Raw genomic sequence first — 55,927 nt, 5'->3', positions numbered from 1 at the left:
GTGGGCCTGGCCACGGTGAAGAGCGCCTACGGCGTGCAGTACGCCCAGACGATGGCCTCGGCGATCCTCGGCGCGCTGCCGCTGCTGATCATCTTCATGATCTTCCAGCGCCGCATCGTGCAGGGCGTGGCCACCACGGGCATGGGCGGCCAGTGAGCCGGCCGCCGGTGCGCTGACGCCCCGGGCCCGGCCGCCGAGGCGGCCGGGCCCGGCGGGCTCAGCCCGCGGCGACCAGGTAGTCCTCGGCGTCGTCGTCCCACTCGAGGGCGACGGCGCCGGAGGCGGCGGCGGCCTTGCAGAACTGCAGGAACCCGCGGTAGCCGAGTGCCTTCTCCGAGAAGTCCGGGCGGCGCTTGCGCAGGCGGTTCTTCAGCCCGGAGAGCGCGACGGGGCCGCCGGCCTCCTCGACCACGGACCGCACCAGCCGGAACGCCTGGTCGGTGTCGCCCTGCTCGGGCAGCGACACCTCGGGGTCGCCGTTGGCCGGGCCGGGCGCGAGCTCGACGAACCCGCGATCGGCGAGGAACCGCACGAACTCGCCGAACGTGCGGAACCCGTAGTCGGCCTCGCTGAAGGTGGGGTCGCGGCGCAGCAGGGTGCGCTTGAGCATCGACGCGGTGACGGCGCCGCTGGTGGAGGCCTGCAGGTCCGCGAGCGTGCGGGCGACCTGCACCTCCATCGGCACCTCCTCGCCGTCCTCGGCGGGCTCCTCGGCGCCGTCCTCGACCCCCGTCCCAGCGCCGCCCCCGGCGCCGTCCGGCACGGCGGCGAGCTCGTCGAGCGTCCCGACGGCCGGCTCCACCGCGGGCTCCGGCTCCGGCGTCGGCGCGGGAGCCTCCGCCGGAGCGGGCTCGGCAGCGACCTCGCCGGCGAGCGCCGCGTCCACGGCCGCCGTGGCGCGGCCGCGCCGCGTCGCCGTCGTCTCCTCCGGCGCGGGCTCCGCCTTGGCGCGGCCCCGGCCGCGGCGGCGGCCCGACGGCGCCTCCTCGGCCGGCTGCTCGGCCTGCGCCCCGGCGGACGCGGCGGCGGGCTGCTCGGCGGCCGGAGCCTCGGCCTTCGCGGGCCGGCGGCGGCGCCCGCCCGCGCTCGCGCGCGACGGGCGCGGCGCCTCGTCGGCGTCGGGCACGTCGACGCCCTCGAGGCGGTCGTAGAAGAGGAACTCGTCGCACGCCGGCGGGAGCAGGCGCGACGTCGACTTCTCGACGCCGACGCCGATGACGCGCTTGTTGAGCTCGCGCAGCTTGTGGACGAGCGGCGAGAAGTCGGAGTCGCCCGTGCACATGACGAACGTGGAGATGTAGTCGCGCTCGAAGGCCATCTCGATGGTGTCGACCACCATCTTGATGTCCGCGGCGTTCTTGCGGGAGGCGCCCATGCGCTGCGGCATCTCGATGAGCTCCACCTGCTGGCGGGTCAGGGCCCGGCGGTCCTCGTCGAAGTACGACCAGTCGGCGTACGCGCGGCGCACCACCACGCGGCCGCGCACGGCCAGCGCGTCGGCGATGGGCTTGAAGTCGAACTGCATGCCGCCCAGGTGCTCGCGGGCGCCGAGCGCCAGGTTCTCGTAGTCGATGAAGACGGCAAGGCGCTCTTCGGTGTCCATGCCCGCCACCGTACGTGGTGCGCCGGGCGGGCGCGGCGCACCGGCGGGCCGGGCGCCGCGCCGACGACGACGATGACGCCGACGACGACGATGACGATGACGCCGACGACGATGAAGCCGACGCCACGGCGCGACGCGCCGGGCCGTCGCGCCCGCCGCGGACAGGCCCTAGGATCGGGCGCACCATCAGGGCGGCCCGGAGCCTGGCGCCACGCACCAGCGCGCCGGACGCCCGACGACGCCGCAGCGACCCGCCGGGCGGAGGCCGCAGGTCTCCCGACGGCGACGACTGCGTCCAGGTGCGACGGAGTGTCCGATGGTCGACGACGCAGTCCCTGCCCCGCCGGTGCCCTCGCGGCCGGCGCCCGCCCCCCACCGCCCGGCGCGGCCCACGCTGTCCTTCGAGCTCATGCCCCCCCGCCGGCCCGAGGTGGCCCCGCGGTTCTGGGACGCGGCGCGCCGGCTGGTGGCCGTGCACCCCGACTTCGTGTCCGTGACGTACGGCGCGGGCGGCGGCGACCGCACCACCGCCCGCGACGTGCTGCGGACCCTGCTGGCGGGCACGCCGGTGCTCCCCGTCGCCCACCTCACCTGCGTGGGGGCCTCCCGCGAGGACGTGCGGCAGGTGGTGTCCGACTACCTCGACGCGGGCGTGCGGGCCTTCCTGGCGCTGCGCGGCGACCCGCCGCACGACCAGCCCGACTGGCGCCCCGCGCCGGGCGGCGTCACGAGCAGCATCGAGCTGGTGCGGCTGCTGCGCGACGTGGAGGCGGACCGCGCCGCCGCCGACCCGGGCGCCGCCCTGCGCGGCGCCGCGCACCCGCTGTCGATCGCCGTCGCCACCTTCCCCGACGGCAACCGGGCCGCCGGCACGACGCGCGCCCAGGAGGTGCGCCGGCTGCTCGACAAGGAGCGCGCCGGCGCCTCGTTCGCCATCACCCAGCTGTTCTACGAGGCGGCGTCGTACGTCGACTTCGTCGCCGAGGCGCGTGCCGCCGGCGTGACCATCCCGGTGCTGGCCGGGATGCTGCCCGCCACCGAGCCGCGCCGGCTGCACCGAGTCGAAGAGCTCACCGGTGTCGCGCCGCCCCCAGAGCTGCTCGAGAAGCTCGAGGCGCTCGAGGACCCCGAGGCGCAGCACCTCTACGGCGTGGCGCGGTCGGCGGAGGTGGCGCAGGCGGTGCTCGACGCCGGGGCGCCGGGCCTGCACGTCTACACATTCAACAAGCACCGCCCGGCGCTCGACCTGCTGGCCGGCGTGGGCCTCGTCGACCCGGTGCTGGCGGGGCGCGCGTCGGCGGGCGAGGCCGCGCCCGTGGAGCCGCTGGCGGCCACCGTCACCGCGACCGCCACCGAGAGCTGAGGCTCGTCGTCGACACCTCTTGGCACTCTCGGGTCGAGAGTGCTAATACAGAGACGTAGCCAACCGGCCCTCGCGGGCGGGCTCGGCACGGGGCCGAGACGCTGCGCGGGGCCGCGTGCCCGGGGCCGCAGGTCGCGGCCCCCGACGAGGAGGTGATGCGCGATGGCTACGTACTGGGACCCGTTCGCCGAGATGGACCGCCTCTTCTCGCAGGTGGCCATGGGCAACCGCAGCGCTCCTGCCATGCCGATGGACCTCTTCCGCGAGGGCGACCACTTCGTGCTGGCCGTCGACCTGCCGGGAGTCGACCCGGGGACCATCGACGTCTCGTGCGAGGACCGCACGCTGACGATCCGCGCCGAGCGCACGGCCCGCAGCGGCGAGGGCCAGTGGCTGGTGCGGGAGCGCCCGACGGGCACGTTCGCGCGCCAGCTGACGCTGGGCCGCGGGCTGGCGCTCGACCGCATCCAGGCCTCGTACGCCGACGGCGTGCTGTCGCTGACCATCCCTGTGGCGGACGAGGCGCGGCCGCGGCGGATCGAGGTGGCCCACACCTCGCGCTCGTCGTCGATCGAGGCGGGCCAGGGGGAGCCGGCGGCCGACCGGGACCGCCAGGTCACGACCGGCTGAGCCGCCGGGCGGACAGCGCCCGCCCGGACGAGCACGGCGAGGGCCCGCGGCACGCTGCCGCGGGCCCTCGCCGTGTCCTCGCCCGAGCGTCGACGCCCGGGCGTCAGCGCTGGGGCGTCAGCGCTCGGTCGCCCTGCGCATGGGTAGCCCGAACGCCAGGGAGATCACGAGGATGCCGGCGACGAACAGCATCGGGGAGTAGTCGCGCTCGCCGGACGCGCCGGCGCCGATCAGCACGAGGCCGCCGACGAACATCACGAAGACGGCCACCACCCGGGCGACGAGGGCCGCGGTCGGCTCCTGCTTCTCCCGACGGGCCACGTGGAAATCGCTCATGGGGGCAAACCTACGGCCGCCGCGGCTCGCGCACCAAGGCAGGCGACCGGCCGGGCGCCGCGGGAGCCACGGCGGAGCGCCGAAGAGCCGCCGGCACGGCACCGGCACGGCACCGGCACGGCACCGGCACGGCGGGCACGCCGCGGCCACGGAGCAGCCACGCAGCAGCCGCGCCGCGGCCACCGGTCGGTCACCGGACGGGCACATCGCCAGGTCCGGCGTGTGCGACGTCACCGCGAACGGCCTTGGACCAGGCTGCCCAGGGCACCTAAGATCGGAGGGTCAAATCGTTTCGATGATCCGGCGCCGACAGGTGCTCATCGAAGCAGGGCGCCCCACCCCGTCGCAGCGGCCTCCGGCCGTCGCGGCACGCCGCGCCGCCGAGCTCCACGAGCCGCCCCCGGAACCCCCGGCCCCCGGATCCGCCTCCCGGATCGCGGAGGCCTCGCCGTGCCCGCGCACGGCCTCCGGCGCGCTCCACGGCCTGTCGCAGCGGCACCTCGCGCGCCCCGAAGTCGTCCGCCCCATCTCGACCTCGCGAGTCTGCGCCTCTTCATGCCTGTCGTCACGCCCCGTTCCCACCGTCCTCGTCTGCGGCGCCCCGCCGGCCGCGCCTGGCTGCGCCTGCACCGCGGCGTCCGCCCCGTCCACCGCCCCGCGCCGACCGCGCACGCCCCGGAGGTGGTGCGCGCCCGCTGGTCGCTCATGGGGATGTTCGCCGTCTTCGGCGTCATCTCCTCGAGCTGGCTGGGCCGCCTGCCGTCCGTCCGCGAGGGCCTCGGCGTCGACGCCGGCCACCTCGGCATGCTGCTGGTCGTCGGCGCCGGGGGCTCCCTCCTCGGCATCTCCCTCACCGGCACCGCGATCCTGCGCCTCGGCAGCCGCGCCACGCTGCGTGTCGGCATGCTCGGCGCGCTCGTCGGCTTCCTGCTGATCGGGCTCGGCGTGGCGGTCGGCTCGGTGCCGGTCTTCGCGCTCGGCGTGCTGCTCAACGGCCTCACCGCCCCGGCCACCAACGTGTCGGTGAACTTCGAGGCCACCCGCGTGGAGCGCCGGATGGGCAAGGCCGTGCTGCCGCACATGCACGCCGCCCTGTCGGTGGGCGCCGCGGTCGGCACCGGGCTGGCCGCCGTCACGTCGGTGCTCGCGCTCCCCGTGGCGGTGCACATCGTGGGCGTCGCCGTGCTGGTCACGGCCGCGCGGCTGGTGCTCATCACGCCCGGCACGGCGCTGCAGGACGCCCCGACCCGCTCCGGCGGCGCGGCCGCCGGCTCTCGCCGCCGCGGCATGGGCGCGGCCCTCGCGCCGTGGACCGAGCGCCGCACCGTGCTCATCGGCCTGGTGCTGCTGGCCGCGACGCTCTCCGAGGGCGCGGCGGCGAACTGGCTCAACCTCGCCGTCGTGGACGGGTTCGCAGTCCCCGAGGCGCTCGGCGCCGCCGCCTACGGCACCTTCGTGCTGGCCATGGTGACCGTCCGCCTGGCGGGGGCCACCCTCATCGCGCGGCTGGGCCGCGTGACCGTGCTGCGGGTCTCGGGCGCGTCCGCCCTGGTGGGCCTGCTCGCCTTCGGCCTGAGCCCCAGCATCGTCACCGCCTGGATCGGCATCGCGCTGTGGGGCATGGGCGCCGCGCTCGCCTACCCCGTCGGCACGGCCGCCGCCGCGGACGACCCCACGAAGGCCGCCGCCCGCGTCTCCGTCGTCGGCTCGTTCGGCTCCATCGCATCGCTCTCCGCCCCGCCGGTGCTCGGCCTGCTCGCGAACGCCTGGGGCACGCGCCACGCGCTGCTGGTGATCACGGCCGCGATGGTGCTCAGCCTCGCGGTGGCCGGCGCCGCGCGCCCCGAGCGCCGGGAGACGCAGGCGCCCGCCACGGCCGCCGACGGCGCGGCCCCCGGTGCGACGCCGGACGGCACCGCGGACCTCGCCGCGGCGGCCGAGGCCGCCGTCGAGGTGGGCGGCACCGAGGTGCTGTCCGAGGTGCCCGTCGAGCTCGCGCAGGCCGAGAGCGGGCGTGAGCTCGCCGGCGCCCGGCGCTGACACCGGCACCACCACCGGCATCCGCAGCGGGCCCCCGCCCGCGACGAGATCGCGAGCGCCCCGGCCGCACCGTGCGGACGGGGCGCTCGCCGTCCGTGGGACCGGCGCCCGTCAGGTCGTCAGGCCGTCGCCTCCGCCGGGGCCGCGGCGGCCGCGCGCGGGATCTGGTCGACCGAGGTGTAGACGGGCAGCCCGCGCCGGCGGGCGATCGCGACGTCGTTGTCGGCGCCGCGGGACTCCCCCGGCAGGCGCAGGACGGCGTCGCAGTGCTCCAGGAGCCGCTCGGCGGTTGGGTAGAGCACCTCCGGGGCGCGCGGGTCGGTGGGCCCGGACGCGCCCATGCTCGCCAGCACGGGCAGCGCCACCCACTCGCCGATCATGGGCACGTGACCGCGCTCGAAGATCGGCCACGCGGCCTCCTCGAGGCGGCGGAGGTTGGCCGCCATCGCGGCGGGGTCGCCGTTCGTGCCGGACTGGTAGGGGCCTGCGATCAGGATCATCAGGGGGTTCATGCTTCGCACGGTAGTACGCAGAAACGTGCAACACTAGGCAATAACGCGGATGAAGTGGGGGACGGGATCGATGCTGCCGGCACAACGACGGGACGAGCTGCTGCGGGTGCTGCGCACCGAGGGGCGCGTGGTGGCCAAGGACTTCGCGGCCCGGCACGGGCTGTCCGAGGACTCCGTGCGGCGCGACCTGCGTGAGATGGCCGCGGCGGGCCTGTGCCAGCGGGTCTACGGCGGGGCGCTGCCCGTCTCGCCCGCCGTCGTCGACTACGCCGGCCGCCAGGGCGTCGCCGTCGAGAACAAGGACCGGGTGGCGCGCCGCGCCGCCGCGCTGGTGCGCCCGGGCAGCACGGCCATCCTCGACGGCGGGACGACGGCGCTGGCGGTGGCCCGCGCGCTGCCGGCCGACCTCGAGGCCACGGTCGTCACGCACAGCCCCACCGTGGCGGCGGCGCTGGCCGAGCACCCCGCGGTGGAGGTGCTCGTGCTCGGCGGCCGCCTCTTCAAGCACTCGGTGGTGACGTCCGGTTCCCTGCTCGCCGAGGCGGCGGCGGGGATCTGGGCCGACGTCTTCCTGCTCGGCGTCACCGGGGTGCACCCGGAGGCCGGCCTGACCACGGGCGACGCCGAGGAGGCCGCCACCAAGCGCACGCTCGCGAGCCGCGCCGGCGACACCTACGTGCTCGCGAGCGCCGAGAAGATCGGCGCCGCCTCGGCGTTCCGGGTGCTGCCGCTGGGCGAGGTGACCGGCATCGTCACCGACGTGCCGCTCGACGACCCGGCCGCCCGCGCGCTGCTCGACGCCGGCGCACCGCTGCTCGCCGCCCCCTGACCCCCGGCCGGCGGCGCCCGCCGTCGCGGCCGTCGGCGCGCTCGCCGTCGCGGCCGACCAGCGCGCAGGCCCCGAGGGCGAGGGCCAGCCCGGCCACGGTGACCGCGGTGACGGGCTCGGCGAACATCGCGGCGCCCCACGCCGTCGTCACGGCGGGCACCAGGAACATCAGCGCGTTGACCACCGTGACGCCCACCCGCCGCAGGAGCACCCAGTACAGGCCGTACCCGCCGAACGTGGACAGCACCACGAGCCAGGCCACGGCGACCCAGAACGACGCCGCGCCGGGCGGCACGGCGGTGCCCGTCGCGAGCGCCAGGCCGGTGAAGACCACCGCCGAGGTGGCGCAGTGGACGGCGAGCGCGCGCAGCGGCGGCATGGTGCTCGGGGCCCGGCGCTCGAGGAACGTCGCGGCCACGAGCGAGAGCATCCCGGTGAACGGCACGGCGTACGCCCACCAGGGCGCACCGCCCGCCGGCGCCGTCGCGTCGGCCCACGTCACCGCCGCGACGCCGACGACGCCGACGCCGAGGCCCGCCCACTGCCGGCCGGTGACGGCCACGCCGAGCAGCGGCCCGGCCAGCGCGGCGACGACGAGCGGCTGGATGCCGTCGACCAGCGCCGTCGTGCCGGTGCTGACGCCGAGCCCGATGGCGCCGTAGACGCTCAGCAGGTACCCGGTCTGCGACAGCACGCCGACCCACGCCTCCCGCGCCACCGTGCGCGCGCCCGCCCCGGCCGCTATCCCCGCCCCGACCCGGCGCCGCCCGCGCACCGGCGCAGGCAGGAGCAGCGCCGGCAGGAGCAGCACGGCCAGCGGAAGGAACCGCCACATGAGCACGGTGGTCACGGGAGCGTCGCCGGCGCCGAGCTTGGCGCCCACGAACCCGGAGGACCAGCAGACGACGAAGAGCGCCGCGAGCCCGGCGCTCGCCCACCCGCCACGGGTGGCGGGTATACCGATCGGTATATGCATGGCCCCACGGTATACCGGTCGGTGTAGCGTTGCCGCATGAGCGTGGACCAGCACGGGGCCGTCGGAGCTGTCGGAGCTGCCGGGGCCGTCGAGGCCGTCGGAGCTGTCGGGGCCGCCGAGGCGGTCGGGTGGACCCCCAAGGCGCGCGCCGTCCTGGCGGCGGCGTCCGAGCTCTTCTACGCCCAAGGCATCCACGCGGTGGGCGTCGAGGCGATCGCCGAGCGCGCCGGGGTCACCAAGAAGACGCTCTACGACCGGTTCGGGTCCAAGGAGCGCCTGGTCGTGGAGTACCTGCGCGAGCGCGACCGGCAGTGGCGGGACGTGCTCGACCCGCGGCTGGCGGCGGCCGGCCCGGACCCGCGGGCGCGCCTGTCCGCGGTCTTCGACGCCTCGGCGGCCTGGGCCCGGGACCGGGGGCGCAAGGGCTGCGGCATGATCAACGCCCACGCCGAGATCAGCGACCCGGCCCACCCCGCCCACGCCGTGATCGTGGGGCAGAAGCGGTGGATGCTCGACCTGTTCACCGGCCTGGCGCGCGACGCCGCGGGGCCGGGCGCCGCGGGCGCGCGCGACCCCGAGGCGCTGGCGCGCGACCTGCTGCTGCTGCACGAGGGCGCGCTCGTCATGGCGGGCATGGGCGTCGTCCCGGACGCGTTCGACCGCGCCCGGGACGCCGCCCTCGTGATGCTGCCGTCCGGCTGAGCGGTGCCGCCGTCACGCCGGGCACGGCGGCGACGCGTCGTCAGTTGCGGTAGTTCTCCACCGTGTCGGCCGGGCGCACCTGCTCGTCGTCGGGGTTGCGGCCGAACTCGCGCGCCGCGTCGCGGCGGCGGAGCAGGTCCCAGCACTGGTCCAGCTCGACCTGGATGGCCTTGAGCAGGTCGCGTCCCTCCCCGGTGGGCTTGCCGCTCAGCTGCTCGCGCAGCTGCTTCTCCTGCTCGACCAGCTGGTTGATGAGTTCGCGGATGTTGCCGTCTGTGGTCGCCATGCACCCACGCTAGGCCGGTGCGCACGGGGCCGCCCGACGACGTCGGACGGCCCCGCACGGCACCGCGTCGAGGGGTCAGCGCACGGTCACGCGGACCTCTCGGCTGCGCGTCTCGCCCGCGGCGTTCGTCAGCACCGCCACGTACCGGTAGGTGCCCGGCTCCCGGCCCTGGACCAGCGTCGAGGCGGACTGCGCGGCGCCGCCGCTGCCGGGCTCGAGCTCCTGCCGGTCGATCTCGACGCCGTCCTCGTACAGGACGTAGGCGGTCGCCTGGGTGCCCCACCACTTGTGCGCCGTGACGGTGTAGTCACCGTCGCGGTCGTGGTTGTCGTGGCTCAGCACCACGTCGCCGGGCAGCGCGTCCTTCACCGTGACCGTGTGCGGTCGCGCGCAGGGCGTGGTGCCGGCCGCGTTCACCAGCTCGCAGGTGTAGGTGTACCGCCCGTCGACCTTGCCGGTGACCGGCACCGCGACACGCTGCGCCTGCGTGCCGGCGTGCTCCAGCGGCTCCGTCGCGACCAGCTCGCCGTCCTCGTACAACCGCAGGCTGGTGGCGTTCTCGCCCCACCACAGGTCGACCATGACGTGGTAGTCGCCGTCGAGCAGGCCGGTGTCCCAGCCGTTGTCGTCGCTGAGGCGCGCCTCGCCGGGCGCGCCGGCCGGGACGAGCACCTCGAGCGAGCCGGTGACGCCGTTGACGGTGACGGTGACCGCGGCCCGGCCCGGGGCCAGGGCGGTGACCCGGCGCGTGGCGGGATCGAGGGCCAGGACGCTGCCGGACGGCGCCTCGTCGGCCGCGCCGACGAACACCCGCTCGCCGCCCCACGCCGCGGACACCGGCCACGCCACCGGCACCTGCCGGTCGCCGTCCTGCGTCACCAGGGCGCTGACCTCGCCGTCGCTGCCCACGGCCAGCTCGGCGGGGCCGGAGACGTCGACGCGCTCGGCGCGGGTGCGCACCTCCCAGCCCAGCCAGGCGTCCGCGTTCCCGGCGGCCTCGCCGGCGGCCTCGCCGGTGGAGTCGCCGGTGGAGTCGCCGGTGGCGTCGCCGCGCACGCCCGCGGCCGGGTCGATGCCGAGCATGGACCAGCCGGTGAAGCCGCCGTCCTGCGGGGTGCTCGCCGGGCTCTTCCCGGAGTTGCCGTTGACCAGGTACGGCACGCCGTCCTGCGTGGCGGCGTGGAAGACGCCGACGTGCGAGCCGACCACGGCGACCGACTTGCCGGTCGTGCCGCGGAAGTCCTCGAACCAGCCTCGCAGGGTGTCCGCCTCGAGCCGGTCGGTGAGCCGGCTCGCCTTCGTGGGCAGCGGGTCGTCCAGCGGGTGGTGGAACATCACGACGACGCCGGTGACGCTCTCGTCGCCGGCCGCGCCGTCGAGCGCCTCCCGCAGCAGCCGCACCTGGGCGAAGTCGCTGCCGAGCCGGCCGGTCGAGGAGTCGAGCAGCACGAACCGGGTCACGCCGCCGGCCTCGTCCGCCGGGTCCGGCACGTCCAGCACGTGCGTCCGCTCCCCGAACTCGGCCTCGAAGCTCTCGATGCTGCCACCCATCACCTCGTGGTTGCCGGGCACGTAGTACCAGGGGAAGCCCGCGTCGGCGAGGCCCGTCTCGAGCACCTCCCGGGCCAGGTCGAAGTCGGCCGGCGACGCCTCGTCGACGAGGTCCCCGTTGATCACGAGCAGGTCGGGGTCGGCGGCGACGATCTCCGCCAGCGCCTGCCGCGCGCCCTGGACCGCGCCGGACTCCGGGTCGCGCGCCACGAACTGCGCGTCGGACAGCACGGCGACGCGCAAGGGGGCGTCGTCGGTGCCGCCGGCGGCCGTGACGACCGGGTCCTCGACGCGCGGGACGGCGGGCACCTCGACGTCCGGCGGCACGAGCGCGCGCACGTCGGAGATCGTCACCTCGCCGGCGTACTGCCGGGCCGCCGAGGTCTCCAGCAGCCGCACGCGCTGCAGCACGAGCGGGTACTGCACGCCCTCGGGCACCGGGATCTCGACCTGCTGCCAGCCGTCCCACGAGACGTTCGGCCCGTCGAGGTTGGTGGTGACGCCGTCGCCCTGGCGCACCTGCAGGCGCATCCAGGCGCCGTTGCCGTCGCCCTCGACCCACAGCCGCACCGTCCGGGGCTGGCCGGGCAGCTCCCGGCCGCCGTCGGGCACCACGGCGTACTGGCCGCGGGTCGCGGTGGATCCGGTGAAGTCGTACGCGAGCCGCAGGCCCGCGGCCCCGTCGTGGCCGTCCGCCGGGGCGACGCTGCCGCCGGGCGCACGGTCGTGCGCCGACGTCCAGCGGCCGGCGTCGGCGAGGTCGGCCACCGTCACCTCGTCGAGCGAGACGGCGACGGCGACCTGGGCCGTGAGGTCGCCCACCGCCAGGGTGAAGGTCCCGGCGCCCGAGCCTGCCGTGGCGCGCACCGTGAACGACCCGTCGGCCGCCGGCTCCAGCGTGGCGACGCCGTCGCCGCCGGTCACCGTGACGTCGCGGGCCTCGACCGGGGCGGCGAACCCCTGCGCGTCGTACCCGGTCAGCACGACGCGGCCGGAGGCCTCGGCGTCGGCGAGCGTCACCACGGGCTCCGTGACGGCCACGCGCTCCAGCGGGCCGAGCACCTGCACGCCCGTCACGCCGGTCGCCGCGCCGTCGTCCGTGAGCGTCACCGCGCTCACGTCCGTCGTGCCGGGGGCGACGCCGGTGACGACGGCGGTCCCCGACGCGTCGGCCGCGACCGTGGCGACGGCCTCGTCGGCGGACGACCAGTCCTCGGGCGCCCCTCGCACCGGCGTCATCGTCTCGTCGTAGCCCTTGGCCACGAGGGTGCGGTGCAGGCCAGGAAACACCCGGCGGGAGTCGGCGGCCGTGGTGTCGGCGGGGTCGTCCGCGGCGTCCAGGCCGGCCGGCGCGGCGGCGGTGCGCACGTCGTAGGCGTGCACCTGGCCCGAGCCTGAGGGCACGAAGAGGCCGAGGCCGTTGGCGTCCTGGCGCTCGACGCCGTCGGACGGGCTGTTGAGGATGCTCGTGTCCGTGTCGCCGGGCAGGCGGGCGACCATCTGCGACGACCCGCCGCCGTCGAGGTTGAGCGCGTCGTCCGCGCCGAGCTGCGCCATGAGCTCGCCGAGCTCGGGCAGCGTCATGCCCGTGCTGTGCGACTGGCGGCCGTCCACCACGACCAGGTAGGCCGTGGTACTGGCGGCGTCGAACCCGATCGCCGTGCGCGGGTTGCGCGTCGTGGAGAACTCCGAGCGGTCGGCGGTCACCTCGCCGTCGTCGAGCAGCCAGTCCTGCGGCGAGCCGCCGACGGCCACCGCCACGTCGCCGGCGTCGGGGCGCAGCCCGTAGGCGAGCTCGACGGCGTCGCCGGGGGCGAGCGCGGCGAGCGCGTCGGCCGCGGCGCCCGGCCGCGCGACGAGGGCGCGCACGCCTTCGGGCAGCCGCCCCGTCCCGGGGGTTCCGACGGCGAGGACGGCGCCGTCGCCGTCGACCTGGACCTCCACGCCCCGCTCCCCGGCCGGGACGGCGCGACCCCGGGCGTGGTCGCCCCAGCGCGCGTCGTAGACGGCGACGCCCGCCGCCGGCAGCGCCGTGGCGTTGAGCCCGGCGATCGCGAGCTCCCGCGCCGGCCCGTCGGCCGGCGTCAGCGTGGCGCGGCCCTCCAGGAAGAGCTCGGCGAGGCGACCCACGCCCGCGGGGTCGAAGACCACGGACTTCTCGCGCCCGGGGTCGGCTGACTTCAGCAGCGTGCCACCGTCGACGGCGGTACCGATGGGCGCGCCCGAGCCGTTGATGTCGAAGAAGTCGCCGTTGACGGCGGCGACCGCGCCTCGCTCGCGGGCCATCTCGGTCACGGTGGCGGTGCCCGCGACGTCCGGCGCGCCCACGTACCCGAAGCGTGGCCCGCCCTGCCCGTCGAGGCGGGCCACGAGCACCTCGCCGGTGAGCCACCCGTCGGCCGAGGTGCGCGCGAACCGGGTGAGCTCGAGCCCGGGCGCGACGAGCCGCTCGTCGCGCCGCGTGACGATCGCGGCACCGTCGTCGTCCAGCGCGAGGTCGGCGACGGCGTCGCCCGTGGCGGCCGTCGCGGTCGTCGCGGTCGACGGCGCGGCGGGCGCGGCCGCCGCGGGCGCCACGAGCGCCGGGGTCGCGAGCAGGCCGAGGGCCGCGGCGACGACGGCGAGCGCGCGGTGCGGCGCGGACGGCACGGCGGGCGGCGGCACCGCGGGGGCAGGTGCGGCGGGGGTCGGACTCGGCATCGGTGCCTCCGGGCGGCGTGAGCGGGCGCGGGGTGACGGCTGGGGACGACCTGCGCGTCGCCGTGAGCCTGGTGGACGCGGGTGTCCCCCGGCGGACGGCGGCATGAACGGAAGGTGGCGACCTCGTTGTCACTGACTTTCGCGTTCGTGACGCTACAGGAAAGTTCCTGCCTCACACCAGGCCCGGCGGTGCGCGGACCGCGCGGCCCGTCCCCGCACCGCCCGCCGCCTCAGCCGAGCACGGCCTTGAGGAACGCCTGGGTCCGCGCGTGCGTCGGCGCCGTGAACATCGTCTCCGGGTCGCCCTCCTCGACGATGCGGCCCCGGTCGAACATCAGCACCCGGTGCGACACGTCCCGCGCGAACTGCATCTCGTGCGTGACGATCAGCATCGTCAGGTCCGTGGTCTCGGCCAGCGCACGCAGCACCTCCAGCACGTCGACCACGAGCTCGGGGTCGAGGGCCGAGGTGACCTCGTCGAGCAGCAGGATCTCCGGGTCCATCGCGAGCGCCCGGGCGATCGCCACGCGCTGCTGCTGCCCGCCGGACAGGGCAGCGGGGCGCGCGTCCCGCTTGGCCGACATGCCCACCTGCTCGAGCAGCCTGTCGGCCCGCGCGACGGCCTCCTCTCGCGACAGCCCGAGCGCATGGACCGGCGCCTCGACGATGTTGCCGAGCACCGTCATGTTCGGGAACAGGTTGAACTGCTGGAACACCATGCCGACACGGCGGCGCACCTGCCGCCGCCGCTTCTCCGGGATCGGCACGCGCCGACCGTCGCGGATCTCGTGCGTGTACGGGTCGCCGTCGATGAGGAGCAGGCCGCCGTCAGCCTCCTCGAGCGTCATGAGCAGCCGCAGGATCGTCGTCTTCCCGGACCCGGACGGCCCGATGAGGGCCACCCGCTCCCCCCTCGCGACGGAGAAGGTCAGCCCGTCGAGCACCGTGGTAGGCCCGAAGCGCTTGACGACGTCGAGGAACTGGATGGCCGGCGCGCCCGCCGGGACGGGGCCGGTCGGGGTGGGGGCGTTCGGCTCAGGCAAGGCGGTTCTCCATCCGGCGCACCAGCAGCGAGGTGGGGTAGCTCACCGCGAGGAAGATCAGCCCGACCATGGTCAGGGCCTCGGTGTAGTCGAAGGTGGCGGCGCCGTACTGCTGCGCCGCGGTGAACATCTCCACGACGGAGATGGCGAACAGGAACGGCGTCTCCTTGAACATCGAGATCGCGTAGTTGCCCAGGCCCGGCAGGGTGTTGCGGACCGCCTGCGGCAGCACGACGGCGCGCCAGACCCGCGCGCGCGGCAGGTCGAGCGCCGTGGCCGCCTCCCACTGCCCGCGCGGCACCGCCTCGATCCCGGCGCGGTACACCTCGGACAGGTACGTGGCGTAGTGCACGCCCAGAACGCCGCAGCCGATGACGAGCGCCGGCACCGTCGGCAGCATGAGGTAGACGAACACGAGCTGCACCAGCAGGGGCGTGGAGCGCACGAGCTCGACGAACACGCCGACCGGCACGGTCACCCAGCGGCCGCCCGAGCGGCGCACCAGGGCGATCACCAGCCCGAGGGCCGCCGCGACGACCATGCCGACGACCGTCGCCACCAGGGTGACGCGGAAGCCCGCGAGGATGGGCGGCAGCGCCGCAGCGGCCTCCTGCCAGCTCCAGAGCCCGCCGTTCACGCCGCACCTGCCCTCGCCGTCGTGGGCACCGGTGCCAGCCGCACGACCTCCCGCAGGCTCGGGCCCACGCCGATGCGGCGCTTGGCACGCACCTCGAGGGCGTTCATGCCGAGCGTGAGGAGGTAGGCCAGCGCGAAGTAGACGAGCAGGCCGACCGTGTAGCTGAAGAAGGTGTCCTGCGTGGTGCGGCGCAGCTGCCCGATCTCGAAGTTCACGTCGTGCAGCAGGATGTACGTGGCCAGCGCGGAGCCCTTGAGCAGCTGGATGAGCAGGTTGGTCAGCAGCGGGATCATCAGCGCCCACGCCTGGGGGAAGATCACCCGGCGCACGCGGTGGGCCGGGCTGAGGTTCAACGCCCTCGCGGCCTCCCACTGCCCCGCCGGCACCGCGTTGACGGACCCGCGCACCACCTCGGAGCCGTAGGCACCGTAGTTGAGGCCGAGGGCGACGACGCCCACGGCCATCGACTCCAGCCGGAAGCCGAACACCGGCAGCACGTAGAACAGCCAGAACAGCTGCACCACCAGCGACGTGCCGCGGAAGAACTCGACCACCACGCGGGTGGGCGTGCGCAGCCACAGCGACCGGGCACGGGCCGCCAGGCCCAGCGCCACGGCGAGCACGAACGCGAGCACCGCGCCGCCGAGCGTGAGCTGCAGCGTGACCACCACGCCCTCGGCGAGCTGCGGCAGCGCGCCGACGAGGGCCTGCAGGTTCTCGGACACGGCCCGTCAGGGGTCGAGGCCGAGCTGCGGGGCGAGCTCGGTGGCCAGCTCCTCGAGGTTGCCGGAGCACAGCGCCTCGGTGGTCAGCCCCTCCACCGGCCGCTCCGCCTCGGTGAACCCGTACGGGCCCATGATCTCCAGGTACCGCTGCTCGTCCCCGACGATCTCGGCCAGCTTCTCGTTGTAGGCGTCGCGCAGGTCGGTGTCCGCGGTGCGGAACACCGTGCCGCCGGCGCCGATCTGCGGCACGCCGTCGATCACCGCGACGAACGACTCGGTCACCTCGACCGGCGCGTCCGCGGCCTGCGCGAGGCTGTTCAGGGAGATGCCGGTGAGGGCCAGGGCGTCCGCGCGCTCGGCCACGACGGCGTCGAGCCCGTCCTGCGGCGTGGCGACCTGGAGGTTCTCGATGCCGAGCTGCTCGGCGTACGAGGTCTCGATGGCGCCGCTGACCGTGGCCAGCGTGATCCCGGCGTCGGCGGCGGACTGCATGTCGGTGAGGTTGTCCGGGTTCCCTTCGGGCACCAGGAACGCGGTGGTGTACATGAACTCCGGCTCGCTGAACGAGGCCTGCTCGCAGCGCTCCGGGAGGATCGACATGCCGGCGCTCACGGCGTCGAACCGGTCGGCGTTGAGCCCCGGGATGAGGGACTGGAACTCGGTGCTGACGCCGTCGAGGGTGTCGATGCCGAGCTCGCCGAAGATCTCGCGGTGGAGGTCGACGATGGCGCCGGTGAGCTCGCCGTCCTCCTCGTAGCTGTAGGGCGCCTCGCCGGCGAAGCCGACGGTGATGGACCCGGCGTCCTGGAGGCGCTGGAGCGTCGAGCCGCCCTCGGCGGCCGTACCGCCGTCACCGCCGCCACCGCCTCCCGTGCCGCCCTCGGTACGCGTGCACGCCGCGAGGAGGGCGAGGAGGAGGACGGAGCAGACGGCGAGCGCTCGACGCCAGGGGGTGGTCATGGACAGCACATGGCTCTCCCTCCGTGACCCGCGTCGGCGCGGGACCCGGGGCCGACGGGGTCGTCGGCTCTTCACGACGGTAACCCCGTGGTGCGGCGGGCGACAGCCGGGCCGCGCGATCCGGCGCGAGCCGGCCTCACCCGACGAGGTGCTCCGTGAGCTCCTCGACGATCCGCACGTCGCCGTCCAGCCAGTCGACCGTGAACAGCTCGTCCCGGGCCAGCCAGCGCAGCTCGTCGTGCTCGACGAGCGGGGCGGGCTCGCCGTCGGCCAGCGCCGCGAACCACAACCGCATCACGTGCCGGTCGGTGATGACCCAGCCCCCGGCGTCCGGTCCCGGGAGCTCGTGCGCGAGGTCGACGGCCACGCCGAGCTCCTCGCGCAGCTCGCGGTGCAGCGCCTCGGTCGGGGTCTCCCCCGGGTCCACCTTGCCGCCCGGGAACTCCCACCGGCCGGCGAGCTCGACGGGGCGGGAGCGGCGCGCGGCGAGCAGGCGGCGCGGGGCGGCGACGTCGTCCACGATCGCGGCCGCGACCACGAGCCGGCGGGCGCCGGCCGCCGGGAGGGGGCGGAGGGCGGGGGCGGACGAATCGGTCATGCGCCCGAGTGTTTCACTCGGGCGCGCCGCGCGCGGCGCCACCGCGCCGCCCGAGCGGGCGCGGTCGGGGCGCGTACCGGGTGCCGGTCGGGCGCGGGTCAGTTGGCCGAGTCGAGCCCCGCCTGGCGCGCCCACGCCACCGCGTCCGCGCGGGTCGAGACGCCGAGCTTGCGGTAGACGCTCCGGACCTGGGACTTGACGGTGTTCCGCGTGACGAAGAGGCGGTTGGCGATCTGCTCGAGGGTGACGTCCTCAGCGAGGTTCGCGAGCACCACGCGCTCACGCCGCGTCAGCGCGGCGGGCGTCGCGGGTGCCGGGCGGTTCATCTCGATGAGGGTCATGGCGTCCTCCTGTGCAGCCGGCCGGCAGCAGGGGTGCCGGCTCTACCACTAGAGAGGCGTCGGCCGCGTGATCATGACGCGGTTCTGCCAACTTTTTCACCCGTCATCACGGCACGACTTCACCCGCGAGGCGAAGGCGCAGGTCAGCGCGCTGCGGGACGACGGAGCGCCGGGGCCCTCGGGACCCCGGCGCTCCGGCCGGACGGGTGACGACGACCGTCGTCGGCGGTGCGTCAGCCGGCGAAGGCGGCGTAGCCCTCGGCGTCGAGCAGCTCGCCGGTGCCGGTGACCTCCACCTTGAACAGCCAGCCCGTGCCGAACGGGTCGGAGTTCACCAGCGCCGGGTCGTCGACGGCGGTCTGGTTGACCTCGACCACGGTGCCGGACACCGGCGAGTACAGCTCGGAGACGGACTTGGTGGACTCGATCTCGCCGACGACGGAGCCCGCCTCGATCGTGGCGCCCACCTCGGGCAGCTCGAGGTAGACGACGTCGCCCAGCGCGTCGGCGGCCACGGAGGTGATGCCCACGACCGCCGGGGTCGAGTCGTCGACCCACTCGTGCTCGCGGGAGTACTGCAGGTTGGCGGGGAAGTCGGCCATGGAGGCTCCTCGGTCGGTGCTGGTGCTGACGGGGGTGCTGGGGGTCGGTGGTGCGGCGGATCGGGGCTCAGCCGCGCTTGTAGAACGGCAGCGGCACGACGACGAACGGCTCGGCGCGGCCGCGCACGTCGACGGCGAGCTCGGTGCCCTCGGCGGAGAGCTCCGGGGTCACGTACGCCATCGCGACCGGGTACCCGAGCGTGGGCGAGGGCGCGCCCGACGTCACGGTGCCGACCCGGTGACCCGGTGCGCCGCCGTCGCCCGGCAGCACGACGGCGTGCCCGGCGCGCGCGGGGCGGCGGCCGGTGCCGCGCAGGCCGACGAGCACGCGGGCGGGGGCGCTGGCCTGCCGCGCCGCCAGGGCGGCCCGGCCGACGAACTCGACGGGGTTCCCGTCGGCGTCGGTCTTGTCGAGCCGCACGACGCGGCCGAGGCCGGCCTCGTACGGCGTCGTGGTGGTGTCGAGCTCGTGCCCGTACAGCGGCATCCCGGCCTCGAGGCGCAGGGAGTCGCGCGCCGAGAGCCCGGCGGGGATCATCCCGTGACCGGCGCCCTCCGCGAGCGCCGCCCGCCACAGCGTGACGGCGTCCTCGGCGGCGACGAACAGCTCGAACCCGTCCTCGCCGGTGTACCCGGTGCGGGCCGCGAGCGCGCGGACCCCGGCGACCGTGACGGCGACGGCGGCGTAGTAGCGCAGGGCGCGGACCGCCTCGACGTCCTCGGGCGCGGCGAGCGCGGCGAGCGCGGCGACGATGTCCTCCGCACGCGGGCCCTGGACCGCCACCAGCGCCGTCTCGGCGCTGCGGTCGGCGACGACGGTGTCGAAGCCGGCGGCGCGCTCGCGCAGCTCGCGGGCGACGAGCTCCGCGTTGCCCGCGTTGGCCACGACGAGGAACCGCTCGTCGGCCAACCGGTAGACGATGAGGTCGTCGAGGACCGAGCCGTCCTCGGCGCAGATCATCGAGTACTTGGCGCGGCCGACGGCGATCGCCGTGGCGCTGCCCACCAGGGCGTGGTCGAGCGCCGCGGCGGCGCCCGGGCCGGCCAGCTCGATCTCCCCCATGTGGGACAGGTCGAACAGCCCGGCCGCCTCGCGCACCGCCCGGTGCTCGGCGAGGTCGGAGGTGTAGCGCAGCGGCATGAGCCAGCCGCCGAACCCGGTCATGGACGCGCCGAGGGCAAGGTGCTCCTCGTGCAGCGGCGTCGTCCGGTCCGTCGTCGGGGTGCTCGCCGGGGCGGCGGCGGGGTCGGTGGTCACGTCCTCGGTCATCGAGGCTCCTTCGGGAGGCGGGGCGCGGCGGGGATGGGCGTGGCGTCAGGCGTAGGACTCGACCGGCGGGCAGGCGCACACCAGGTTGCGGTCGCCCTGCGCGCCGTCGATGCGGCGCACCGGCGACCAGTACTTCGCGGCCCGCAGCCCCGGCACCGGGAAGGCGGCCAGCTCGCGCGGGTAGGGGTGGTCCCACGCGTCGGCGGTCACCGCCGCGGCGGTGTGCGGTGCGTTCCGCAGCGGCGAGTCGGCCACCGCCCACTCCCCCGCCGCGACCCGGTCGATCTCGGCCTTGATGGCGATCATCGCGTCGACGAACCGGTCCAGCTCGGCGAGGTCCTCGCTCTCGGTGGGCTCCACCATCAGCGTGCCGGCGACGGGGAACGACAGCGTCGGGGCGTGGAAGCCGTAGTCGATGAGCCGCTTGGCCACGTCCTCCGCCGTGACGCCGGTGGCCGCGGTGACGGGGCGCAGGTCGAGGATGCACTCGTGCGCCACCAGGCCGTTCGGGCCGGTGTACAGGGTCGGGAAGTGGTCGCGCAGGCGCGCCGCGACGTAGTTGGCCACCAGCACCGCCGTCTTGGTCGCCTCGGTGAGCCCGTCCGGGCCCATCAGCGCGACGTAGGCGTAGGAGATCGGCAGGATGCCCGCCGAGCCGTGCGGCGCCGCGCTGACCGGGGCGCCGGCGGCCTCCTCCGCCCCGGGCGTCGGGTCGCCCGGGAGGAACGGCACCAGGTGCGCGGCCACCGCGACCGGGCCCACGCCGGGGCCGCCGCCGCCGTGCGGGATGCAGAACGTCTTGTGCAGGTTGAGGTGCGAGACGTCGCCGCCCAGCTCGCCCGGCCGCGCGAGGCCGACCAGCGCGTTGAGGTTCGCGCCGTCGATGTACACCTGGCCGCCGGCCTCGTGCACCAGGTCGCACACCTCGCGCACGTGCTCCTCGTACACGCCGTGCGTCGAGGGGTACGTGATCATGATCGCCGCCACCTGGGCGCCGTGCTCCGCGAGCCTGGCGCGCAGGTCGGCGAGCTCGATGGAGCCGTCCTCCGCCGTCGCCACGACCACCACGCGCATGCCCGCCAGCGCCGCCGACGCCGCGTTGGTGCCGTGCGCCGACGCCGGGATGAGCACGATGTCACGGTGCGCCTCGCCCCGCGCGCGGTGGTAGCCGCGGATCGCCAGCAGGCCTGCGAACTCGCCCTGCGAGCCCGCGTTCGGCTGCACCGAGACGGCGGCGTAGCCCGTGATCTCCGCGAGCTGCGCCTCCAGCGTGGAGACCAGCTCGGCGTAGCCCAGCGCCTGCTCGGCGGGCACGTACGGGTGCAGGTCCGCGAACTGCGGCCAGCTGATGGCCTCCATCTCCGCGGTCGCGTTGAGCTTCATCGTGCAGGAGCCCAGCGGGATCATCGTGCGGTCCAGCGCCAGGTCCTTGTCCGCGAGGCGGCGCAGGTAGCGCAGCATCGAGGTCTCGGAGCGGTGGGAGTGGAAGATCGGGTGCTCGAGGAACGCCGTGGTGCGGCGGACGGCGAGGGGCAGGCCGGCTACGGACGTGGACTTCGCGCGCGCCGGAGCGTTCACGGGCGCCAGGGCGCCCTCCACTTCGGGGTTGACTCCCGCGCGCGCGAAGTCCACGTCCGCACCCTCGTGCACCGGCGCGGCGCTGAAGGCGGCGAGGACCGCCGCGACGTCGGCCTCCGTCGTGGTCTCGTCGCAGGCGACCTGGACGTGGTCGGCGTCCGCCGCGTACAGGTTGTAGCCCGCCGCCGCGGCGGCCGCGACGACGGCGGCGGCGCGACCCGGCACCACGGCGCGGACGGTGTCGAAGAAGACGTCGTGCGCCACCTCGACGCCCGCGGCGCGCAGCCCCTCGGCCACCGCGACGGCGCGGGCGTGCACGCGCCGGGCGATCGCCGTCAGGCCGTCGGGGCCGTGGTAGACGGCGTACATCGAGGCCACGATCGCCAGCAGCGCCTGCGCGGTGCAGATGTTCGACGTCGCCTTCTCCCGGCGGATGTGCTGCTCGCGGGTCGCCAGGGCGAGCCGCAGGCCCGGGGCGCCGTCGGCGTCGACCGACACGCCCACGAGGCGGCCCGGCAGCTGCCGCTCGAGGCCCTTGCGGACCGCCATGTAGGCCGCGTGCGGGCCGCCGTAGAACAGCGGGACGCCGAACCGCTGCGCGGAGCCGACCGCGACGTCGGCGCCCAGCTCGCCCGGCGAGACCAGCAGCGTCAGGGCCAGCAGGTCGGTGGCCATGGTGACCAGCGCACCGCGCTCCTTGGCCTCGACGACCACGCCGCGGGCGTCGAGCACGCGGCCGGAGGCGCCGGTCTGCTGCAGCACGACGCCGACGAGGTCGCCCGCGGGCAGCGCACCCTGCGCGGCGGCCGCCTCGAGGCCGGCGGCGAGCCCGCCGTCGAGCGGCGCCACCACCACGGGCAGGCCGATCGCCTCCGCGCGCCCGCGGGTCACGGCCAGCGTCTGGGGGAACAGGTCGGCGTCGAGCACCACGTAGCCGGCCTTCGCCCGCGAGGCGCGCCACATGAGCGCGACCGCCTCGGCGACGGCCGTGGCCTCGTCGAGCAGCGAGGCGCCCGCGATCTCCAGGCCGGTGAGGTCCTCCACCGCCTGCTGGAAGTTGAGCAGCGCCTCGAGCCGGCCCTGGGAGATCTCCGGCTGGTACGGCGTGTAGGCCGTGTACCAGGCGGGCGACTCCAGCACGTTGCGGCGGATCACCGGCGGGGTGTGCGTGCCGTAGTAGCCGAGGCCGATCATCTGCCGCTTGACCTGGTTCTTCGCCGCGACGGCGCGCAGGTGGTCGAGCACCTCGGCCTCCGTGCGGGCGGCCGGCAGGTCCAGCGGGCGGGCGGTGCGGATGGCGGCCGGGACGGCGGCGTCGACCAGGGCGTCGAGCGAGTCGTAGCCGAGCTCGTCGAGCATCGTGCGCACCTCGCGGCCGCGCGGGCCCAGGTGGCGGGCCGCGAACACGTCGGGGTCGTACGACGCCGACGTCGGCGCGGGAGAGTGGACGGTCGTGCTCGCTGCGCTGTTCACAGGAGGGCTCCGGTCAGTGAGGGCCGTCGGACGGCGGGGACGACTGCTGTCCCTCCCCGCTCTGTCATCGGACCCCTGCCCGGCCCGTGGCCGCGGGGTCGACCTGAGAGTTTGGCCGGTCCGCCTGTGTGCCGCCCCCGGCGCCGTGGCGGGTGGGGCGGTGACGGGGCGCGCCGGCTTGCACCGTCGGTGGGCCCGTCCGCCGCCCGCGGGCGACGGTCGGACCGCTTTCCAGAGTTGCCTCGCCGTGACGGTACGTGGGCCTGAGAGATTCCCGGGGAGGGTTTGCTCCTTCGGCGCCTGCGGCCGCCGCGAGGGCGTCCGCAGGGCTCTCCCGTCATGGTTCGAGCGGCGTGTGTTGCGTTGTGGGCGCGAGTGTACCCGCCCGGGATGTCGCGCGGATCACGCTCGCGCGCGGCCGCGTGACGCAGCGCACGCAGCGCCTCCGTCATGAAATCCCGGCCGGACGGTCTTGCCGGTCGTGGGGGGCGCCGCCGGGTGCGCCCGGAGCGAGGACCGAAGAACATGACCACTCTGCCGCAGCGGCGCCGAGGCGCCCGCGACGCCGACGACGGGCATGCGACGCTCGTCGCGGCCGCCGCACAGCTGCCCGTCGGGCTGCTCGTCCTGGACCGGTCCGGCCGCGTCCTGCGCGCCAACCCCGCCGGCGCGCGCGTCCTGGCCCTCTCCCTCGACGAGGTCGCCGGCGCCGACGCCGCGGTCCTCCTCGCCGACGACACCACCGTCCAGGATGCCGGCGACGCGGCCTGGGGCAGCCCGCGGTGGCTCGAGCGCCACGACGGCACCTCGGTGTGCGTGCGGACCGTCGTCACCGCGGACGCCCAGGCGCCGCGCTACGTCGTGTGGGTGCAGGACGTGACCGCCCAGCAGCGTCACGAGGCCCGGCTGCGCCGCGAGGCGATGAGCGACGCCGTCACGGGCGTGGCCAACCGCAGGTCGCTGGAGCGCCGCCTCGTGCACGAGGTCGGGCGCGTCCGTGCCGGCCACGGGCCGCTGGCCGTCCTGCTGATCGACCTCGACCGGTTCAAGGACGTCAACGACTCCCTCGGGCACCTGGCCGGCGACACCGTCCTGAGCGCCGTCGCCGCCCGCCTGCGCCGCGCCGTGCGTCCGTCGGACCTGGTGGCGCGCCTCGGCGGCGACGAGTTCGTGGTGCTGTGCCCCGGGGCGGACGAGGAGACCGCGCAGGCCGTCGCCGACCGGGTGACGGCCACGGTGACCGGCGACCTGGCCGTCGCCGGGCACCGGGTGCGCCCGTCGGTCAGCGTCGGCATCGCCGTCACGCGGGGCGAGGAGACGGCCGACGCGCTGCTGGCCCGCGCCGACGCCACGATGTACCGCGCCAAGCGGGAGGCCCGCGCCGCGGGGACCGAGCCCCGGAGCGCCTCGTGACCGCGCCCGAGCCCGGCCCCACCTGGCGCAGCGACCTCTCCCGGGCCCTGCCGCGCGTCGTCGGCGTCGTCCTGCTGCTGCTCGTCGTGGCGGCCGCGCTGCTGCTGTGGTTCGTCGTCGCCCCGTCCGCGGAGCAGCACGGCGACCCCCTCGCCTCCCGCGTCCTGCTGGGCGTGTGGCGGGTCCTGTACGACACCCAGGCCCCGTCGCTCGCCGTGGCGGTGACCGCGGTCGCCGTCGCGCTCCTCGCGGCGGCCTTCGTCGCGGTCGTCGAGAACCGCGCGGTGACGCGGGCGCGCACCTCCCGCCGGGACCGCAGCCGTCCCCTGGCGGCACGCACGGTGATGGAGAAGACGCGCGGGGTCTGGGCCGGGCCGGTGACGGTCACGGTCGTGATCCCCGCGCACGACGAGGCGGCGATCCTGCCGGAGACGCTGCGCAGCCTGCGGGAGCAGCAGCCGGCGCCGCAGCGCGTCGTCGTCGTGGCCGACAACTGCACCGACGACACCGCCGCCGTCGCCCGCGCCCACGGCGCCGAGGTGCACGAGACCGTGGGCAACACCCAGAAGAAGGCCGGCGCGCTGAACCAGGTGCTGCGGCGGCTGCTGCCGGAGCTCGGCGACAACGACGCCGTGCTCGTCATGGACGCCGACACCACGATGGACGCCGGCTTCCTCGCGGCGGCCGTGCGGCGCATGACGGAGGACCGCGCGCTCATGGCCGTGGGCGGCGTCTTCTACGGCGAGCCCGGCCACGGCCTGCTGGGGCTCCTGCAGCGCAACGAGTACACCCGCTACGGGCGGGGAATCGCCCGGCGGCGCGGGCGGGTGTTCGTGCTGACGGGCACCGCCACCGTGTTCCGCCCGCGCGCCCTGCGCGCCGTCGCCGCCGCCCGCGGCCGGGCCCTGCCCGGCACGCCGGGCGACGTCTACGACACCGCGGCGCTCACCGAGGACAACGAGCTGACCATCGCGCTGAAGTCCCTCGGCGCGCTCATGGTCTCGCCGTCGGAGTGCACCGTCGTCACCGAGCTCATGCCGACCTGGCGCGCCCTGTGGGCCCAGCGCCTGCGCTGGCAGCGCGGGGCGCTGGAGAACATCGGCGCCTACGGCCTGACGCCCTCCACCTTCCGGTACTGGGCGCAGCAGTTCGGCCTCGGGTACGGCGGGGTGGCGCTCGCGTCGTACTTCGCGCTCGTCGTCATCACGATGCTCGCCATCGACCAGTGGGTCTGGTACCCGTTCTGGCTCGGCCTGGGCGGCGTCTTCGCCCTCGAGCGGGTCGTCACCGTCTGGCGCGGCGGGTGGCGGGCGCGGCTGCTGGCCGTGACCGTGCTGCCGGAGCTGCTCTTCGACATGTTCCTCAACCTCGTGTACCTGCGCTCGGTCGTCGACATCACGCTCGGCCGGCAGACCACGTGGAACCACGTGCAGCACGCACCCCGCGCCCGGACCGCGCCCGAGCCCGTCCTCGAGCCCATCCCCGAGCCTCTCCCCGCAGGAGCCTGAGTTGATCCAGTCCGTCCCCGCCGGCGTGCTGCTGCCCGTGAGCGTGCTGCACTCCCAGGGCTTCGCCGTCCTCGCCACGTTCGTGGCCATCAACACCCTCGTCTACGTGGTGCTGGCCGCCGCCAAGGTGCTGCCCAAGGTCTACGTCCGCGACTGGCTGCCCCGCCGCGGCGCGCGGCAGGAGACGCGCAGCATCCACCCGGACGGCCCGCTCTAGGACCCGGTCAGGCGGCGTCGGCCTCGCGCACCACGATCCGGCGCACCGCCGCGAGCCGCTCGAGCGTGCGGGCGATCTCCCGCGCCCGGCGCGCCCCGGCGCGGAACGTGAGCACCACGGCGCCCGCCCGGCCGGGCGCGTCGGCCGGCGGCGTCACCACCGCCGTGGCCGCGGGCACCGCGGGCGGGACCGTCGACGTCGCCAGCGACTCGACGCTCACGCCGCGCGAGGCGAACACCCCGGTCAGCATCGCCACCGTGCCCACCTCGTCGGCGGCGTGCAGCTCCACGGCCACCTCCCACCGCGGCTCGGCGCCCGGGCGCAGGTCCGGCGGCGTGGCGGCGGCCTCGCCGACGACGGGGTCGGCGCCCGCCGCCGGACGCACGCCCAGCCGCTCGAGCATCGCGTCGATCCCCTGCCCCGACGCGGCGAGCAGCCGGCGCTCGTCCTCCTCGAGCGGGTCGAGCACCACGCGCGACCAGCCCTCGGGGCCGAGGATCACCGGGACGCCGAGCACGTGCCCGGGCAGGTCCACCTCGCCGTCGAGCGCCACCTGCCCGGCCACGACGATGTCGCGCCCGTCGAGCAGCGTGCGCACCAGGTCCACCGTGGCCGCGGCCGTCGCGGCCGCCGTCTTCGCGCCGGACTGGTGCGTCATCCACGGCCGCGTGATGACCCGCAGGTCCGCCGGCATGGCGTCCACCAGCGTGAACGCCTCGCCGACGTCGCGCACCGCCACCTCGTCGAGCAGCCGCTTGGCGTCCGCGACCTCCTGCGGCAGCACGTCGAGGGAGCGGTCGCGGCGCAGGTGCGCGACGGCGGCGCGGCGCTCGGCGGCGTCGAGCCCCGCGACGCGCACGGTGGACCACAGCGGCACCGCCCGGACGCCGTGCTCCCCGGCGGCGAACCCGCCCACGCGGTGGCGTCGCAGCCCGAGCGAGACGGCGATCTCGCGGCGGAAGCGCAGCGTGTCGAGCCAGGCGCCCATGCCGATGACCCGGTGCCGGCCGAGGGCGTCGGCCATCACCGCGACGCCGAGCTCGACCGGGTTGGTCACGACGATGACCACCTCCTTGCCCGAGCCGTGCGCGGCCAGCGCCCGCGCGTAGGAGCGGAACACCTCGAGGTTGTCGGCGGCCAGGGCGGAGCGGTCGCCGTCGGCGCCGGGCCGGGCGGGCGCCGTGCGCCCCGCGGTGGCGACGACGACGTCCGCCACGACGTCGTCGGGCGAGAGCGCGACGTCGATCAGCGGGGCGCGCTCGTCGAACGCGTCGACGAGGTCGGCCCGCAGCCCGTAGGCGGCGCTGGCGGAGCTGCCGCCGGGGCGCCCCACGAGCTGCAGCCGGGAGGTGGGGGTGAGCAGCCCGCCGGCGATGAGCTGCGTGCACACCTGCCGGCCGACGTCCCCGGTGGCACCGAGCACTGCGACGTCCATGCGGCGAGCCTAACGACGCGGCCCCGGCGGCAGGCCCGGCCGGCGCGGGCCGGTCAGGCGAGCTCGAGGCGCTGGGCGATCTCCACCATCGTGTCGACGACGGCGCGCACGGCGGGCCCGGGCTCGTGCCGCGTGGCGCGGTGGCGCAGCATGAGGCGCCGCGAGCCGAGCCCGGCGAGGCGCACCACCTGCACGCCGTCGGCCGAGTCGGCCTCGATCGCGAGGGCCGGGATCATCGCGACCCCCTGGCCGGCGGCCACCAGCGCGATCGCGGTGTCGAAGTCGTAGAACGAGTGGCGCGTGGTGAAGGTGGTGCCCAGGGTGCGGGCGAGGCGCTGCAGGGCGCGGTCCGACGCGGTGCCGGGCTCGCCCGCCACGAACGTGGCGTCGGCCAGGTCGTCCACGCGCTCGGGCGCCGGCTGCCCGGCCGGCACGATGAGCCGCCACGGCTCGTCGAGCAGCGGCACGTCGTGCGAGCCGCGCGGCGCCGGGGCGTCCACGTCCGAGTCCCGCTCGAGGACGACGAGGTCGACGTCCCCGGCGCGCAGCATCCGCAGCGCCTCCGCCGGCTCGTGCTCGTTCACCGAGATCTCGACGGCCGGGTAGCGCTCGGCGAGCTCGCCGAGCGCCGGCGCGACGACGGCGCGGATCGCCGTCTGGAACGACCCGATCGTGACGGTCCCGCTGACGCCCTCGCCCAGGGCGGCGATCGCCTGGTGGGCCTCGACCAGCTCCGCCTCGATGCGCTCGGCCGTCTCGGCGAGCACCCGGCCGGCCGGCGTGAGGGTCACGCCGCGCGGCCCGCGGTCGAGCACCGGGAAGCCCTCCTCGGCCTCCAGCCGGGCGATCTGCTGCGACACGGCGGACGGCGTGACGTGCAGCAGCTCGGCCGCCGCCAGCACGCCTCCGGCGCGGTGGACGGCGAGGAGGAACGACAGTCGACGAGGGTCCGTGGGCATGCAGCGATCCTAACTGTCCGGTGCAGGAACGTTCGATTGCGCTGAACCACATTCGTGGTGTTTCATGAGGGCGCGCCACGACCGCCCGCAAGCAGCACGAGCAGCACGGCCCAGGGGCTCCATCGGCGCGAACCCACCCCTCTGCCCTCCCCGGGCGCGCTCTCGCGCGCCTCCGTCGTGCCCGGAGACCACCGTGTCGCTCGTCACTCTCATCACCGTCCTCGGCTGGGTCGGCGCCGTCGCCGGCATCGTCGCCTACGGCATGGTCAGCAAGGGCCGCTGGGGCGCAGGCTCCCTCGCGTTCCAGATCACCAACCTCGCCGGCGCGGTGCTGATGTTCCTCGTCGCGGCCGCGAACGGCGTCTGGCCCTCGGCCGCCGCCAACGTGGCCTGGATCGTCATCGGCCTGCAGGCGCTGACGACCATCGTGCGCGAGCGCGCGGCCCGGCGCCGCGCCGCCGAGCCGCGCGCGTTCGAGCTCGCCGCCTGACCGACGGCGGCGTCAGCCGCGCCGGCGGACCGCGACCGGCACCACCAGCCACAGCACCGCGAGCACCACGATCACCGAGGCGCCCACCACCAGGCCCGCGTCGTGGCCGACCACGACGTCGAACACCAGGCTCGTGGTCCCGGCGACCACGAGCGCGAGCAGCACGAGCGCGGCCCGCGTCATCCGGTCGGCGGCCGTGACGAGCTCGCGCTTGAGGTGCCGGCGGAACAGCGCCCGGTGCATCGACACGGGCCCGACGGCGAGGCCCGTCGTCGACGCCGCCAGGACCACCAGCACCAGGTACAGCGTGCGCTGGTAGTCGGTGAGGTCCGCGAACCGCGGCTGGAAGGGCAGCGTCAGCAGGAAGCCCGTGAGGATCTGCACGCCGGTCTGCATCACGCGCAGCTCCTGCAGCAGCTCGACCCAGTTCCGGTCGGAGCGCTGCGCCGGCGTCTCGGGACGTCCGTGGTCGTCCCCCGGCCGGGCGCCGGCCACCTGCTCGTCGACCACGCGGGCCCCTCCCTCCGATCGTGCCCGGGAGGGTGGGCCCGGGCTGGCGACGAATGATGCACCGGTCCTGCCCCGCTCGCACGCCGGGAGCACTTCTCGTGCGGAATCGGACGGCGTGCCGCAAGGTGAGCCGGTCGTCGGTCGCCTCACGCACCGACCTGTGTCACGAGGAGGTCGTCGTGCCCGTTCACCTGCGCCAACACCCCGGTCGTCCCCGCACCGCCGCCACGGCGGCCGCGAGCGCCGCCGCCGTCGCCCTGCTGCTCGGCGCCTGCGCCACCGGCACGGGCGGCGACGGACAGGCCGCCGACGTCGACTTCAGTGCTACCCCTTCCCCGGGCAGCTCGCTCGACGTCATGGGGTTCGGCACCGGCGACGAGGTCGGCAAGGTGCGCCACGACCGCGCCGTCGAGGCGCTGGGCATCGACGTCAGGCTCTCCGAGGGGGCGCTCGACCCGCAGGCGTTCCTGTCCGCCGCGGCGTCGGGCAACCCGCCGGACCTGATCTACGCCGAGCGCACCCAGATCGGCACCTTCGCCTCGCGCGGCGCGATCCTGCCGCTGTCGGCCTGCATCGAGGCCCAGGGCATCGACACCGACGCGTACGTCGACTCCGCCCTGGCGCAGGTGACGTTCGACGGCGAGGTGTACGGGATCCCGGAGTTCAACCAGATCCAGGTCACCATGGCCAACGCCGACCTGCTCGCCGGCGCGGGCCTCGACATCTCGGCGGTGGACGGCTCCGACCCCGACGCGGCGCTGGCGGCCGCCGAGGCGATGACCCGCAGCGACGGCGGCAGCCTCTCGGTGATCGGCTTCGACTCGAAGCTGCCGGAGTTCCTGCCGCTGTGGGCCAAGGGCCGCGGCGCCGACCTGCTGTCCGCCGACGGGCGCACCGCGCAGCTCGACGACCCCGAGGTGGTCGCCGCGCTCGAGAAGGCCGTGGCGGTCTACGACGCCCAGGGCGGCTTCCCGGCGGTCAAGACCTACCGCGACTCGGCGGACTTCTTCGGTGCCGGCAACCAGTTCGCGACCGGGACGCTGGGCGCGATGCCCATGGAGCAGTGGTACGTCAACGTGCTCAACGAGAGCTCGCCGGACGCGCCGATGGCGTTCGGGCCGTTCCGCGGCACGGACGGCGAGGTGCTCTCCTTCGCCACCGGTTCCGCCTGGGCCGTCCCGGCCGACGCGGACGACCCGGCCGCGGCCTGCGCGTACGCCGCCCGCATGACCGAGACCGACGCGTGGATGGCGGCGGCCCAGGCCCGCGCGGACGCCCGCGCGGCCGACGGCCTGGTGTTCACCGGCGTGCTGACCGGCAACGAGGAGGCCGACGCGCAGATCCGCTCCGAGCTCGTGCCCGCGGACGCGCCGCAGCCGTGGGCGGACGCCATCGACGCCGTCTACGCCGCCAACGACCACGCGTTCGCGCTGCCGGCCAACCCGGCCGACAACGAGTTCGAGCAGGCGTGGCAGGACGCGGTCAACCGTGTCCTCAACGGCCAGGAGGAGCCCGCGGAGGCGCTGGCCCAGGCGCAGCAGGAGGCGCAGGCGGCGCTCGACGAGGCCTGGCAGAAGTGGGACGACCGGCAGGCCGACGGATCGGCCGGCCAGGACGCGCAGTGAGCACCCTCCCGCGCACGGCGGTGCCGGGGGTCCCCGGCACCGCCGCGCCGGCGCGGCCGCGGGCCCGGCGCCTCACCGCGCGCGCCCGCCACGAGCGCAACGCCGGCCTGGCGTTCATCAGCCCGTGGGCCATCGGGTTCCTGGTCTTCACCGCGTGGCCGATCCTCTACAGCTTCTACCTGTCGCTGACCGACTACGACGTGCTGAACGACCCCACGTTCGTGGGCCTCGAGAACTACCGCCGCATGGCCGAGGACCCGCAGGTGCGCCTCGCCCTGTGGAACACGCTGCAGTACACGGTGCTGCAGGTGCCCCTGTACGTCGTCGTGGCCCTGGCGCTCGCGCTGCTGCTGCACCAGGCCGGGCGCGCCAAGGGCTTCTTCCGCACGGCGTTCTTCGTGCCCAAGATGACGCCGCCGGTCGCGGTCGGCGTGCTGCTGCTGATGCTCTTCAACGGCCAGTACGGCCTGGTCAACAAGGTGCTCGGCGTCTTCGGCATCGACGGGCCGAGCTGGACCACCGACCCGGTGTGGATCAAGCCGGGCCTGGCGCTGGTGAGCCTGTGGGGCGTCGGGTCGGCCGTGGTCATCCTGCTGGCCGCCCTGCAGGACGTGCCGAAGGACCTGTACGACGCCGCCCGCGTCGACGGCGCGGGCTGGTGGCGCCGCACCCGCACCGTCACGCTGCCGATGATCAGCGGCGCGCTGTTCTTCGTCACCGTGGTGAACACGATCGCGGCGTTCCAGATGTTCACCGAGGCCTACTCCGCCTTCTTCGGGGCAGGCAACTCGACGTACTCCAACGACGCGGCGCTGTTCTACGTCATCTACCTGTTCCGCGAGGGGTTCGAGGAGCTGCACATGGGCTACGCCTCGGCCCTGGCGTGGCTGCTCTTCGTCGTCATCATGCTGGTGACGGCCGTGCAGCTGCTCGTCTCGCGCAGGCTCGTCTACTACGAGGGGGACCAGCGATGAGCGTCGGAAGGGACGAGCGATGAGCGCACCGGTCGCAGGCACGACGGCGGTGCCGGCCGCCGCGGCGAGCGCGACGATGCCGCCGCCCCGCCCGGCGCGCGGGGACGGCCGGCGCCGCCGGCGCTGGCTGCGCGCCGGCGTCGTCACGGCGCTCGTGGCGCTGGCCGTGGTGTTCGTCTACCCCCTGGTGTGGCTGCTGTCGGCGTCGTTCAAGCCGCGCGCGGAGGTCTTCGACAACCGGCTCGTCCCGGCGAACCCCACGCTGCAGAACTACCTGACGGTGTGGGAGTCGGCGCCGCTGGCGCTGTGGCTGGGCAACACGCTGGTGGTGACCGCGCTGGCGGCCACCGCGGCCACGGTCACCAGCGCCCTGGTGGCGTGGGGCTTCGCGCACTACCGGTTCCGCGCCCGCGGGCCCTTGTTCGGCCTGGTCCTGGCCACGATGATGCTGCCGGGCGCGGTGACGCTGATCCCCACCTTCCTCATCTGGAACCAGCTCGGGCTGGTCGGCACCCACGTGCCGCTGTGGGCGGGCAACCTGTTCGCGAGCGCCTTCTACGTCTTCCTGCTGCGGCAGTTCTTCCTGGGCCTGCCGCGCGAGCCGTTCGAGGCCGCCCGCCTCGACGGCGCGAGCGAGTGGACGCTGTTCTGGCGGATCGCCGTGCCGCTGTGCCGGCCCGCGCTGGTGCTGACGTTCCTCTTCGAGGCGCAGGCGTCGTGGACCGACCTCATGCGCCCCCTGGTCTACCTCCAGGACAGCTCCACGTTCACGGTCCCGCGCGGGCTCAAGGCCGTCGTCGACCAGTTCGGCCCCGGCGGCGAGTCCCAGTGGGAGGTCGTGGTCACCGCCTCGGTGATCACCACGGTGCCCATGATCCTGCTGTTCTTCGCCGGGCAGCGGTACTTCGTCCAGGGCATCTCCACCACGGGCTCCAAGGGCTGACGCCCCGAGCCCTCGAGCACCTCCCCGCACCTCCCGCACCGAAGGAGCACACGGCGTGCGAGCTCTCACCTGGCGCAAGCGCCAGACAGTCACCGTCGAGGACGTCCCCGACCCGCGGATCGTCGAGCCCACCGACGCCGTCGTCCGCGTCACGTCGACCGCGATCTGCGGGTCCGACCTGCACCTGTACGGCGTCCTGGGCATGTTCATGGACGCCGGCGACGTCATCGGCCACGAGGCCATGGGCGTCGTCGAGGAGGTCGGGCCCGAGGCGGCCGGCCGCCTGCGCGTCGGCGACCGCGTCGTCGTGCCCTTCAACATCTCCTGCGGCCGCTGCTGGATGTGCACCCACGGGCTGCAGTCCCAGTGCGAGACCACCCAGGTGCACGCGCACGGCAAGGGCGGCGCGCTGTTCGGCTACACCCGCCTGTACGGCTCGGTGCCGGGCGGCCAGGCCCAGTTCCTGCGGGTGCCGCAGGCGCAGTACGGGCCGATCGTGGTGCCCGACGACGGCGAGCCCGACGAGCGGTACCTGTACCTCTCGGACGTGCTGCCCACCGCGTGGCAGGCCGTGGCGCACGCCGAGGTGCCCGCCGGCGGCACCCTGGCCGTGCTCGGCCTGGGCCCGATCGGACAGATGGTCGCCCGGATCGCGCTGCACCGCGGCGCGGGCCGCGTCGTCGGCGTCGACCTGGTGCCCGAGCGGCTCACCATGGCGGCCCGCCACGGCGTCGAGGTGCTCGACGCCTCGCACGCCGGCGACGGCGACGTCGCCGACGCGATCCGCTCGGTGACCGACGGGCGCGGCGCGGACGCCGTCGTCGACGCCGTCGGCATGGAGGCGCACGGCTCCCCCTTCGCCGAGATGTCGCAGAAGGCGGTGGGGTTCCTGCCGGACGCCGTCGCCGCGCCGCTCGCCGAGCGCGCCGCCACGGACCGGCTCGCGGCGCTGTACACGGCGATCGACGTCGCGCGCCGGGGCGGCACCGTGGTGCTGTCCGGCGTCTACGGCGGCGCCAAGGACCCGCTGCCGCTCCTGCAGCTGTTCGACAAGCAGCTCACGCTGCGGATGGGGCAGGCGAACGTGCGCCGCTGGAGCGACGAGATCCTGCCCCTGGTGACCGACCCGGCCGACCCGCTCGGCGTGCTCGACCTGCGCACGCACCGCCTGCCGCTGGAGCAGGCGCCCGAGGCCTACCGGATGTTCCAGCACAAGGACGACGGCTGCATCAAGGTGGTCCTCGACCCCTGGGCCTGAGCGCGGAGGTCAGCGCTCCGGCTCGCGCTCGAGGTCGGGACCGACCTCGAGGTCGACGACGACGGCGAGGTGGTCGCTGAGCCCGAGGTCCACCGCGCGCGCCGGCCCGGTCGCGCGCACGGCGCCGTCGAGCAGCACGTGGTCGATGGTGCTGCGGGGACGGCGCCGGGGGAACGTCGGCGCCGTGACCACGTCGCGCCACCCGGTGCGCTGCGCGGGCAGGTCGCCGGGGATGTTGAGGTCGCCGAGCAGCACGAGCGGGCGCGGCGCGCCCCGCAGCCGGCGCGCCAGCCACCGCAGCTGCACCCGGTTCCACCGCCGCCACGAGGACAGGTGGGTGTTCACCACCGTGAGCGGTCCCTGCGGCGTCTCGACGACGGCGGCGACGGCAGCCCGTGGCTCGTCCGGCCCGAGCCGCACGCGGCCGAGGAGCCAGGGCGTGCCCACCGGCAGGCGCACCCGGTGCCACGCGCGCACCGGGTGCCGGGACAGCAGGGCGATGCCGTATGCGGGCACCTCGGGGGGCTCGTCGCCGCGCGCCCGCCGCGTCCCCGCACCGGGGGCGCTGCCGGCACCGCCGGCACCGAGCAGGGCGCGCACGACGGCGGCCGGCCGGGCCCGGCGGCCCGGGCCGGCGGCGGCCCGCGCGGCGACCAGCGGTGACGCACCCACCGGCCCGGCCAGGGCGGGGACGTACCGGTGGTCGTGCGCCCCGACCGCCTCGGCGACCGCGCGGGCCAGGTCGGCGCCCCCGGAGCGGGCCTGCCCCCGGTCGACCTCCTGCAGCGCCACGACGTCGGCGTCCAGCGCGGCCACGGCGCGCGCGAGCCGGTCGGCGTCCGTGGCGCCGTCGTCGCCGCGCCCGTGCTGGACGTTGAAGGTGACGAGCCGGATCACGCGGCCGCCTCGCGCGCGCCGCGGGCCACGCCCAGGCGGCCGGACCGGGCCGGGCCCCGGCCGCAGGCGACGTCCGCCACGAGCGCGCGGTGGTCCGACGTCCCGGTGTGCACCGCCCCGCCCGGCGCGACGGCGTGCACGTCGCCGCTGCCGAGGACGTGGTCGATCTGGTGGCGCGGCTCCTCGAGCGGGAACGTAGGGTCCTGGGCCAGCGGCCGCCAGCCCGTGAGCCGGGACGGCAGCGCGCCGCGCAGGTTGAGGTCGCCCATCACCACCATCGGCCGGGTCAGCGCGCGGCACGACCACCACAGCCGGCGCAGCTGCACCGCGTTCCAGCCGGGCAGGAACGTCAGGTGGGTGGAGACCACCGTCAGCGGCCCGCCCGGCACGTCGACCAGGGCCGCGAGCGCCGCGCGCGGCTCGTCCTTGACCAGGATCGGCGGCTTGTCCTTGAGCATCAGCGGCCAGCGGACCGGCAGCGCGGGCAGCGCCATCTTGCGCCACCGCAGCACGGGGTAGCGGCTCACGATCGCGATGCCGTACTCGGCGGCGCCCGGCTGGCGGTCGCCGGTGGCACGCGTCCAGACGCCGGGCTCGCCCCGGAGAGTGGCGGCGAACCGGTGGTCGGCCGCGCCCATGGCCTCCGCGGCGACGGCCGTGAGGTCGGCGCCCGTCGAGCGCGGCTGGTCGCGGTCCACCTCCTGCAGCGCCAGCACGTCGGCGTCGAGGCCGGCGACGGCGTCGGCGAACCGGCCGACGTCCACCTCGCCGTCGGACAGCGACCGGCCGTGCAGGATGTTGAACGTCGCGAGCCGCAGCCCGCCGCGCCGAGGATCCGTCACCCGCACGATTGTGGGCCGGGCGGCCGGGGGTCGCACCCGGTCCGGCCGGGAGACCGAAGCGCCTGGTCCGGGCGCCGCGACGGCCTCCCGCGACCCCCGGCGGGGCGCGCCGAGCGGCGCGCGAGCTCCGGGCATCCGGGGCAGCATGAGGCGATGGAGGAGAACGCATGACCCTGCTGACCGAGGACCAGCGCGACGACCTGCGCGACGCGGTGCGCCTGAGCGCCGTGGCGCTGCGGGAGGCCGGTGTGCCGTACGCCCTGTGCGGCGGGTACGCCGCCTTCGCCCGCGGCGGTCCGGAGCCGCACCACGACGTGGACTTCATCGTCCGTCCCGAGGACGCCGAGCGCGCGCGCCAGGCCCTCGCCGACGCCGGCCTCGAGCTGCGCGAGCCGGCGGAGGACTGGCTGTTCAAGGCCTACCACCACGGCGCGCTCGTCGACGTCATCTACGTCCTCGGCGGGGAGCCGGTGGGCGAGCGGCTGCTCGCGGCGGCGGACACCGTCGAGGTGCTCGCCGTGCGCATGCCCGTGCTGCACGCCACGGAGATCGTCGCGTCCAAGATGCGCGCGCTGGCGGAGCACGACTGCAACTTCAGCCTGCTGCTGCCGATCGTGCGGGCGCTGCGCGAGCAGGTGGACTGGTCCGAGGTGCGCCGCCGGGTGGACGGCAACCCGTACGCCGAGGCCTTCCTCTACCTCACCGACCGGCTCGGCGTGACGGCGCTGCCGGTGCCGGCCCCCGACGTCACGCCCAGCACGGCCGACGCGCGGCGCTGACGCCGGCGCCGGCCGCCGGCGCCGCTCAGGAGCCGTCGTCGCTGACGTCGAAGACCTCCTCGTAGAGGTCGCGCGCCGCGCGGACCACGTGGTCCGGGATCACGGCCACCGGCTGCACGTCGCCGATGAGCGGCTCGCAGTCGGGGCCGCGGCCCACGACCTCGCCCGTGAGCACCCACGCGAAGCGGTCGTCCTGGCGCAGGTGCGCGTACTGCACGACCTGCCGGGCCACCCAGTGCTCGGCGGGCCGGTCGAACCACGGCTCCGGGTCGAGCGGGTTCGCCGAGAGCCCGGGCAGCTCGCAGCCCGACTCGTGGTCCATGCTGCGGCCGGACGCGTCCACCTTCGGACCGCTGCTGAACCGCACGTACAGCGGGGTCCGGCTGCGCGCCAGCTCCGCCAGCTCCTCGAGGGTCTGCACCTCCGGCAGCCCGTCCGGCCCGGTGGGACGCCGGCTCACGGGCACCTCGCTGCCCGCACGTCCCGAGTCCTCGTCCGTCGTCGTCATCGCCGCCCTCCGTCTCCTCGTTCCTCCGCCCCCTGCCCGCCGTCCCCGCCGGCGGTCCGCTCATCGCACCACCACGGGTGGGGGCACGCACGACGGCGGCGGTCCCGCCGCGCGGGGCCGCCGCCGTGGTGCGTGGTGCATGGTCGTCCGGCCGGCGTCCGGCCGGCGTCCGGCCGGCGTCGCCGGCGAGGGCGGTCAGAAGACCGGCTTGCCGCCCGTCACCCCGAGCACCGTGCCCGAGACGTACGAGGCCGTGACGTTCGAGGCGAGGAACACGAACGCCGGCGCGAGCTCGGCCGGCTGGCCGGCGCGGCCGAGCGGCGTGTCCGAACCGAACTTCTCGATCTTCTCCGTCACCTGGGTGGCCGGCTGCAGCGGCGTCCAGATGGGGCCGGGCGCCACGGCGTTGACCCGGATGCCGCGCTCGCCGACCTCCGCGGCGAGGTTCACCGTGAAGTTGGTGATGGCTGCCTTGGTCGAGGCGTAGTCGAGCAGCGTCGTGGACGGCTCGTAGGCCTGGATCGAGGCGTTGTTGATGATCGACCCGCCCTCGCCGATGTGGGTCAGCGCCTGCTGGGTGATCCAGAACAGCGCGTACAGGTTCGTCTTGAAGGTGCGGTCCAGCTCCTCGCTGGTGATGTCCGCGATCGACTGGCGCCGCGCGTACTGGAAGCCGGCGTTGTTGACGAGGACGTCGAGGCCGCCGAGCTCGTCGGCGGCGCGGTCGACGAGCTCGCGGGCCGTCGACTCCTCGCGGATGTCGCCGGGCAGCAGCACGGCCTTGCGGCCGGCCTCCTCGACCCAGCGCGCCGTCTCCTCGGCGTCCTGCTGCTCGTCGGGCAGGTAGCCGATCGCGACGTCGGCACCCTCGCGGGCGAACGCGATGGCCACGGCGCGGCCGATGCCGGAGTCGCCGCCCGTGATCAGGGCGCGGTACCCGGTGAGCTTGCCGGAGCCCTCGTAGCTGGACTCGCCGTGGTCCGGCTGGGGCGTCATGGGCTCGGTGAGGCCCGGGGGCTCCTGCTGCTGGGCGGGGAAACCTGCGGAATCGGACTGCTGGGACATGGAGCGACCTCCGCGCGTGTCGGTGGCATGGGACACGGACCGGCGGGCGGTCCGTGCCCGTCAACGTAGGCAGGCGCGGCCGGGCTCGCACGGGGGCCGGGCGGCCGACCACGTCGTTCGGATCGCGGAATCGGGGCGGACCTGTTCTCCTGGGGCGACATGTGTTCGACGTGCCGACCTGGGGAAGTGACCTTAATGTTCCGTTCGCGATCAGCCGCGCCGGGTCGGCGCGTCGCGACCGGCTCCGCCCGCACCGGAGGTCGAGCCCACGGCCTCCACGCCCCCTTCCCCAGGGAGACGACATGACCGACAGTGCGCCCTTCGACCAAGCGCTCGAGGCCGCGCTGGGCGCGGGCACGCGCCCGCCGGTCGGCCGCTACCGCCTGGACCTCGCGAGCGGGAAGTGGGCCTGGTCGGACGAGGTCTACACGATGCACGGCTTCAAGCCGGGCGAGATCCTGCCGACCACCGAGCTGATGCTCTCCCACAAGCACCCGGACGACCGGGCGCGCGTGGACGGGATCCTGCACGACGCCGCGCGGACGGGCGAGGCGTTCAGCTCCGTCCACCGCATCTTCGACGCGCAGGGCACCGTCCGGACGATCGCCGTGACCGGTCAGGGGCGCCGCGACCCGGAGTCCGGCGACGTCTGCGAGCTGGTCGGCTACTTCATCGACGTCACCGAGGCGCAGAAGGAGGTCGCGCAGCGCGAGGCGACGCGGTCGATCCGCGCGTCGGCCGAGCGGCGCGCGGCCATCGAGCAGGCCAAGGGCGTGCTCATGGTGGCGTTCAGCGTGGACGCCGAGAAGGCGTTCCAGCACCTGCGGCACGCGTCGAACCTCGCGAACGTCCCGGTGCGCGACCTCGCCGCGTGGCTCGTGCAGTGGTTCAGCCGGCCGGGACTGACGGCGTTCCCGTCCCCGGAGGAGATCACGGGCTTCCTGGCGGCACCGTCGCCGCCGGAGGACCCGCAGCTCATGGCCGGCTGAGGCAGGCTCCGGACCGCCCGGACCCCGCCCAGGAACTGTTCGGGACCTGCCCGGTACCTGCCCGCGACCCCGGCGGGGCCACGGCGGGGCCACGGCGGGGCGGCGTCAGGACCGCGGCGGCTCCGTCACCACGAGCACGCGCACGTCCCACGGCCCCAGCTCGACGACGTCGCCCGCGGACCAGGCCCGCTCCCCCGTCACGTCCGCCGCCGCCTCGGGCAGCGCGAACGTCGACGGCGTCCACGACCAGTTGTGCACGAACCGCAGCCGCTCCCCGTGGCGGTTGCGCGCGCCGGTCACCGTCTGGGTGTCCGCCTGCGGCCGCCACGCGCCGCCGTCGGCGGCCCCGACCGCCGCAGCGCCCGTGGCCCAGCCCAGCACCGCGGCGGCGAGGCCGGGCGAGGGCACCGTGCCGACCATCGTGACCCGGCCGCTGCCGGCGGCGCGGGTCGTCACCGCGGCGAACCTCCCGAAGTGCGGGTGGTCGTAGCCGGCGAGCACCTCGGAGCCGTCGGGCTGCAGCCCGTCGACCCACCACCGCCCCGCGGCGTCGTCGGGCAGCGCGAGGGCCGCGCTCCCGCGCACCGGGACCGGCGCGTCGACCGTCGAGAACTCGTCGTACCAGGTGCCGGCGGCCGCGGCCAGGTGCGCGGGCTTGCGCTCGAGCCGCGCCCGCGCCTCGTGGTCCTCGTAGCCCGTCCGCACCCCGACCACCAGGTGGCCGCCCGCCTCGGCGTACCGCCGCAGCCAGGCCAGGGTCGCGTCGTCGAGGATGGTCAGCGCCGCCGCGACGAGCACCGGGTGCTGCACGGCGAACGCCGCGGGGTCCCGCGCCGCGAGGCCGCCGGCGTGGACGATGCGGGACGACAGTCCCGCCTCGAAGGCCCCGCGCAGGTAGGCGTCCACGGTGGTCTGGAAGGCGCGCTCGTGGGGCCCGGCGCCGCCGCCGTAGGCGGGGAACTCCTGCAGCGCCCACTTCGAGGCGTTGTCCCACACCACGGTGACGTCGTGGTCCGGGGTGAGGCCGGCGACGCGGTCGCCCGCCGCGGCCAGCTCGGCCCCGAGCTCGGCCACCTGCCGGTAGACCCGGCCGGGCTCGAGGCTGTGCGGCAGCACCCCGCCCCAGTACGTCTCGGTGCCGTAGTGCAGCGTGTGCCAGTGCCAGTACTCGATCATCGTGGCGCCGCGCGAGACCAGCGCCCACGCCGCCTGGCGCCACTGGCCGTCGTACGCCGGCTCGTTCTGCCACGGCGAGCCGATCGCCGTCGCGTCGGTCTCCGTGACCAGGAACGGCTCCTGGCGCGAGGCGTACATCCGGTCCGCCGTCGCATACAGCGACCACGTCCCGTGCGTCATCCAGTGCTGAGGCGCGTCGTCCGCCGCAGGCAGGGCCAGGTGGTCCTGCATCCGGTAGTAGGCGTTGCCGCTGGTGACGTCGAGGCGCGCGGCCACGGCCTCGTCCTGGAGCGTGGGGCGCTCGTAGGCGAAGCAGGTGGTGACGAACTGGTCGGCGCGGGCGTGCTCGCGCACGACGTCGGCCTGCCAGCCGATGAAGTCGGTGGTCAGCGTGGCCTGGAACCTCCGCCACGCCAGCGCGTACTGCGGCTGGGCGTTCGCGTCGGGCGTCCACAGGTCCGCCCACGTGGACAGCCGGTGCGACCAGTAGGTCAGGCCCCACTCGCGGTTGATGGTCTCGACGTCGCCGTAGGTGCGGCGCAGGTGGTCGACGAAGCGCTGGAACACCTGCGGGTTGAAGAAGATCTCGTTCCCGGGCTCGTTGTCGACCTGGAAGCCGACGACGGCGGGGTGACCGGCGTAGCGCTCGACGACGCGGCGCACCACGCGCTCGGCGTGGAAGAGGAACGCCGGGTGGGAGTAGTCGATCTCCTGCCGGGCGCCCCAGCCCATCGGCCGGCCGGTGCGGCGGTGGACGTTGATCTCCGGGTAGAGGCGGGCCAGCCACGGCGGCGCCGCGTAGGTGGGCGTGCCGAGCACGACGCGGATGCCGCGCTCGTGCGCGCCGTCGAGCACGGGCTGCAGCCAGTCCAGGTCGAACCGTCCGTCCTCGGGCTCCCACGTCGACCACACCGACTCGCCGACGCGGATGACGCTGAAGCCGGCGTCGCGCATGAGGTCGAGGTCCTGCTCGAGGCGCGGGACGGGCTGGTACTCGGCGTAGTAGGCCGCGCCGAACAGCACGCGGTCGGCCAGGCCGGGATACCGCTCGGTCACCGACGGCGCCGGCTCGGTCGGCGGGGGCTCGGTGGCCCCACCGCCCGTCGTCGCCGCCCGGCGCTCACCCTCGACCGCGTCCGCCATCTCAGCTCCCTCGCTGCCGTGACCGGACGGCAGTCGACCACGGCGGTGACGACGCGGTCAACGGGCGGCCTCCGGTGCGGTGGTGGCGCCGTGGTGGCGCGCGGCGGCGCCTCAGCGCCCGCCGGCCACGCGCAGCGTCGTGCCGGCGACGTAGGCCGCGGCGTCGGAGAGCAGGAAGGCGACGGCGTCGGCCACGTCCTGCGGCGTGCCGACGCGCCCCATCGGGTGCGCGGCGGCCACCCGCGCGGCGCGGCCCGGGTCCCCGGCCCCCGCGTGGATGCCGGTGTCCACCGTCCCGGGCGCGACGCCGACCACGCGGACGCCCTCGCCCGCGACCTCGAGCGCGAGCCCGCGGGTCAGCGCGTCGACGCCCGCCTTGGCCGCCGCGTAGTGCACGTACTCGCCCGGCGCCCCGGTCGTGGCCGCCGCCGACGAGACGTTGACCAGCACGCCCCCCGCGCCGCCGCGTGCGGTGCTCAGGGCGCGCACGGCGGCCCGCGCCACGAGCACCGCGGCGGTGAGGTTGAGGTCGACGACCCGGCGCACGACGTGGGCGGGCGTCTCGGCGAGCGGACCCACGTGCAGCGTGGCGCCCGCGTTGTTGACCACGCCGGTGAGCCGGCCGGCCTCCGCCGCGCGGGCGAACAGGTCCGCCACGCCGTCGTCCGTGGTCACGTCGGCCCGCACGAGCGCGCACGCCGCGCCGTGCCGGGCGACGGCGGCGGCCGTCGCGGCCGCCGCGTCGTCGTCCGCGGCGTACCCGAGCACGAGGTCGTGGCCCGCGGCGGCCAGCCGCAGTGCGACGGCGGCGCCGATCCCGCGGGTGCCGCCCGTGACGAGGGTCAGCGGTCGGGCCGCGGCACCGCCCGCGGTCACAGCGTCGCCTGCCAGGCGACGATGCGGTCCACCGCGCGCGCCACCGTCTCGGGGGCGGCCGCGAAGCTCAGCCGCACCCAGTCCCGGCCGTGCACGCCGTCGAAGTCCGTGCCCGGCGTCAGCGCGACGTCCGCCTCGGCCAGGAGGCGGGCGCAGTACGTCTCCGAGTCGAGGCCGGTCCCGCTGATGTCGCCGTAGAGGTAGAACGCGCCGTCGGCGGGCGCGACGGGGCGCCAGCCGAGCTCGTCGGCCCGCTCGAGCAGGGCGGCGCGGCTCGTGGCGTACCGCGCCACGTTCTCGGCGGAGGACGCGTAGCCCTCGGGCGTGAACGCGGCGACCCCGGCGTGCTGCGCCAGGGCCGGCGGGGAGAGCGCCACGTTGCCCGCCAGCGCGTCCACGGGGCCCACCAGCTCCTCGGGCAGCACCAGCCACCCCAGGCGCCAGCCGGTCATGGCCCAGTACTTCGAGAAGGAGTTGACGACGACGGCGCCCTGATCGGCGTACACCGCGGCGGTGGTCTGTTGTACGTCGTCGCTGTAGGCGATGCCGTGGTAGATCTCGTCGCTGATCAGACGCACGTCATGGTCCCCGCACCATCGGGCGACGGCGTCGAGCTCGGCGGGGGTGATCATCGTGCCGGTCGGGTTCGCGGGGCTGGCCACGACGAGCCCGTCGAGGCCGCCGCCGTAGTAGGCCTCCATGAGCTGGGACACCGTCGGCTGGTAGCGCGTCTCGGGGCCGCAGTCGAGCTCGACGACCTCGCAGCCGAGGGCCGCGAGGATGTTCTTGTACGCGGGGTAGCCCGGCCGGGCGAGCGCCACGCGGTCGCCGACGTCGAACGAGGCGAGGAACGCCAGCACGAACCCGCCGCTCGAGCCGGTGGTCACCGCGACGCGGGCCGGGTCCACCTCGACGCCGTACCAGCGCCGGTAGTGCCCGGCGATCTCCCGGCGCAGCGCCGGGACGCCCAGCGCCTCGGTGTAGCCGAGGTCCCCCGAGCGCAGCACCTCCACGGCGCGGTCGCGCACCACGTCGGAGGCTCCGGTCGCGGGCTCGCCCGCGCAGAGGTTGAGCACGTCGTGGCCGAGGGCCCGGCGCTGGTTGGCTGCGGCCAGGACGTCCATGACCGCGAACGGCGGCACGTGCGAGCGCTGCGAGACCTTCATGGACCCATCTAAGCCGACCGCCAGGTCCGACCCCTCTCCCTCGCGGGCCGGTCCGGCAGCCCCGGCGTCCGCACGCGCTGACAGCCGCCACGGTCGCTCGTAGCGTGGAGGCATGGCCACCAGCGAGCGACCGGCCGACCGACCCGCCGACCGACCGGCCGACCGACCCGCCGACCGACCGGGCCACCGGCCGGGCTCCGGCGAGCCCGAGGACGAGCCCGTCCAGCGGCGCGACCCGCTGCTGGGCGCCGCCCGCTACCGCGTGGAGCGGGAGCTCGAGCGCGAGCGCGCCGAGCGGGCGGCCGCCGGGGAGGACGCCGGCGCGGAGTCGACGCCGCCGGTGCGCCGGGTCCGCGCCGACGAGCGCGCCCGCTGGGTGGACACCGTGGTGGACCAGGCGATCCGCCGCGGCGAGTTCGACGACCTGCCGCTGGCCGGCAAGCCGATCCCCGGGCTCAAGGGCTCCTACGACCCCGACTGGTGGCTCAAGGGGCTGGTGGAGCGCGAGCAGATCACCGGCGTGCTGCCCGCGGCGCAGCTGCGCGAGGAGCACCGCCGCATGGACGAGACGCTCGACCGTGAGTTCTCGGAGGAGGGCGTGCGCCGCGTCGTCGAGGACTTCAACGCCCGCGTGATCGACGCCCGCCGCCAGCTCACGGGCGGCCCGCCCGTGGTGACGCCGGTGCGCGACGTCGACGAGGAGGTGCGCCGGTGGCGCGGGCGCCGCCGCGCGACGGGGCTGCCCGTGCCGCCGTCCGCCGCCGAGCGCGCCGCCGCGGCGGAGGCCGAGGGGCGGCGGGCGGGAGCGGACGGCCGCGGGCAGCGCGAGCGCGCGCGCCGCCGCTGGTGGCGCCGGGCCTGACGACCGGCGGGCCGCCGCGGCACGCCCGGTGCCGGGGCCCTACGGTGTGGCGGCATGACCGACGCCGCTCCCCCGCCGACCGCCGCCGACGTCGTCGACCGCCTGCTGGCCGCCACCGGCGTGCCCGCCCGGCCCACGACCGTGGACGGCATCCTCGACGGCGACCCGGCGACGCCGGTCGCCCGGGCCGCGGTGACCACGATGGCCACCCTCGACGTGCTGCGCCGCGCCGTCGACGCCGGCGCCCGGCTCGTGATCACCCACGAGCCGCTCTACTTCGACCACGCCGACGGCGCCCGGGACGCGCTCGAGGCGGAGCGCGACCCGGTCTGGGCGGCCAAGCGCGCGTTCGTCGCCGAGCACGGGCTCGTCGTCGCGCACCTGCACGACCGCTGGCACGACCGGCGTCCCGACGGCGTCGACGCGGCCACCGCCGACGCGCTCGGCTGGCGCCTGGACCCCGCGGCGGCGGCCGACGGCCTGGCGCTCGCCACGGTGGGGGCGACGACGCTCGGGGAGCTCGCCCGTCACGTCGCCGAGCGCCTCGGGGCCACCGCGCTGCGGTTCCTCGGCGACCCGGACGCCGTCGTCCGCCGCGTCGGCCTCGACCTCGGGTTCCGCGGCGCGGCCCGCAACCGTGCCCTGCTGCGCCGCCCGGACGTCGACGTCGCCGTCGTGGGCGAGTGCCACGAGTGGGAGACGGGCGAGTACGCGGCCGACGCCGTCGCGGCGGGCGTGGCGGCCGGGCTCGTCGTGGTGGGGCACGTGCCCTCCGAGCAGGCCGCGAGCGCCGCCGTCGCCGCGCTGCTGCGCGAGGCCGTGCCGGGGCTCGCCGTGGACGTCCTGGCGACCCCGGACCTGTTCCGCGCCGTGTGAGCCACTCCCACCAGCGGTGACGAAGCGCTGCGAGCGCCGACGGGCCGCCCTAGCGTCGTGACGTCGCCCCCTCGGGGCGCGAGGGGCTCGAGCCGCGTACCGGGCCCACGACCAGGGGAGGTGCAGCAGCATGAGCGTCAACGCTCCGGACGAGCGGAGGTCCAAGCCGCCGTTCCACCGGGCCTACTCGTTCGGCCTCGTCACAGGGGCGCTGTTCCTGTTCGCGTGGGCGGGCCAGTTCGTGTTCCAGGCGATCACCGTGGCGAACGACGCCGCAGAGCACGGCTCGGCGTTCTCCTGGTCGGAGTTCTTCCCGCAGTTCCTTTCCTCGACCTTCGAGAACTGGCAGTCGGAGTTCCTCCAGCTCGTCTGGCAGGCCGCGGGCCTGGCTCTCTTCTACTTCTGGGGGTCCTCGCAGTCCCGCGAGGGCGAGGAGCGCACCGAGGCCAAGCTCGACGCGCTGCTGCGGGAGCGCGGCATCGACCCCACCGGCTTCGACTACCGCGAACGGCAGGAGACCTCGTGACGTCCTGGTACCGCCACGCCGTCGTCTACCAGGCCGACGTCCGGATGTTCCACGACTCGGACGGGGACGGCTGGGGCGACGTGCGGGGCCTGACCCGGCGTCTCGACTACCTGCGCGGGCTGGGCGCCACCGCCGTGTGGCTGCTGCCGTTCTACGCCTCGCCGTTCCGCGACGGCGGGTACGACGTCGCGGACCACCTCGCCGTCGACCCGCGGCTGGGCGACCTCGCCGACGTGGCCCGGATGCTCGAGGCGGCCGACGACCTGGGCCTGCACGTGCTGCTCGACCTCGTCTGCCAGCACACCTCCGACCAGCACCGCTGGTTCCAGGAGGCGCGCTCGAGCCGCAAGAGCCCCTACCGCGACTACTACGTCTGGTCCGACGAGCCGGTCGAGACCGGCGTCGAGCCGATGTTCCCGGACGTCGAGGACGGCGTGTGGACGTGGGACGAGGAGGCGCAGCAGTTCTACCGGCACTCGTTCTACTCGTTCGAGCCGGACCTGGCGCTGGACAACCCGCGGGTGCGCGACGAGCTGTGGCGGATCATGACGTTCTGGCTGCGCATGGGCGTCTCGGGGTTCCGGGTGGACGCCGTGCCGCACATGGTCGAGCGGGCCCGCGCGGCCGACCCGTCCGACGGCGGGCAGTGGCTGGTGCGCGAGATGCGCCAGGTGGCCGACCGGCACGGGCGGGACGCCGTGCTGCTGGGCGAGGTCGACGTCGAGCCGCAGGAGTACGCCGACTACTTCGGCACCCGCGACACGGGCGACGGCGACGGCATGACGATGCTGCTCGACTTCTACCTCAACAACCACCTGTTCCTGGCGCTGGCCCGCGACGACGCGCGGCCGCTGGTCGACGCCCTCCACCGGCACCCGCAGCCGCCGCGGCACGGCGCGTACGCGCAGTGGCTGCGCAACCACGACGAGCTCGACCTCGAGCAGCTCACCGACGTCGAGCGCGACGACGTGCTCAAGGCCTTCGCCCGCACGGAGCGGGAGCAGGCGTACGGCCGCGGCATCCGCCGCCGGCTGGCCCCGATGCTCGACGGCGACGTGCGGCGGATCGCGCTCGCGCACGCGGTGCTGTTCTCGCTGCCCGGGCCGCCCGTGCTGCGCTACGGCGACGAGATCGGGATGGGCGACGACCTCTCCCTGCCCGAGCGCGAGGCCGTGCGCACGCCCATGCAGTGGACCGACGGCCCCAACGCCGGGTTCTCGACCGCCCCGGCGGACCGGCTCGTGGCGCCGGTGATCAGCGAGGGGCCGTTCGGGCACCGGCGGGTCAACGCCTACGAGCAGATGGTGCAGCCCGACAGCCTGCTCACCAAGGTGGGGCAGATGATCCGGGCGCGTCTGGGGCTGCGGGAGACCGGCACCGTCACGCCCGAGCCCGTGGACGTACGGCTCGCCTCCGGCGGGTCGGCGCACCCGGTGCTGGCGCTGCGCTACGCGCACGAGGGCTCGTGGGTGCTCATGCTCGCCAACCTCGCCGACGAGGACCTCGAGGTGGCCCTCGGGGTCGACACCGCCGACGCTCCGTTCGTCGACGTGCTCGCGGACCAGCCGTACGGCCAGGTCGGCGGCGCGACGGCGACGGTCGACGGCCAGCGGCGCCCGGTCGCGCGCCTGGCCGCCCACGGCTACCGCTGGCTGCGCCCGCGCGACCGGCACGGGGTGTGCGAGGCCACGTGACCCTCGGCACCCGCACCTCGGCCGACCTGGGCCGACAGCCCGTCCCCAACCGGTTCCGAACACTGAGGAGGACACCATGACGGTGGAAACCATGCCGGCGTCGCCCGCGGCCCGCGCGACCCAGGAGCTCGAGGACAGCGCCGGGCTGGACCCGCTGGTCGGCGCGCTCCGCAAGGCCGCCGAGGCGGTGCTGCCGGGCGGGCGCCTGCTGCAGGAGATGCGCGGGCGGTCGCTCGGGCACGCCCTGCATCCGATCATGACCGACCTGCCGATCGGCGTGTGGGTCAGCGCGACGGTGCTCGACCTCACCGGGGCGCGCAAGCACGCCGACGCCGCGCGCAAGCTCGTCGGCGCGGGCGTGCTGCTGGTCGTGCCCACCGCGCTGACCGGCATGGCCGACTGGTCGGGCCTCAAGGACCAGAAGTCGAGCCGGCTCGGCGCCGTGCACGCCACGCTGAACGGTGTCGCCGGCTCGCTGTACGCGACGTCGTGGTTCCTGCGCCGCAAGGGCCGCACCGGGCTGGGCGTGCTCACGGCGCTGGCCGGCGGCGGCGTCCTGGCCGCCAGCGGGTACCTCGGCGGGCACCTGACGCTGGCCCGGCAGGAGCCCGGCCACAGCGGCGCGAGCGAGGTCAGCGGCCCCGGAGCCGCGAGCCCGAGCCAGGAGCTCTGAGCGGGGAGCCTGAGCCGGGAGCCTGCGCCGGGGGTACGGTCGGGCCGTGGGGATCGAGACGGCCGCGGGGGCGGCCGACGGCGCGGGCGGCGGCACGCCCGGCGGTGCCGCCGGCGCCTCCTCCGAGACCCCGGGGACGTGGGAGCCCGACGTGCTGCCCGGCTTCGAGCGGCTCACCCTCCCGCTGGCGCCCGACGACGAGGGCCCCGTGGTCGCGACCCTCGTGCGGCGTGCGCAGCGCACGCCCGCGACGGGCGGCGACGCCGGGCGCGCCGCGGGCGGGCACGCCGGCGCCGCCCCGGACCGCGGCGTCGACGTGCTCTACGTGCACGGCTGGATCGACTACTTCTTCCAGACCCACGTCGCCGACTTCTGGGAGCGGCTGGGCGTGCGGTTCTACGCCCTGGACCTGCGCAAGTACGGCCGCAGCCTGCAGCCGCACCAGACGCCCGGCTTCGTCACGAGCCTGCGCACCTACGACGAGGACCTCGAGGCGGCCCTGGCCGCCATGGGCCACGCGCCCGGCGCGGCCGACCGGCGCCGGCTCGTGCTCATGGGGCACTCCACCGGCGGGCTGACGCTGAGCCTGTGGGCCGGCCGGCACCCCGGCCGCGTCGACGGCCTGGTGCTCAACAGCCCGTGGCTGGAGTTCCAGACGCGCGAGGTCGGCCGCCGCGTGCTCGAGCCCGGCATCCGGGCGCAGGCCGCGGTGGCCCCGTACAGCCGGCTGGTGAACGTGGACCTCGGGTTCTACGCGCGGTCCATCTCCGCCCGCCTCGACGGCGAGTGGGACTACGACGCCGCGTGGCGGCCCGACCTGGGCTGGCGCGCGACGCCGGCGTGGCTCGCCGCCGTCTTCCGCGGTCACGAGCAGGTGGCGCGCGGCCTCGGCATCGACGTCCCGGTCCTCGTGCTGCTGTCCGCCCGCTCCACGATCGGGGTGCGGTGGCACCCGGACATGCTGACCAGCGACTCCGTGCTCGACGTCGTCGGCGTCGCCCGCCGCGTGCCCAGCCTCGGGTCGCTCGTCACGCTGGTGCGCCTCGACGGTGCGCTGCACGACGTCACGCTGTCCGCCGCGCCCGTGCGCGACGTCGTCTGGCGGGAGACGCAGCGATGGTTCGACGCCTACGTCGCGCCCGCCCCGGCGCCGCCCGCCGAGCCGCCGGCGTCCCCGGAGCGGGCGTTCCGCGAGCGCGTCGTGCGTCTGGCCCGGCTGGCGCGGCTCAGTGCAGCGCGCGCACCATCTCGAGCTCTCGGCCCGTCGACCCGATGAACGCGTTGCCGGACGGCACGAAGCCGGCCTTGCGGTAGGCCCCCTGGGCGCGGGCGTTGTCGGCGTGGACGTAGAGCCGCGCCCGCTCGACCTCGCGCTCGACGCCCCACGCCACGACGGCGTCGATCATCCGCTGGATCACGCCGCGGCCGCGGTGGTCGGGGTGCAGCCACACGCCCACCACGTGGACCTGGCGCACCTCGACGGGCTGGCCCTCGAAGTCCTCGGAGCCGGGCTGCTCGAGGATCCCCGTCGCCGAACCGACCCAGCGCCCCGGCAGCCCGGCCCCGTCCGTGCCCGTGCCCGCGACGGCGTCGGCGCCTGTGCGCCCGCCCGGGGGTACCTCGGCGACGTACTGCACCACCGTCTGGGCGGCGGCCGCGGCGGTGGTGCGGTTCTGCCAGTAGGTCTCGGGCTGCGAGGCGGCGTTCGCGTACGTGTCGAGGAAGGCCATGGGCGCGGCGGGATCGCGCAGCATCTCGAGGCGCACGTCCCGGACCTCCGCCCACTCCTCGGCGCGGACCCGGCGGACCACCGGGAGCACGCCGCCGGGGGCGGTCGCGGCCACCGAGCCGTCGGCGTCGAAGTCAGTCATACCGGCATCCTGCCTGGTCCGCGTCGGGTTCTCGGTCATCCGCCGGTCGTGCCGCCGGTCGTGCGGTGCGGCGGGGTCGGGAGCGTGCGGCGGGTCGCGCGGCGGGTCGTGCGGCGCGTCGGGCCGCGTGTCAGGCCGACCGGGCCGCGGCCCGCTCCAGCTCGGCGCGCACGAACTCCACCACGCCGTCGGCCCCGGCCTCGATCTCGGCGAGGCACAGTTCGAAGCCCTCCATGTCGCCGTACCAGGGGTCGTCGACGTCGAGCAGGTGCTCGCCCTCGCCCGGACGGACCTGCGGCGCGGCGGGGTCGAACGTGCGGTACATCCGGATCACCGGGCCGCCCTCGCCGTCGTGGTGCCCGTCGCCGAGCGGGCCGCGGCCGGACCGGTCCCCGTCGAACCCGGCGCGGGCGGCCAGCCGCCGCAGGGCTCGGGCGTGGTGGGCCGTCATGGGCAGCAGCAGGTCGCGGCCGGTGACCTCGGCCGCGGTCACCTGGTGCGCGCGGTGCCCGTCCCCGGTGTCGTAGCCGTGCTCGGCGAGCACGCGCCGGGCGCGCCGGTCCACCGGGTTGCCGTGCTCCTCGTCGCTCACGCCCGACGAGTCGACGACCACGCGGTCGCCGAGGCCCGCGGCCTCGAAGCGGTCGCGCAGCACGATCTCGGCGATCGGGGAGCGGCAGATGTTCCCGGTGCACACGGTCATCACGCGATAGACGTCGGAGCTCACGGCACCCATTGTCCCGCGCCGGCGTCACGCTGCCGCGTGCCGCCCTCCCGCGGGTGGTTCCGGAGTGGCGGCGATCCGGCGACCGTGCCGGTCGGTGAAAGCCCAGCTCCCGGGTCGGACCCCGTGACCGTCACGCCCGTGCTCCCAGCGCATCGTCACGCCCGTGGTGTCGACGACGGTGTGGTGGTGCCAGCAGAGCAGGGCCGCGTTGTCCGCGGACGTCGCGCCGCCGTCGGCCCAGTGCGTGACGGCGTGGTGGACCTCGCACCGTGCCGGCGGCTCGAGGCAGCCGGGCCAGGTGCAGTGCCGGTCGCGGGCGACGACGGCGCGCCGCAGCTGCCCGGTGACCGTCCGGCGCGCACGGCCGACGTCGAGCACCTGCGAGTCCGGGCCGAAGACGACGCGCGTGACCTCGGCGTCGCACGCGATCTTGGCGAGCAGCTCCCGCGGGACAGGCCCTGTGCCGTCGGTCCACGTGGGGTAGCCGGTTCCCGGGTCCGTGAGCGCCCGGGCGTCGATCCCGGGTCCCGTCACCGGTGGGCCGACGCCCCGGGACGCTCCTGGCGAGGACCGTGGCCGCAGCTCGCTGCGCAGCCCTCCCGTGGGCCGGGACACCTGGCGCCCGCCGCCGGACCCCGGGATACCGCCGCCTGGGGCGGTACGCCGGTCCGCCTCCGCCAGGAGGCGCTGCAGCTCCGTCCAGGAGACGTGCACCGTCACGTGCGGGCGCACCGATGCGCCCGGCGCGACGAGCCCGCCGTCGAGCGCGACCCGGGCGAGGTCCGCGAGCGCCTGCGCCCGCCGCTGCTGCGCGCTCCGCCGCTCGGCGGCGGGTGATGCGGTCTTCTCCGCGCCCGCTCCCCCACCTGACGTGCCGCCCGGACCGGTGCCGGCGCCGTCGGCGCCCACGCCTCCCCCGGCCCCAGGTGTCATCAACGCGTCGAGCGCCGTCCTGAGCTGCTGCCCGTGCTCCGTCGTGAGGAACCCGGCGACGTGGTAGCCGCCCCACGTGGGCGCCAGGTCGAGGAACTCGCGCTCGGTCGCGCGCCGGTAGCCCCGCTCGTCGACCTCGGGGTCGGCGACGTGCGCGAACCGGCGCAGCAGCCGCTGGAACGTGCCGATCGGCTGCCGGCCCGCGAACGACAGCAGGTACTCCTCGCCGGTGGGCGGCGCGGCTCGGCCGTCCGCGTCGGCCGCCGCTCTGGCGTCCCCCTCCCCCGGCGACTCGACGCCTGCGACGGGCACCTCGACCCCGGTGACCGGCGCCGCGAGCGCGGCCCGCCGCGCCTCGGACGTCGGCGCGACGTCGACCATCGCCGACAGCTCGTCGACCCCCACGCGCCCCGCCAGCGCCGCGCGCCGTCGCGGGCAGGTCGACGCGCAGCCGCGTCGCCGTGCGCACCTCCGCGTTCGCCCGCCGGCGGGTGATGCCGTCCCGGCGGGCCAGCCACGCGGCGAACGTCCGCGACCCGTCGAGCGCCCAGCGCCCGTCGTCCTCGAGGCGCGGCAGCATGCCCAGGCGGGCGGTGTCGATCCGCGTGGTCGCCGCCCGGACCCGCGACTCGGCGGCGGCGAGCTCCGGCACCGCGACGTCGGCGAGGCAGTCGTCGGCGACGAGGCCGGCGAGCACCTCGGCGGCCTGGTCGAGCAGCCGCACCGCGCGCTCGAGGCGGGCACCGGTGCCCACCCGCCGTCCCTCGACCGCCTCCGCCGACACACGATCACCCCCCTCGCGTCGCACCGTCCCGCCCACCGCCGGACGTCCCGCGCCGGAGCCCCGCGCTGCGCGGCCGCGCGCCCCTCCGACACCCCCGACGCTACGCGTCGCCACCGACAAAGACGCAGGTCAGAAGCGATATCTGTGGACAAGCGCGCACGTCCCCACGATCCACAGGAAGGGCCGCAGGCTCCCCCGGCGCGACCACGCCACGCCGACCGCGAGGGGCACCCGGCCCGGCCGCGACCGACACACCACGGCGCCGTCCGGAGCGCCGAACCCGCCGCCCCGTCCTACCGTGTGGCACATGGGACAGGCGAACGGCATCGTCGCCGTCACGGGGGCCTCCGGACGGCTGGGAGGACGGCTGGCCGTACGGCTCGCGGCCGAGGGCGCCCGCCAGCGCCTCGTGGTCCGCGACCCGGCCCGCGCGCCGCGGCTCGGCGGCGAGAACCTGCCGCGGAGCCAGGTCGTCGTCGCCGAGCGGTACGACGACCGCGCGGCCATGCGCCGCGCCTTCGAGGGCGTCCGCACGGTGTTCCTGGTCAGCGGCCGCGAGGAGCCGCGTCGCCTGGAGCAGCACCGCGTCGCCGTCGACGCCGCCGTGGTGGCCGGCGTCGAGCGCATCGTCTACACGTCGTTCGTCGGGGCCGCCGAGGACGCCGTCTTCACCTTCGCGCGCGACCACTGGCACACCGAGCAGTACATCCGCGCCTCCGGGCTGCGCTGGACGTTCCTGCGCGACAACGTCTACCACCACGCGCTCACCACCTGGGTGGGCCCCGACGACGTCATCCGCGGCCCCGCCGGCGACGGGCGCGTGGCGTCCGTGTCGCACGACGACGTCGCCGACGTCGCCACCGCCGTCCTGCTCGACGAGCGGCGGCGCGCCCACGACGGGCGCACCTACGAGCTCACCGGGCCGCAGTCCCTCACGCTGGACGAGGTCGCCGAGGCGCTGTCCCGCCTCGCGGGCCGGACCATCCGCTACGAGCCGGAGTCGCTGGAGGAGGCGTACGCCTCCCGCGCCGTCCACGCCGTCGACCCGGTGGACCTGGAGGGCTGGGTCACGTCCTACGCCGCGATCGCGGCGGGTGAGCTGGCGCACGTGTCCGACGACGTCGCGCACCTGGTGGGGAGGCCCGCGCGGGGGTTCGAGGCCTGGCTCGACGACTACCCCGACCAGTGGGCGCACCTGCTGCGTCGCTGACCCACCGACGACGTCCGTGGCCGGTCGCCGTCGACGACGTCGTCGACCCGGGGACGCGCCCACGGTCGCCGGCGCGCGCCGCCCCTCCTCCCTCGGCGAAATCCCTTGGCGGGTGCCGACGGGCGGGCGTACCGTCGTCGGCACGTAAGAAGGGAGGTGATCCGGAAGTTGAATACTCTTCGGACCTACGAGGTGGTCGCGCGCTGACCGTCGCGCGTCCTGACTGACGTCCGTGTCCCGCCTCCGCCGGAGGCCGGGCACGCCGGACGGGAAGCGAATTCATCGCGTCCACCGGAGCCCGCGGGTGCCGTGCCCTCGTCCAGCACGGCAGGAGGGAGACCTCCAGCCCGCGGGCTCTTCCGTGCCCGCGACGGCGCGCCGTCAGTGACCGTGGTGGCCGTCGTGGCCGTCGTCGCCCACGTCCCCCACGTCGCCCACGTCGCGCTCGTGGCCGGTGGCGGCGCCGCCCGACGGGGCGCGGGGCTCCTGGCCCGGCCCGACGACCACGAACTGGCCCATCAGTCCCTCGTCCTCGTGGCGCAGGAGGTGGCAGTGGTACATGTACGGCATCTCGGGGTCGGTGTAGTCCTCGAAGGTCATGATGAGCCGGTAGACCCGTCGCGGCTCGAGGTACACCGTGTCCTTGCGCCCCGCGAGCTCCGGGGGCGGCGGCTCGCCGTCGATGTCGAGGACGTGGAACTGCACGTCGTGGACGTGGAAGTTGTGCGGGAGCGCGTCGATGCCACGGACCTCCCAGATCTCGGTGGTGCCGACCTCGACGACCTCGTCGATGCGGTCCATCGCCATGCTGCGCCCGTTGATCTGCCGCACGGCCAGGGTGAGCTCGCGGGTCGTGTCCGCCTCGGCCGCGGCCGGCCGCTCGACCTGCGCGAGCGTCGCGGGCACCGGTGGCGACGGTCGCAGGGTGGCGGCCGCGCGCAGCTCGAGCACGTCGAAGGAGTCCGCGGCCCCGAAGGCGGCCGGCGCCGCGACGTCCCCGAGGTCCGGGCCGTAGGACCCGAGCACCGCCGTCTCCCCCGGCTCCATCGCGACGACGATCTCGGCCCGCTCCCCGGGGGACAGCCGTACCCGGGTGGTCTCGTGCGGGGCCGCCAGCAGCCCGCCGTCGGTACCGACGAGCTGGAACGGACGGCCGTCGTCGAAGGCGAACCCGTAGGTGCGGGCGGTGGAGCCGTTGAGCACCCGCAGCCGGGTCAGCTCGGCGGTGATCTCCTGGTAGGCGCCGACCGTGCCGTTGACCATGACGGTGGAGCCCAGCAGCCCCGGCTCGTTCCCGTCGTCGTCGAGGGTGAGCCGGCCGGAGTCGTCGATCTCCTTGTCCTGGACCACGACCGGCAGGTCGTCGACGCCGTACTCGGCGGGGAGCCCGGGGGCGGCGGCCGGGTCGTCCACGAGGAACATCCCCGCGAGGCCGTTGTAGACGTGCCGCTCGGTCTGCCCGTGAGGGTGCGGGTGGTACCAGAGCGTCGCGGCGGGCTGGTCGATCGTCCAGGCCGGGCGCCACGTCTCGCCCGGGTCGATCATCTGGTGCGGCCCGCCGTCCATCGCCGCCGGCAGGTGCATGCCGTGCCAGTGCACGGTGGTCGCCTCGCCGAGCTCGTTCGTCACCTCGACGGCGACGCGCTCGCCCCGCTGCGCCCGCAGGGTCGGCCCGAGGTAGTCCCCGTCGTAGCCCCACGTCGGGGTCTCGACGCCGTCGAGGAACTCGGTGGTGCCCTCCCGCGCCGTCAGCGTGAAGACGCGCGTGCCGTCGGCGTCCACGCGGGACTCGGCGAGCGGCGGGATGGCGAGCGGGGTGGTGAAGGGGACGTCGTCGACGCCGGTGGCGACGCCCGGCACCGACGGGCCGGCGGTGCATCCTGCGACGACGAGCGCGGCCGCTGCGGCCGCCGCGAGCCCGGCACGGGCGCGCCGGGCGTCGCCGGTGGTGACGCTGGTGGTGTCCCCGGTGGTGTCCCCGGTGGTGTCGCCGGTGGTGTCGCCGGTGGTGTCGCTGGTGGTGTCGCTGGTGGTGTCGCTGGTAGCCATGCCGCGACGCTAGGAAGGCGGGCCGCAGCCGGGCATCCGTCCCGAGGAGCGACCTGAGGTCGCACCGCGACGACACGCACGGTCGCCGGGCGGCGACGCACGCCCATGCGACGACGCCGGTCACGCCCCCGGGGTGATGAGGCCGGTCTCGTAGGCGAGGATGACCAGCCGGCTGCGGTCGCGCGCGCCGAGCT

52 protein-coding genes and 1 riboswitch (1 of these 53 cut by a window edge) are annotated in these 55,927 nt (G+C 75.7%); of the genes, 23 read left to right on the top strand and 29 right to left on the bottom strand.

Annotated features, from left to right (window positions below; genetic code table 11):
* Positions 1-156: the 3' portion of a carbohydrate ABC transporter permease gene (locus U5M74_RS11355; protein WP_410909063.1), read on the top strand. Its footprint begins 804 nt before the window's first position; the window shows 156 of its 960 coding nt (coding positions 805-960); its start codon lies beyond the left edge, outside the window; the stop codon is at positions 154-156.
* A 61-nt stretch (positions 157-217) separates the two neighbouring features.
* Here the strand turns inward: U5M74_RS11355 and U5M74_RS11350 are convergent, their stop codons facing one another.
* On the bottom strand, positions 218-1,603 hold the full coding sequence (locus U5M74_RS11350; RefSeq protein ID WP_410909062.1) for an NYN domain-containing protein: 1,386 nt from the start codon (positions 1,601-1,603) through the stop codon (positions 218-220).
* 316 nt (positions 1,604-1,919) lie between these two features.
* On the opposite strand from U5M74_RS11350, the gene U5M74_RS11345 reads away from it, so the two are divergent.
* Complete coding sequence (locus U5M74_RS11345; RefSeq protein ID WP_410909061.1) at positions 1,920-2,966, top strand: methylenetetrahydrofolate reductase; 1,047 nt, start codon at positions 1,920-1,922, stop codon at positions 2,964-2,966.
* A 162-nt stretch (positions 2,967-3,128) separates the two neighbouring features.
* Complete coding sequence (locus U5M74_RS11340) at positions 3,129-3,596, top strand: Hsp20/alpha crystallin family protein (RefSeq protein WP_410909060.1); 468 nt, start codon at positions 3,129-3,131, stop codon at positions 3,594-3,596.
* 117 nt (positions 3,597-3,713) lie between these two features.
* On the opposite strand, the gene U5M74_RS11335 is transcribed toward U5M74_RS11340, so the two are convergent.
* A complete protein-coding gene (locus U5M74_RS11335) occupies positions 3,714-3,932 on the bottom strand; it encodes a hypothetical protein (protein ID WP_410909059.1) in 219 nt (72 codons plus the stop codon).
* A gap of 555 nt (positions 3,933-4,487) precedes the next feature.
* On the opposite strand from U5M74_RS11335, the gene U5M74_RS11330 reads away from it, so the two are divergent.
* Positions 4,488-5,972, top strand: a complete 1,485-nt coding sequence (locus U5M74_RS11330; protein ID WP_410909058.1) for an MFS transporter — start codon at positions 4,488-4,490, stop codon at positions 5,970-5,972.
* Positions 5,973-6,091: 119 nt separating this feature from the next.
* On the opposite strand, the gene U5M74_RS11325 is transcribed toward U5M74_RS11330, so the two are convergent.
* Positions 6,092-6,484, bottom strand: a complete 393-nt coding sequence (locus tag U5M74_RS11325) for a DUF4406 domain-containing protein (RefSeq protein ID WP_410909057.1) — start codon at positions 6,482-6,484, stop codon at positions 6,092-6,094.
* 49 nt (positions 6,485-6,533) lie between these two features.
* Here U5M74_RS11325 and U5M74_RS11320 point away from each other — a divergent pair, with 49 nt between their 5' ends.
* Complete coding sequence (locus tag U5M74_RS11320; protein ID WP_410909056.1) at positions 6,534-7,313, top strand: DeoR/GlpR family DNA-binding transcription regulator; 780 nt, start codon at positions 6,534-6,536, stop codon at positions 7,311-7,313.
* On the opposite strand, the gene U5M74_RS11315 is transcribed toward U5M74_RS11320, so the two are convergent.
* Positions 7,237-8,289 carry a DMT family transporter gene (locus U5M74_RS11315; RefSeq protein WP_410909055.1) on the bottom strand — a complete coding sequence of 351 codons (1,053 nt, stop codon included), beginning with the start codon at positions 8,287-8,289 and terminating at the stop codon, positions 7,237-7,239. The two genes, U5M74_RS11320 and U5M74_RS11315, sit on opposite strands and share 77 nt — an antisense overlap.
* 36 nt (positions 8,290-8,325) lie before the next feature.
* Between U5M74_RS11315 and U5M74_RS11310 the strand changes: the two genes are divergently transcribed.
* Positions 8,326-8,991 (top strand): TetR/AcrR family transcriptional regulator, encoded by a 666-nt coding sequence (locus U5M74_RS11310; RefSeq protein ID WP_410909054.1) that lies wholly within the window; start codon positions 8,326-8,328, stop codon positions 8,989-8,991.
* Positions 8,992-9,031: 40 nt separating this feature from the next.
* Here U5M74_RS11310 and U5M74_RS11305 read toward each other — a convergent pair whose 3' ends face one another.
* From U5M74_RS11305 to gcvP, 11 genes are all read right to left on the bottom strand, one after another.
* Entirely contained in the window at positions 9,032-9,277 is a 246-nt protein-coding gene (locus tag U5M74_RS11305) for a DUF2630 family protein (RefSeq protein ID WP_410909053.1), read from the bottom strand.
* 75 nt (positions 9,278-9,352) lie between these two features.
* Positions 9,353-13,528, bottom strand: coding sequence for a phosphodiester glycosidase family protein (locus U5M74_RS11300; RefSeq protein ID WP_410909052.1), 4,176 nt, complete (start codon positions 13,526-13,528; stop codon positions 9,353-9,355).
* Between the two features lie 230 nt (positions 13,529-13,758).
* Entirely contained in the window at positions 13,759-14,571 is an 813-nt protein-coding gene (gene ehuA, locus U5M74_RS11295; protein WP_410909051.1) for an ectoine/hydroxyectoine ABC transporter ATP-binding protein EhuA, read from the bottom strand.
* The gene (ehuD, locus tag U5M74_RS11290) at positions 14,564-15,208 is read right to left on the bottom strand and encodes an ectoine/hydroxyectoine ABC transporter permease subunit EhuD (RefSeq protein ID WP_410909050.1); all 645 of its coding nucleotides are present in this window, start codon (positions 15,206-15,208) and stop codon (positions 14,564-14,566) included. Before ehuD ends, ehuA begins: the two co-directional genes overlap by 8 nt.
* Positions 15,205-15,933: an ectoine/hydroxyectoine ABC transporter permease subunit EhuC gene (gene ehuC / locus U5M74_RS11285; protein WP_410909049.1), complete on the bottom strand. Its 729-nt coding sequence runs from the start codon at positions 15,931-15,933 to the stop codon at positions 15,205-15,207. Before ehuC ends, ehuD begins: the two co-directional genes overlap by 4 nt.
* A 6-nt stretch (positions 15,934-15,939) precedes the next feature.
* The gene (ehuB, locus tag U5M74_RS11280) at positions 15,940-16,893 is read right to left on the bottom strand and encodes an ectoine/hydroxyectoine ABC transporter substrate-binding protein EhuB (RefSeq protein ID WP_410909048.1); all 954 of its coding nucleotides are present in this window, start codon (positions 16,891-16,893) and stop codon (positions 15,940-15,942) included.
* 136 nt (positions 16,894-17,029) lie between these two features.
* Positions 17,030-17,491 (bottom strand): NUDIX domain-containing protein, encoded by a 462-nt coding sequence (locus U5M74_RS11275; protein ID WP_410909047.1) that lies wholly within the window; start codon positions 17,489-17,491, stop codon positions 17,030-17,032.
* 98 nt (positions 17,492-17,589) lie between these two features.
* Positions 17,590-17,832 (bottom strand): helix-turn-helix domain-containing protein, encoded by a 243-nt coding sequence (locus U5M74_RS11270; protein WP_410909046.1) that lies wholly within the window; start codon positions 17,830-17,832, stop codon positions 17,590-17,592.
* A gap of 233 nt (positions 17,833-18,065) precedes the next feature.
* Positions 18,066-18,434, bottom strand: a complete 369-nt coding sequence (gcvH, locus tag U5M74_RS11265) for a glycine cleavage system protein GcvH (RefSeq protein WP_069983518.1) — start codon at positions 18,432-18,434, stop codon at positions 18,066-18,068.
* Positions 18,435-18,501: 67 nt separating this feature from the next.
* Positions 18,502-19,704, bottom strand: a complete 1,203-nt coding sequence (gene gcvT / locus U5M74_RS11260; RefSeq protein ID WP_410909045.1) for a glycine cleavage system aminomethyltransferase GcvT — start codon at positions 19,702-19,704, stop codon at positions 18,502-18,504.
* Between the two features lie 45 nt (positions 19,705-19,749).
* Complete coding sequence (gcvP, locus tag U5M74_RS11255) at positions 19,750-22,755, bottom strand: aminomethyl-transferring glycine dehydrogenase (RefSeq protein ID WP_410909044.1); 3,006 nt, start codon at positions 22,753-22,755, stop codon at positions 19,750-19,752.
* Positions 22,756-22,996: 241 nt separating this feature from the next.
* Positions 22,997-23,102, bottom strand: a riboswitch (glycine riboswitch).
* Positions 23,103-23,280: 178 nt separating this feature from the next.
* On the opposite strand from gcvP, the gene U5M74_RS11250 reads away from it, so the two are divergent.
* From U5M74_RS11250 to U5M74_RS11240, 3 genes are read left to right on the top strand one after another with little or no spacing between them, the layout of a single operon-like run.
* Positions 23,281-24,168 carry a diguanylate cyclase gene (locus tag U5M74_RS11250; RefSeq protein WP_410909043.1) on the top strand — a complete coding sequence of 296 codons (888 nt, stop codon included), beginning with the start codon at positions 23,281-23,283 and terminating at the stop codon, positions 24,166-24,168.
* A complete protein-coding gene (locus U5M74_RS11245; protein WP_410909042.1) occupies positions 24,165-25,676 on the top strand; it encodes a glycosyltransferase family 2 protein in 1,512 nt (503 codons plus the stop codon). Before U5M74_RS11250 ends, U5M74_RS11245 begins: the two co-directional genes overlap by 4 nt.
* 1 nt (position 25,677) lies before the next feature.
* Entirely contained in the window at positions 25,678-25,893 is a 216-nt protein-coding gene (locus tag U5M74_RS11240) for a hypothetical protein (RefSeq protein ID WP_410909041.1), read from the top strand.
* Positions 25,894-25,900: 7 nt separating this feature from the next.
* On the opposite strand, the gene U5M74_RS11235 is transcribed toward U5M74_RS11240, so the two are convergent.
* Together U5M74_RS11235 and U5M74_RS11230 are read right to left on the bottom strand one after the other, a co-directional pair.
* On the bottom strand, positions 25,901-27,328 hold the full coding sequence (locus U5M74_RS11235; protein WP_410909040.1) for a lactate/malate family dehydrogenase: 1,428 nt from the start codon (positions 27,326-27,328) through the stop codon (positions 25,901-25,903).
* Positions 27,329-27,381: 53 nt separating this feature from the next.
* A complete protein-coding gene (locus U5M74_RS11230) occupies positions 27,382-28,287 on the bottom strand; it encodes a LysR family transcriptional regulator (protein ID WP_410909039.1) in 906 nt (301 codons plus the stop codon).
* 193 nt (positions 28,288-28,480) lie between these two features.
* Between U5M74_RS11230 and U5M74_RS11225 the strand changes: the two genes are divergently transcribed.
* Positions 28,481-28,777: a CBU_0592 family membrane protein gene (locus U5M74_RS11225; RefSeq protein ID WP_410909038.1), complete on the top strand. Its 297-nt coding sequence runs from the start codon at positions 28,481-28,483 to the stop codon at positions 28,775-28,777.
* A gap of 12 nt (positions 28,778-28,789) precedes the next feature.
* Here U5M74_RS11225 and U5M74_RS11220 read toward each other — a convergent pair whose 3' ends face one another.
* Positions 28,790-29,287, bottom strand: coding sequence for a DUF6328 family protein (locus tag U5M74_RS11220; protein ID WP_410909037.1), 498 nt, complete (start codon positions 29,285-29,287; stop codon positions 28,790-28,792).
* 179 nt (positions 29,288-29,466) lie between these two features.
* Between U5M74_RS11220 and U5M74_RS11215 the strand changes: the two genes are divergently transcribed.
* Genes U5M74_RS11215 through U5M74_RS11200 form a run of 4 tightly spaced genes read left to right on the top strand, consistent with a single transcriptional unit; the run spans position 29,467 to position 34,087 of the window.
* Positions 29,467-30,912 carry an ABC transporter substrate-binding protein gene (locus tag U5M74_RS11215; RefSeq protein ID WP_410909036.1) on the top strand — a complete coding sequence of 482 codons (1,446 nt, stop codon included), beginning with the start codon at positions 29,467-29,469 and terminating at the stop codon, positions 30,910-30,912.
* Positions 30,909-31,886 (top strand): carbohydrate ABC transporter permease, encoded by a 978-nt coding sequence (locus tag U5M74_RS11210; RefSeq protein ID WP_410909035.1) that lies wholly within the window; start codon positions 30,909-30,911, stop codon positions 31,884-31,886. Before U5M74_RS11215 ends, U5M74_RS11210 begins: the two co-directional genes overlap by 4 nt.
* 19 nt (positions 31,887-31,905) lie before the next feature.
* Positions 31,906-32,829 (top strand): carbohydrate ABC transporter permease, encoded by a 924-nt coding sequence (locus U5M74_RS11205; RefSeq protein WP_410909034.1) that lies wholly within the window; start codon positions 31,906-31,908, stop codon positions 32,827-32,829.
* Between the two features lie 55 nt (positions 32,830-32,884).
* On the top strand, positions 32,885-34,087 hold the full coding sequence (locus tag U5M74_RS11200; RefSeq protein WP_410909033.1) for an alcohol dehydrogenase catalytic domain-containing protein: 1,203 nt from the start codon (positions 32,885-32,887) through the stop codon (positions 34,085-34,087).
* 9 nt (positions 34,088-34,096) lie between these two features.
* Here U5M74_RS11200 and U5M74_RS11195 read toward each other — a convergent pair whose 3' ends face one another.
* On the bottom strand, positions 34,097-34,984 hold the full coding sequence (locus U5M74_RS11195) for an endonuclease/exonuclease/phosphatase family protein (RefSeq protein WP_410909032.1): 888 nt from the start codon (positions 34,982-34,984) through the stop codon (positions 34,097-34,099).
* Positions 34,981-35,826, bottom strand: a complete 846-nt coding sequence (locus tag U5M74_RS11190) for an endonuclease/exonuclease/phosphatase family protein (RefSeq protein WP_410909031.1) — start codon at positions 35,824-35,826, stop codon at positions 34,981-34,983. The genes U5M74_RS11195 and U5M74_RS11190 overlap by 4 nt, the downstream gene beginning before the upstream one ends.
* 167 nt (positions 35,827-35,993) lie before the next feature.
* Here U5M74_RS11190 and U5M74_RS11185 point away from each other — a divergent pair, with 167 nt between their 5' ends.
* Positions 35,994-36,605, top strand: coding sequence for a nucleotidyltransferase family protein (locus U5M74_RS11185; RefSeq protein WP_410909030.1), 612 nt, complete (start codon positions 35,994-35,996; stop codon positions 36,603-36,605).
* Between the two features lie 25 nt (positions 36,606-36,630).
* Here U5M74_RS11185 and U5M74_RS11180 read toward each other — a convergent pair whose 3' ends face one another.
* Complete coding sequence (locus U5M74_RS11180) at positions 36,631-37,113, bottom strand: DUF6098 family protein (protein WP_410909029.1); 483 nt, start codon at positions 37,111-37,113, stop codon at positions 36,631-36,633.
* A 195-nt stretch (positions 37,114-37,308) separates the two neighbouring features.
* Complete coding sequence (locus tag U5M74_RS11175; RefSeq protein WP_410909028.1) at positions 37,309-38,178, bottom strand: SDR family oxidoreductase; 870 nt, start codon at positions 38,176-38,178, stop codon at positions 37,309-37,311.
* 302 nt (positions 38,179-38,480) lie between these two features.
* Here U5M74_RS11175 and U5M74_RS11170 point away from each other — a divergent pair, with 302 nt between their 5' ends.
* Positions 38,481-39,167 carry a PAS and ANTAR domain-containing protein gene (locus U5M74_RS11170; RefSeq protein ID WP_410909027.1) on the top strand — a complete coding sequence of 229 codons (687 nt, stop codon included), beginning with the start codon at positions 38,481-38,483 and terminating at the stop codon, positions 39,165-39,167.
* A gap of 105 nt (positions 39,168-39,272) precedes the next feature.
* Here the strand turns inward: U5M74_RS11170 and U5M74_RS11165 are convergent, their stop codons facing one another.
* The 3 genes from U5M74_RS11165 to U5M74_RS11155 form a co-directional block, all read right to left on the bottom strand.
* Positions 39,273-41,486 (bottom strand): beta-galactosidase, encoded by a 2,214-nt coding sequence (locus U5M74_RS11165; RefSeq protein ID WP_410909026.1) that lies wholly within the window; start codon positions 41,484-41,486, stop codon positions 39,273-39,275.
* A 111-nt stretch (positions 41,487-41,597) separates the two neighbouring features.
* The gene (locus tag U5M74_RS11160; RefSeq protein WP_410909025.1) at positions 41,598-42,362 is read right to left on the bottom strand and encodes an SDR family oxidoreductase; all 765 of its coding nucleotides are present in this window, start codon (positions 42,360-42,362) and stop codon (positions 41,598-41,600) included.
* On the bottom strand, positions 42,359-43,528 hold the full coding sequence (locus tag U5M74_RS11155; RefSeq protein WP_410909024.1) for a pyridoxal phosphate-dependent aminotransferase: 1,170 nt from the start codon (positions 43,526-43,528) through the stop codon (positions 42,359-42,361). Before U5M74_RS11155 ends, U5M74_RS11160 begins: the two co-directional genes overlap by 4 nt.
* A 112-nt stretch (positions 43,529-43,640) precedes the next feature.
* Here U5M74_RS11155 and U5M74_RS11150 point away from each other — a divergent pair, with 112 nt between their 5' ends.
* From U5M74_RS11150 to U5M74_RS11125, 6 genes are all read left to right on the top strand, one after another.
* A complete protein-coding gene (locus U5M74_RS11150) occupies positions 43,641-44,390 on the top strand; it encodes a DUF1992 domain-containing protein (RefSeq protein WP_410909023.1) in 750 nt (249 codons plus the stop codon).
* A gap of 54 nt (positions 44,391-44,444) precedes the next feature.
* Positions 44,445-45,266: a Nif3-like dinuclear metal center hexameric protein gene (locus tag U5M74_RS11145; protein ID WP_410909022.1), complete on the top strand. Its 822-nt coding sequence runs from the start codon at positions 44,445-44,447 to the stop codon at positions 45,264-45,266.
* Positions 45,267-45,396: 130 nt separating this feature from the next.
* On the top strand, positions 45,397-45,792 hold the full coding sequence (locus tag U5M74_RS11140) for a DUF6766 family protein (RefSeq protein ID WP_410909021.1): 396 nt from the start codon (positions 45,397-45,399) through the stop codon (positions 45,790-45,792).
* Positions 45,789-47,486, top strand: a complete 1,698-nt coding sequence (locus U5M74_RS11135) for an alpha-amylase family protein (protein WP_410909020.1) — start codon at positions 45,789-45,791, stop codon at positions 47,484-47,486. The genes U5M74_RS11140 and U5M74_RS11135 overlap by 4 nt, the downstream gene beginning before the upstream one ends.
* Before the next feature lie 76 nt (positions 47,487-47,562).
* On the top strand, positions 47,563-48,159 hold the full coding sequence (locus tag U5M74_RS11130; protein ID WP_410909019.1) for a DUF2231 domain-containing protein: 597 nt from the start codon (positions 47,563-47,565) through the stop codon (positions 48,157-48,159).
* A gap of 151 nt (positions 48,160-48,310) precedes the next feature.
* Positions 48,311-49,435 (top strand): alpha/beta hydrolase, encoded by a 1,125-nt coding sequence (locus U5M74_RS11125; protein ID WP_410909111.1) that lies wholly within the window; start codon positions 48,311-48,313, stop codon positions 49,433-49,435.
* Here the strand turns inward: U5M74_RS11125 and U5M74_RS11120 are convergent.
* The 3 genes from U5M74_RS11120 to U5M74_RS11110 all read right to left on the bottom strand — a co-directional run bounded on the left by U5M74_RS11120 (position 49,386) and on the right by U5M74_RS11110 (position 52,095).
* A complete protein-coding gene (locus U5M74_RS11120; RefSeq protein WP_410909018.1) occupies positions 49,386-50,030 on the bottom strand; it encodes a GNAT family N-acetyltransferase in 645 nt (214 codons plus the stop codon). The two genes, U5M74_RS11125 and U5M74_RS11120, sit on opposite strands and share 50 nt — an antisense overlap.
* Positions 50,031-50,160: 130 nt before the next feature.
* A complete protein-coding gene (locus U5M74_RS11115; RefSeq protein WP_410909017.1) occupies positions 50,161-50,766 on the bottom strand; it encodes a low molecular weight protein-tyrosine-phosphatase in 606 nt (201 codons plus the stop codon).
* Positions 50,767-50,781: 15 nt separating this feature from the next.
* Positions 50,782-52,095, bottom strand: coding sequence for a DUF222 domain-containing protein (locus U5M74_RS11110; RefSeq protein WP_410909016.1), 1,314 nt, complete (start codon positions 52,093-52,095; stop codon positions 50,782-50,784).
* Positions 52,096-52,781: 686 nt separating this feature from the next.
* Here U5M74_RS11110 and U5M74_RS11105 point away from each other — a divergent pair.
* Positions 52,782-53,684 (top strand): SDR family oxidoreductase, encoded by a 903-nt coding sequence (locus tag U5M74_RS11105; RefSeq protein WP_410909015.1) that lies wholly within the window; start codon positions 52,782-52,784, stop codon positions 53,682-53,684.
* A 381-nt stretch (positions 53,685-54,065) separates the two neighbouring features.
* On the opposite strand, the gene U5M74_RS11100 is transcribed toward U5M74_RS11105, so the two are convergent.
* Positions 54,066-55,733 carry a multicopper oxidase family protein gene (locus tag U5M74_RS11100; protein WP_410909014.1) on the bottom strand — a complete coding sequence of 556 codons (1,668 nt, stop codon included), beginning with the start codon at positions 55,731-55,733 and terminating at the stop codon, positions 54,066-54,068.
* Positions 55,734-55,927: the final 194 nt, after the last annotated feature.

Source organism: Puerhibacterium sp. TATVAM-FAB25, assembly GCF_046535855.1.
In the GTDB taxonomy this organism is placed as follows: domain Bacteria; phylum Actinomycetota; class Actinomycetes; order Actinomycetales; family Cellulomonadaceae; genus Puerhibacterium; species Puerhibacterium variabilis_A.
Note: the sequence above shows the minus strand (reverse complement) of the source record. Positions and strands in the feature narration are given on the sequence as shown.

Excerpts from the sequence above, each read along its gene's own strand:
- U5M74_RS11350 (WP_410909062.1), bottom strand. The coding sequence starts at position 1,603 with ATGGACACCGAAGAGCGCCTTGCCGTCTTCATCGACTACGAGAACCTG.
- U5M74_RS11345 (WP_410909061.1), top strand. The coding sequence starts at position 1,920 with ATGGTCGACGACGCAGTCCCTGCCCCGCCGGTGCCCTCGCGGCCGGCG.
- U5M74_RS11340 (WP_410909060.1), top strand. The coding sequence starts at position 3,129 with ATGGCTACGTACTGGGACCCGTTCGCCGAGATGGACCGCCTCTTCTCG.
- U5M74_RS11335 (WP_410909059.1), bottom strand. The coding sequence starts at position 3,932 with ATGAGCGATTTCCACGTGGCCCGTCGGGAGAAGCAGGAGCCGACCGCG.
- U5M74_RS11330 (WP_410909058.1), top strand. The coding sequence starts at position 4,488 with ATGCCTGTCGTCACGCCCCGTTCCCACCGTCCTCGTCTGCGGCGCCCC.
- U5M74_RS11325 (WP_410909057.1), bottom strand. The coding sequence starts at position 6,484 with ATGAACCCCCTGATGATCCTGATCGCAGGCCCCTACCAGTCCGGCACG.
- U5M74_RS11320 (WP_410909056.1), top strand. The coding sequence starts at position 6,534 with ATGAAGTGGGGGACGGGATCGATGCTGCCGGCACAACGACGGGACGAG.
- U5M74_RS11315 (WP_410909055.1), bottom strand. The coding sequence starts at position 8,289 with ATGCATATACCGATCGGTATACCCGCCACCCGTGGCGGGTGGGCGAGC.
- U5M74_RS11310 (WP_410909054.1), top strand. The coding sequence starts at position 8,326 with ATGAGCGTGGACCAGCACGGGGCCGTCGGAGCTGTCGGAGCTGCCGGG.
- U5M74_RS11305 (WP_410909053.1), bottom strand. The coding sequence starts at position 9,277 with ATGGCGACCACAGACGGCAACATCCGCGAACTCATCAACCAGCTGGTC.
- U5M74_RS11300 (WP_410909052.1), bottom strand. The coding sequence starts at position 13,528 with ATGCCGAGTCCGACCCCCGCCGCACCTGCCCCCGCGGTGCCGCCGCCC.
- ehuB (WP_410909048.1), bottom strand. The coding sequence starts at position 16,893 with ATGACCACCCCCTGGCGTCGAGCGCTCGCCGTCTGCTCCGTCCTCCTC.
- U5M74_RS11275 (WP_410909047.1), bottom strand. The coding sequence starts at position 17,491 with ATGACCGATTCGTCCGCCCCCGCCCTCCGCCCCCTCCCGGCGGCCGGC.
- U5M74_RS11270 (WP_410909046.1), bottom strand. The coding sequence starts at position 17,832 with ATGACCCTCATCGAGATGAACCGCCCGGCACCCGCGACGCCCGCCGCG.
- gcvH (WP_069983518.1), bottom strand. The coding sequence starts at position 18,434 with ATGGCCGACTTCCCCGCCAACCTGCAGTACTCCCGCGAGCACGAGTGG.
- gcvT (WP_410909045.1), bottom strand. The coding sequence starts at position 19,704 with ATGACCGAGGACGTGACCACCGACCCCGCCGCCGCCCCGGCGAGCACC.
- U5M74_RS11250 (WP_410909043.1), top strand. The coding sequence starts at position 23,281 with ATGACCACTCTGCCGCAGCGGCGCCGAGGCGCCCGCGACGCCGACGAC.
- U5M74_RS11235 (WP_410909040.1), bottom strand. The coding sequence starts at position 27,328 with ATGGACGTCGCAGTGCTCGGTGCCACCGGGGACGTCGGCCGGCAGGTG.
- U5M74_RS11230 (WP_410909039.1), bottom strand. The coding sequence starts at position 28,287 with ATGCCCACGGACCCTCGTCGACTGTCGTTCCTCCTCGCCGTCCACCGC.
- U5M74_RS11205 (WP_410909034.1), top strand. The coding sequence starts at position 31,906 with ATGAGCGCACCGGTCGCAGGCACGACGGCGGTGCCGGCCGCCGCGGCG.
- U5M74_RS11185 (WP_410909030.1), top strand. The coding sequence starts at position 35,994 with ATGACCCTGCTGACCGAGGACCAGCGCGACGACCTGCGCGACGCGGTG.
- U5M74_RS11180 (WP_410909029.1), bottom strand. The coding sequence starts at position 37,113 with ATGACGACGACGGACGAGGACTCGGGACGTGCGGGCAGCGAGGTGCCC.
- U5M74_RS11175 (WP_410909028.1), bottom strand. The coding sequence starts at position 38,178 with ATGTCCCAGCAGTCCGATTCCGCAGGTTTCCCCGCCCAGCAGCAGGAG.
- U5M74_RS11170 (WP_410909027.1), top strand. The coding sequence starts at position 38,481 with ATGACCGACAGTGCGCCCTTCGACCAAGCGCTCGAGGCCGCGCTGGGC.
- U5M74_RS11165 (WP_410909026.1), bottom strand. The coding sequence starts at position 41,486 with ATGGCGGACGCGGTCGAGGGTGAGCGCCGGGCGGCGACGACGGGCGGT.
- U5M74_RS11155 (WP_410909024.1), bottom strand. The coding sequence starts at position 43,528 with ATGAAGGTCTCGCAGCGCTCGCACGTGCCGCCGTTCGCGGTCATGGAC.
- U5M74_RS11150 (WP_410909023.1), top strand. The coding sequence starts at position 43,641 with ATGGCCACCAGCGAGCGACCGGCCGACCGACCCGCCGACCGACCGGCC.
- U5M74_RS11145 (WP_410909022.1), top strand. The coding sequence starts at position 44,445 with ATGACCGACGCCGCTCCCCCGCCGACCGCCGCCGACGTCGTCGACCGC.
- U5M74_RS11140 (WP_410909021.1), top strand. The coding sequence starts at position 45,397 with ATGAGCGTCAACGCTCCGGACGAGCGGAGGTCCAAGCCGCCGTTCCAC.
- U5M74_RS11130 (WP_410909019.1), top strand. The coding sequence starts at position 47,563 with ATGACGGTGGAAACCATGCCGGCGTCGCCCGCGGCCCGCGCGACCCAG.
- U5M74_RS11120 (WP_410909018.1), bottom strand. The coding sequence starts at position 50,030 with ATGACTGACTTCGACGCCGACGGCTCGGTGGCCGCGACCGCCCCCGGC.
- U5M74_RS11115 (WP_410909017.1), bottom strand. The coding sequence starts at position 50,766 with ATGGGTGCCGTGAGCTCCGACGTCTATCGCGTGATGACCGTGTGCACC.
- U5M74_RS11105 (WP_410909015.1), top strand. The coding sequence starts at position 52,782 with ATGGGACAGGCGAACGGCATCGTCGCCGTCACGGGGGCCTCCGGACGG.
- U5M74_RS11100 (WP_410909014.1), bottom strand. The coding sequence starts at position 55,733 with ATGGCTACCAGCGACACCACCAGCGACACCACCAGCGACACCACCGGC.